Annotated in this window: 44 protein-coding genes (1 of these 44 only partly in view); 9 read left to right on the top strand and 35 right to left on the bottom strand. The window is 73.1% G+C overall.

All coding sequences use genetic code 11. The features are described from left to right. Positions 1-81: 81 nt before the first annotated feature. The 19 genes from Y09_RS08225 to Y09_RS08140 all read right to left on the bottom strand — a co-directional run bounded on the left by Y09_RS08225 (position 82) and on the right by Y09_RS08140 (position 18,931). A complete protein-coding gene (locus Y09_RS08225) occupies positions 82-1,662 on the bottom strand; it encodes an anthranilate synthase component I (RefSeq protein ID WP_082358699.1) in 1,581 nt (526 codons plus the stop codon). Continuing rightward, entirely contained in the window at positions 1,659-2,075 is a 417-nt protein-coding gene (hisI, locus tag Y09_RS08220; protein ID WP_053917277.1) for a phosphoribosyl-AMP cyclohydrolase, read from the bottom strand. The genes Y09_RS08225 and hisI overlap by 4 nt, the downstream gene beginning before the upstream one ends. Further along, positions 2,072-3,280: a methionine adenosyltransferase gene (metK, locus tag Y09_RS08215; protein ID WP_053917276.1), complete on the bottom strand. Its 1,209-nt coding sequence runs from the start codon at positions 3,278-3,280 to the stop codon at positions 2,072-2,074. Before metK ends, hisI begins: the two co-directional genes overlap by 4 nt. Positions 3,281-3,285: 5 nt before the next feature. After that, positions 3,286-4,551 (bottom strand): bifunctional phosphopantothenoylcysteine decarboxylase/phosphopantothenate--cysteine ligase CoaBC, encoded by a 1,266-nt coding sequence (gene coaBC / locus Y09_RS08210; protein WP_053917275.1) that lies wholly within the window; start codon positions 4,549-4,551, stop codon positions 3,286-3,288. A 34-nt stretch (positions 4,552-4,585) separates the two neighbouring features. Beyond that, positions 4,586-4,948, bottom strand: coding sequence for a DNA-directed RNA polymerase subunit omega (gene rpoZ / locus Y09_RS08205; protein WP_010550656.1), 363 nt, complete (start codon positions 4,946-4,948; stop codon positions 4,586-4,588). An 83-nt stretch (positions 4,949-5,031) separates the two neighbouring features. Then, positions 5,032-5,634 carry a guanylate kinase gene (gmk, locus tag Y09_RS08200; protein WP_010550655.1) on the bottom strand — a complete coding sequence of 201 codons (603 nt, stop codon included), beginning with the start codon at positions 5,632-5,634 and terminating at the stop codon, positions 5,032-5,034. Beyond that, positions 5,631-5,957, bottom strand: coding sequence for an integration host factor, actinobacterial type (mihF, locus tag Y09_RS08195; protein WP_053917274.1), 327 nt, complete (start codon positions 5,955-5,957; stop codon positions 5,631-5,633). Before mihF ends, gmk begins: the two co-directional genes overlap by 4 nt. A 191-nt stretch (positions 5,958-6,148) precedes the next feature. After that, positions 6,149-6,994, bottom strand: coding sequence for an orotidine-5'-phosphate decarboxylase (gene pyrF / locus Y09_RS08190; RefSeq protein WP_053917273.1), 846 nt, complete (start codon positions 6,992-6,994; stop codon positions 6,149-6,151). Next, positions 6,991-10,344 (bottom strand): carbamoyl-phosphate synthase large subunit, encoded by a 3,354-nt coding sequence (gene carB / locus Y09_RS08185; protein ID WP_053917272.1) that lies wholly within the window; start codon positions 10,342-10,344, stop codon positions 6,991-6,993. The genes pyrF and carB overlap by 4 nt, the downstream gene beginning before the upstream one ends. After that, positions 10,344-11,546 carry a glutamine-hydrolyzing carbamoyl-phosphate synthase small subunit gene (gene carA / locus Y09_RS08180; protein WP_010550651.1) on the bottom strand — a complete coding sequence of 401 codons (1,203 nt, stop codon included), beginning with the start codon at positions 11,544-11,546 and terminating at the stop codon, positions 10,344-10,346. Before carA ends, carB begins: the two co-directional genes overlap by 1 nt. Further along, complete coding sequence (locus Y09_RS08175) at positions 11,543-12,037, bottom strand: hypothetical protein (RefSeq protein WP_053917271.1); 495 nt, start codon at positions 12,035-12,037, stop codon at positions 11,543-11,545. The genes carA and Y09_RS08175 overlap by 4 nt, the downstream gene beginning before the upstream one ends. Beyond that, entirely contained in the window at positions 12,034-13,365 is a 1,332-nt protein-coding gene (locus Y09_RS08170) for a dihydroorotase (protein ID WP_053917270.1), read from the bottom strand. The genes Y09_RS08175 and Y09_RS08170 overlap by 4 nt, the downstream gene beginning before the upstream one ends. Beyond that, on the bottom strand, positions 13,355-14,317 hold the full coding sequence (locus Y09_RS08165; RefSeq protein ID WP_010550648.1) for an aspartate carbamoyltransferase catalytic subunit: 963 nt from the start codon (positions 14,315-14,317) through the stop codon (positions 13,355-13,357). Before Y09_RS08165 ends, Y09_RS08170 begins: the two co-directional genes overlap by 11 nt. After that, positions 14,314-14,925: a bifunctional pyr operon transcriptional regulator/uracil phosphoribosyltransferase PyrR gene (gene pyrR / locus Y09_RS08160; protein WP_010550647.1), complete on the bottom strand. Its 612-nt coding sequence runs from the start codon at positions 14,923-14,925 to the stop codon at positions 14,314-14,316. The genes Y09_RS08165 and pyrR overlap by 4 nt, the downstream gene beginning before the upstream one ends. 169 nt (positions 14,926-15,094) lie before the next feature. Further along, positions 15,095-15,640, bottom strand: a complete 546-nt coding sequence (gene nusB, locus Y09_RS08155; RefSeq protein WP_010550646.1) for a transcription antitermination factor NusB — start codon at positions 15,638-15,640, stop codon at positions 15,095-15,097. Beyond that, on the bottom strand, positions 15,637-16,197 hold the full coding sequence (gene efp, locus Y09_RS08150; protein ID WP_010550645.1) for an elongation factor P: 561 nt from the start codon (positions 16,195-16,197) through the stop codon (positions 15,637-15,639). Before efp ends, nusB begins: the two co-directional genes overlap by 4 nt. 74 nt (positions 16,198-16,271) lie before the next feature. Then, entirely contained in the window at positions 16,272-16,889 is a 618-nt protein-coding gene (locus Y09_RS08145) for a helix-turn-helix domain-containing protein (RefSeq protein WP_053917269.1), read from the bottom strand. A gap of 102 nt (positions 16,890-16,991) precedes the next feature. Beyond that, positions 16,992-17,210 (bottom strand): hypothetical protein, encoded by a 219-nt coding sequence (locus Y09_RS17205; RefSeq protein ID WP_148639582.1) that lies wholly within the window; start codon positions 17,208-17,210, stop codon positions 16,992-16,994. Positions 17,211-17,326: 116 nt separating this feature from the next. Continuing rightward, positions 17,327-18,931, bottom strand: a complete 1,605-nt coding sequence (locus Y09_RS08140; RefSeq protein WP_053917268.1) for an ABC-F family ATP-binding cassette domain-containing protein — start codon at positions 18,929-18,931, stop codon at positions 17,327-17,329. Between the two features lie 201 nt (positions 18,932-19,132). On the opposite strand from Y09_RS08140, the gene ald reads away from it, so the two are divergent. After that, the gene (gene ald, locus Y09_RS08135; protein WP_053917267.1) at positions 19,133-20,248 is read left to right on the top strand and encodes an alanine dehydrogenase; all 1,116 of its coding nucleotides are present in this window, start codon (positions 19,133-19,135) and stop codon (positions 20,246-20,248) included. 99 nt (positions 20,249-20,347) lie between these two features. Here ald and Y09_RS08130 read toward each other — a convergent pair whose 3' ends face one another. From Y09_RS08130 to Y09_RS08105, 6 genes are all read right to left on the bottom strand, one after another. Continuing rightward, on the bottom strand, positions 20,348-20,680 hold the full coding sequence (locus tag Y09_RS08130; protein WP_010550637.1) for a metal-sulfur cluster assembly factor: 333 nt from the start codon (positions 20,678-20,680) through the stop codon (positions 20,348-20,350). A gap of 156 nt (positions 20,681-20,836) precedes the next feature. Next, positions 20,837-21,592 carry a Fe-S cluster assembly ATPase SufC gene (gene sufC / locus Y09_RS08125; protein ID WP_010550636.1) on the bottom strand — a complete coding sequence of 252 codons (756 nt, stop codon included), beginning with the start codon at positions 21,590-21,592 and terminating at the stop codon, positions 20,837-20,839. A 74-nt stretch (positions 21,593-21,666) separates the two neighbouring features. Next, positions 21,667-22,005, bottom strand: a complete 339-nt coding sequence (locus tag Y09_RS08120; protein ID WP_010550635.1) for a non-heme iron oxygenase ferredoxin subunit — start codon at positions 22,003-22,005, stop codon at positions 21,667-21,669. Next, a complete protein-coding gene (gene sufD, locus Y09_RS08115; protein ID WP_053917266.1) occupies positions 22,005-23,327 on the bottom strand; it encodes a Fe-S cluster assembly protein SufD in 1,323 nt (440 codons plus the stop codon). The genes Y09_RS08120 and sufD overlap by 1 nt, the downstream gene beginning before the upstream one ends. After that, positions 23,327-24,754, bottom strand: coding sequence for a Fe-S cluster assembly protein SufB (gene sufB, locus Y09_RS08110; RefSeq protein ID WP_010550633.1), 1,428 nt, complete (start codon positions 24,752-24,754; stop codon positions 23,327-23,329). Before sufB ends, sufD begins: the two co-directional genes overlap by 1 nt. Continuing rightward, positions 24,751-25,500 (bottom strand): metalloregulator ArsR/SmtB family transcription factor, encoded by a 750-nt coding sequence (locus Y09_RS08105; protein ID WP_053917265.1) that lies wholly within the window; start codon positions 25,498-25,500, stop codon positions 24,751-24,753. The genes sufB and Y09_RS08105 overlap by 4 nt, the downstream gene beginning before the upstream one ends. A 276-nt stretch (positions 25,501-25,776) precedes the next feature. Here Y09_RS08105 and Y09_RS08100 point away from each other — a divergent pair, with 276 nt between their 5' ends. The 5 genes from Y09_RS08100 to map all read left to right on the top strand — a co-directional run bounded on the left by Y09_RS08100 (position 25,777) and on the right by map (position 30,647). Then, positions 25,777-26,856: a glutathione S-transferase family protein gene (locus Y09_RS08100; protein ID WP_053917264.1), complete on the top strand. Its 1,080-nt coding sequence runs from the start codon at positions 25,777-25,779 to the stop codon at positions 26,854-26,856. 98 nt (positions 26,857-26,954) lie between these two features. Continuing rightward, positions 26,955-27,878 (top strand): ABC transporter ATP-binding protein, encoded by a 924-nt coding sequence (locus Y09_RS08095; protein ID WP_053917263.1) that lies wholly within the window; start codon positions 26,955-26,957, stop codon positions 27,876-27,878. Continuing rightward, positions 27,875-28,687, top strand: a complete 813-nt coding sequence (locus tag Y09_RS08090) for an ABC transporter permease (protein ID WP_053917262.1) — start codon at positions 27,875-27,877, stop codon at positions 28,685-28,687. The genes Y09_RS08095 and Y09_RS08090 overlap by 4 nt, the downstream gene beginning before the upstream one ends. 158 nt (positions 28,688-28,845) lie before the next feature. After that, positions 28,846-29,829, top strand: coding sequence for a heme A synthase (locus Y09_RS08085; RefSeq protein WP_053917261.1), 984 nt, complete (start codon positions 28,846-28,848; stop codon positions 29,827-29,829). Beyond that, on the top strand, positions 29,826-30,647 hold the full coding sequence (gene map / locus Y09_RS08080; RefSeq protein WP_053917260.1) for a type I methionyl aminopeptidase: 822 nt from the start codon (positions 29,826-29,828) through the stop codon (positions 30,645-30,647). The genes Y09_RS08085 and map overlap by 4 nt, the downstream gene beginning before the upstream one ends. A 171-nt stretch (positions 30,648-30,818) precedes the next feature. Here the strand turns inward: map and Y09_RS08075 are convergent, their stop codons facing one another. The 6 genes from Y09_RS08075 to dut form a co-directional block, all read right to left on the bottom strand. Further along, complete coding sequence (locus Y09_RS08075; RefSeq protein ID WP_234695672.1) at positions 30,819-32,693, bottom strand: 1-deoxy-D-xylulose-5-phosphate synthase; 1,875 nt, start codon at positions 32,691-32,693, stop codon at positions 30,819-30,821. Between the two features lie 282 nt (positions 32,694-32,975). Then, complete coding sequence (gene acnA / locus Y09_RS08070) at positions 32,976-35,774, bottom strand: aconitate hydratase AcnA (protein ID WP_053917259.1); 2,799 nt, start codon at positions 35,772-35,774, stop codon at positions 32,976-32,978. A 222-nt stretch (positions 35,775-35,996) separates the two neighbouring features. Then, complete coding sequence (locus Y09_RS08065; protein ID WP_053917258.1) at positions 35,997-37,319, bottom strand: class I SAM-dependent RNA methyltransferase; 1,323 nt, start codon at positions 37,317-37,319, stop codon at positions 35,997-35,999. Between the two features lie 121 nt (positions 37,320-37,440). After that, positions 37,441-38,262, bottom strand: coding sequence for a DUF3159 domain-containing protein (locus tag Y09_RS08060; protein ID WP_053917257.1), 822 nt, complete (start codon positions 38,260-38,262; stop codon positions 37,441-37,443). Beyond that, positions 38,259-39,038 (bottom strand): DUF3710 domain-containing protein, encoded by a 780-nt coding sequence (locus Y09_RS08055; RefSeq protein WP_053917256.1) that lies wholly within the window; start codon positions 39,036-39,038, stop codon positions 38,259-38,261. Before Y09_RS08055 ends, Y09_RS08060 begins: the two co-directional genes overlap by 4 nt. A 2-nt stretch (positions 39,039-39,040) precedes the next feature. Next, positions 39,041-39,520, bottom strand: coding sequence for a dUTP diphosphatase (gene dut / locus Y09_RS08050; protein WP_053917255.1), 480 nt, complete (start codon positions 39,518-39,520; stop codon positions 39,041-39,043). Positions 39,521-39,594: 74 nt separating this feature from the next. Here dut and Y09_RS08045 point away from each other — a divergent pair, with 74 nt between their 5' ends. Then, the gene (locus Y09_RS08045) at positions 39,595-40,143 is read left to right on the top strand and encodes a DUF3093 domain-containing protein (protein WP_281871853.1); all 549 of its coding nucleotides are present in this window, start codon (positions 39,595-39,597) and stop codon (positions 40,141-40,143) included. Positions 40,144-40,294: 151 nt separating this feature from the next. Here the strand turns inward: Y09_RS08045 and Y09_RS08040 are convergent, their stop codons facing one another. Next, positions 40,295-40,597: a DUF4193 domain-containing protein gene (locus Y09_RS08040; RefSeq protein WP_010550618.1), complete on the bottom strand. Its 303-nt coding sequence runs from the start codon at positions 40,595-40,597 to the stop codon at positions 40,295-40,297. A 294-nt stretch (positions 40,598-40,891) separates the two neighbouring features. Between Y09_RS08040 and sepH the strand changes: the two genes are divergently transcribed. After that, positions 40,892-42,229, top strand: coding sequence for a septation protein SepH (gene sepH / locus Y09_RS08035; protein WP_053917253.1), 1,338 nt, complete (start codon positions 40,892-40,894; stop codon positions 42,227-42,229). Between the two features lie 60 nt (positions 42,230-42,289). Here sepH and Y09_RS08030 read toward each other — a convergent pair whose 3' ends face one another. The 3 genes from Y09_RS08030 to Y09_RS08020 are packed head-to-tail and all read right to left on the bottom strand — an operon-like array spanning position 42,290 to position 46,804. Then, positions 42,290-43,423, bottom strand: a complete 1,134-nt coding sequence (locus Y09_RS08030; RefSeq protein WP_053917280.1) for an alkaline phosphatase family protein — start codon at positions 43,421-43,423, stop codon at positions 42,290-42,292. A 17-nt stretch (positions 43,424-43,440) separates the two neighbouring features. Continuing rightward, on the bottom strand, positions 43,441-44,016 hold the full coding sequence (locus Y09_RS08025) for a DUF5998 family protein (RefSeq protein WP_053917252.1): 576 nt from the start codon (positions 44,014-44,016) through the stop codon (positions 43,441-43,443). 37 nt (positions 44,017-44,053) lie between these two features. After that, the gene (locus Y09_RS08020; protein ID WP_053917251.1) at positions 44,054-46,804 is read right to left on the bottom strand and encodes a GNAT family N-acetyltransferase; all 2,751 of its coding nucleotides are present in this window, start codon (positions 46,802-46,804) and stop codon (positions 44,054-44,056) included. Positions 46,805-46,907: 103 nt separating this feature from the next. Between Y09_RS08020 and Y09_RS08015 the strand changes: the two genes are divergently transcribed. Next, positions 46,908-47,013: the 5' end (the start) of a DNA topoisomerase (ATP-hydrolyzing) subunit A gene (locus tag Y09_RS08015; RefSeq protein ID WP_053917250.1), read on the top strand. The gene runs 2,351 nt beyond the window's last position; 106 of the gene's 2,457 nt are visible here — the first part of the coding sequence; its start codon is at positions 46,908-46,910; its stop codon lies beyond the right edge, outside the window.

The raw sequence follows: 47,013 nt of genomic DNA, 5'->3' as shown, positions 1-47,013 counted from the left end.
CCAGGGCGCCCGCGGCGACGAGGCCGCCGAGCACGGCGGCGCGGCGCGAGGGCCCGGTGCGGCGCGGTCGCTGCTCGGCGCTCATGCGGGGCGGAGGGTGTCGGCGGAGGCGGCGGCGCGCAGCGCGGCGGCGGCCTTGGCCTGGGTCTCGCGGTGCTCCATGGTCGCGTCGGAGTCGGCGACCACTCCCCCGCCGGCCTGCACGTGCGCGGTGCCGTCCTTGATCACGGCGGTGCGGATCGCGATCGCCATGTCCATGTCGCCGGCGAAGTCGAAGTAGCCGACCGTCCCGCCGTAGACGCCGCGGCGCACGGGCTCGAGCCGGTCGATGATCCGCATCGCGGAGGGCTTCGGGGCGCCGGAGAGTGTGCCGGCCGGGAAGGTGGCACGCAGCGCCTCGTAGGCCGTGGCATCCTCGCGCAGGGTGCCGGTGACGGTGGAGACGATGTGCTGGATGTGGCTGAACCGCTCGATGTGCATGAAGTCCCGCACCACCACGGTGCCGGGAGCGCAGAACTTCTGCAGGTCGTTGCGGGCGAGGTCCACGAGCATGAGGTGCTCGGAGCGCTCCTTCGGGTCGGCCAGCAACTCGGCCGCCAGGCGCTCGTCCTCCTCCAGGCTCGCGCCGCGGGGGCGGGAGCCGGCGATCGGGTGGGTCGTCGCGGTGGTGCCTCGGACGGTCACGAGCGACTCGGGGCTCGCGCCGACCACGTCGATCGGCTCTCCGTCGGCGTCCTCGGTGCGCAGCAGGTACATGTAGGGGCTGGGGTTCATGCGGCGCAGCACCCGGTACACGTCCAGCGGGTCCGCCGCGATCGGCAGGGAGAAGCGCTGCGAGGGGACGACCTGGAAGATCTCCCCGTCGATGATGTCGCGCACCGCCTCGTGGACCGCGGCCTCGTACTCGCGCTGGGCGGTGCGGGCCTTGGGCTCGAGGTCGCTGACGGCGTCGTAGACGGTCGGCCCGCCGACCGCGGGGGTGCGCAGCCTCTGACGGAGCGTCTCGAGGCGGGCGAGGGCGTCGTCGTAGGCGGCGTCCACGCCGTCGTCGGTGGCGTTGAGGTTCAGGGCGTTGGCGACCAGGACGACGGTCGAGTCGTGGGCGTCGTGGACGACGATGTCCTGGGCCAGCAGCATCGAGAGGTCCGGCAGACCGATCTCGTCCGGCGGCGCCTCGGGCAGCTTCTCCCAGTGGCGCACCGCGTCGTAGGCGACGTAGCCGACGAGCCCGCCGGAGAAGGGCGGCAGATGCGGCTGGCGGGCTGCGCGGAACGCGGAGGTCACGGCCGCGAGGGCCTCGACGGGGCTGCCGGAGGTGGGCACCCCGGCGGGGACGTCGCCGCGCCAGTGCGCGGCGCCGTCCCGCTCGGTGAGCACCGCACGGGCGCGGGTGCCGATGATCGAGTACCGGGAGGCCTCGCCCTCCCCGGCGGATTCCAGCAGGAAGGTGCCGCGGGTGCCGCCGTCGGCGGTGAGCCGGCGGTAGAGCGAGACGGGGGTGTCCTCGTCGGCCAGCAGCCGCACCGAGACGGGGACGACCCGCTGGCGTGCGGCGAGCTCGCGGAAGGTCTCGCGGTCCGGGGTGATCTCGCCCAGCGCGATGCCCTCACGGCCGCCGATGCGCTCGGGATAGGCCTCGGGGCGGGCGTCCTCGACGGTCACAGGGAACGCTCCTTCTCGGTCAGCACGACGGCGTCCAGGTCGCCGCCGTCGAAGCAGGTGTCGGTGCCGCGGTGGCAGGCGGCCCCGACCTGGTCGACCTGCACCAGCAGGGTGTCGCCGTCGCAGTCCAGCGCGACGGAGCGCACGAACTGGACGTGGCCGGAGGTGTCGCCCTTGCGCCAGTACTCGCCGCGGGAGCGGGACCAGTAGGTCGCCCGGCCCGTGGTGAGCGTGCGCCGCAGCGCCTCGTCGTCCATCCAGCCGACCATCAGCACCCGCAGGTCGCTCGCGTCCTGCACGACGGCGGTGAGCAGGCCGGCGCCGTCGTGCTTGAGCCGGGCGGCGAGGGCGGGGTCCAGCGTCGGGGCGGTGCGGCCCGCGCCGGGGGCGCCGGAGGTAACGGGGGCGGTCACAGGGCGCGCTCCAGCTCCTCGGCGCGGTCGCGGCGCTCCCAGGTGAACTCGGGCAGCTCCCGGCCGAAGTGGCCGTGCACGGAGGTGAGGGAGTAGATCGGGCGCAGCAGGTCCAGCGCCTCGATCAGCGCGGCGGGGCGGAGGTCGAAGACCTTGCGCACGGCGGCGGCGATCCGGTGCGCGGGCGCCTTCCCGGTGCCGAAGGTCTCGACGTACAGGCCCACCGGCTCGGCGACGCCGATCGCGTAGGCGACCTGCACCTCGCAGCGGTCGGCGAGGCCGGCGGCGACGATGTTCTTGGCGACCCAGCGCATGGCGTAGGCGCCGGAGCGGTCGACCTTGCTGGGGTCCTTGCCGGAGAAGGCGCCGCCGCCGTGGCGGGCCATCCCGCCGTAGGTGTCGACGATGATCTTGCGGCCGGTCAGGCCCGCATCGCCCTTGGGCCCGCCGAGCACGAAGCGGCCGGAGGGGTTGATGTGGGTGACGACCTCGGAGACGTCCAGGCCCTGCGCGGCGAGGTCCTCGAGGACCGGGGCGATGACGACCTTGGAGATCGCGGGCGCGAGTTGGGCGTCGAGGTCGACCTCCTCGCTGTGCTGCGTGGAGACGACGACGGCCTCGACGCTGCGGGCCACGCCGTCCTCGTCGTAGCCGATGGAGACCTGGGTCTTGCCGTCGGGGCGGAGGTAGGGCAGCACGCCGTCGCGGCGGGCGGTGGAGAGGTTCTGGGTGAGGCGGTGCGCGGCGTGGATCGGCAGCGGCATCAGCTCGGGGGTGTCGTTGCAGGCGTAGCCGAACATGAGCCCCTGGTCACCGGCGCCGAGACGCGCAAAGGCCTCGGCCGCGACGTCGCCTCGCGCCTCGAAGGAGGTGTCCACCCCCTGGGCGATGTCCGGGGACTGCGCGCCGATCGAGACCTCGACGCCGCAGGAGTCCGCGTCGAAGCCCTTCTCGGAGGAGTCGTAGCCGATCTCGCGGATCACGTCGCGCACGATGTTGGAGACGTCGCTGTAGCCGGTCGTGCGGACCTCGCCGGCGACGTGCACGAGCCCGGTGGTGACCATGGTCTCCACGGCGACGCGGGCGCCGGTGTCCTGGCTCAGCATGTCGTCGAGGATCGCGTCGGAGATCTGGTCGCAGATCTTGTCGGGATGCCCCCCGGTGACCGATTCGGACGTGAAGGTGCGCAGCTCGCTGGTGGTCATGGGGATCAGGGTACTTCCGGGAGACGACCGACGAGCTCGTCGAGCACGGCGTGGGCGACGAGGGTCTTGCTGCCCGCGGCGTGCGCGACCTCCTCGCCGTCGCGGTCCAGGATCCGCACCTCGTTGTCCGCGGTGCCGAACACCCCGGCGCTGACGTCGTTGAAGACCAGCAGGTCGGCGCCCTTGCGGCGCGCCTTGCGCCGGGCGAGGTCCAGGGCCGCGGCGCCGTCCCCGCCGGTCTCGGCGGCGAAGCCCACGATCGCGGGGCGCGCGGCCCCGCCGCGGGAGATGACGCTGTGACGCAGGATGTCCTGGGTGCGGGCCAGGGCGAGGGTCGGCACGGAGTCCGGGGCGGACTCGTCCTTCTTGATCTTCTGGTCCGCGCGGCCGGCGGAGGTGAAGTCCGCCACGGCGGCGGCCATGACGAGCGCGTCGACCTGGCCGAGCTGGGCGGCGACGAGCTCGGCGAGCTCGGCGGCGCTGCCCACGTCGAGGCGGTCCGCGCCGGGCGGGGTCTCGAGCGCGACGTTCGCGGCGGCCAGGCGCACCCGCGCGCCGCGCACGAGGGCCGCATGGGCGAGGGCCCAGCCCTGTCGGCCGGAGGAGTGGTTGGCGAGGAAGCGGACGGGGTCGAGCTCCTCGCGGGTGCCGCCGGCCGTGATCAGCAGCTCGCGGCCGACGAGATCGCGCAGCGCCCCCCCGCGCTCGTCGCGCGGCGCGGCGATCGCGGCGCGGGCGGCGTCGAGGATCGCCTCGGGCTCGGGCAGGCGGCCCGGTCCGGAGTCGGGGCCGGTGAGGCGGCCGACGGCGGGCTCGAGCACGGTCACCCCCCGCTCGCGCAGCACGGCGACGTTCTCGCGGGTGGAGGGGTGCTCCCACATCTCGGTGTGCATGGCGGGGGCGACGACCACGGGGCCGCGGGTCACCAGCAGCGAGGCGGTGAGCATGTCGTCGGCGCGGCCCATCCGCATCCGCGCCAGCAGGTCCGCGGTGGCGGGGGCGATGACGGTGAGATCGGCCTGCTGGCCGTGCCGCACGTGGGCGACCTCGTCGACGTCCTCGAAGACGGAGGTGAGCACCGGGTGGTGGCTGAGCGCCTCCCAGGTCGAGGAGCCCACGAACTCGAGCGAGGCGGGGGTGGGGACCACCCGCACCTCGGCCCCTGCACCGACAAGACCGCGCACCAGGTGCGCGGTCTTGTAGGCGGCGATCCCACCGCCGACGCCCACGAGGACGCGGGCTCCGGCGAGCGTGCGCGGCTGGCTGCTCATGCCTGCTCCGTGCGACGACCGGCGAGGGCCGGGATCAAAGGGGGAAGTCGGTCGGCGGGACCTCGGGGGCGTCGTCGCCGAGCAGCAGCGGGGCCGGGGCGTTGGGGTCCGGCTCGTTCTGCGCGGCGTACTCCTCCTCGTCGATCTCGCGGACGGTGAGGAGGCCCTCGTCGATCTCGCGCAGCGCGATCGAGAGCGGCTTCTCCTGGTTCTCGACGTCGACCAGCGGGCCGACGAACTCGAGCAGGCCCTCGGAGAGCTGCGAGTAGTACGCGTTGATCTGGCGGGCGCGCTGGGAGGCGTACAGCACCAGGGCGTACTTCGAGTCGACGGTCTCGAGCAGACGGTCGATCGGGGGGTTCGTGATGCCTTCGGGCTGTGCGACTGTTCCGGCCACGGATGTCCCTTCCTGGGTGACGACGTGCGACGCTCCAGAATACGCCACGCCGCGCGCGACGGCGAGGGAAGGAGCGAGAGGGGTCAGGTGAGGTCGTTCACGCCGAGCAGGCGTGCGAGCTCGTCGGCGGCGCGGTCCACCGAGTCGTTGACGATGGTCACGTCGAACTCGTCCTCCGCGGCGAGCTCGACCCGGGCGGTCGCGAGACGGCGCTCGCGCTCCTCCTCGTCCTCCGTGCCGCGGCCCACGAGGCGCTGCACGAGCGTGTCCCAGTCCGGCGGGGCGAGGAAGACGAAGCGCGCCTCGGGGAGGCTCTCGCGCACCTGACGGGCGCCGGCGAGGTCGATCTCGAGCAGCACGGGGCGGCCCTCGGCGACCTTCTCCTCGACGGGACCGCGCGGGGTGCCGTACTTGTTGCGGCCGTGGACCACGGCCCACTCGAGCATCTGGCCGTCCTCGATCAGGCGGGAGAACTCCTCCTCGCCCACGAAGCGGTAGTGCACGCCGTCGACCTCGCCCGGGCGGGGCGCACGCGTGGTCGCGGAGACGGACAGCCAGATCTGCGGGTAGCGGGCGCGGATCGCCGCGGAGACGGTCCCCTTCCCCACCGCGGTGGGGCCTGCCAGGACGGTGACCGGGGCCGGTGCCGTCGCGGCGCCGGCCCCGGTGGGAAGATCAGGGCTCACTCGGAGAAGTGGGCGACGAGCTTCTCCGCCTGGTGCGAGCCGAGGCCGCGGATCTTGCGGGAGGGCGAGATGCCGATCTCCTCCATGATCTGCTGGGCCTTGACCTTGCCGACGCCGGGCAGGGCCTCGAGCAGGGCGGAGACGCGGAGACGACCGACGATCTCGTTGGTCTCGGCCTCCTCGAGGACCTTCTTGATCTCCTCGCCGCGGTGGCCGGCGCTGTCCTTGAGTCGCGCCTTGATGGCCGCGCGCTCGCGGCGGGCCTCGGCGGCCTTCTTCAGGGCCTCGGCCCGCTGCTCAGGGGTGAGGGGAGGGAGAGCCACTGTTCTTACCTCTTGTTCTGTCGCGGTTGTCCTGCGGGTCCGGGAGGAGCCCGGTGTGGGAAGAGCGTAACCCCATATTCGTGGCCGAGGGCACTTTTGACACGCTAAGTCCCAGGTCCGGTGCGTTTCGGGGCCTCGAACCCGCCGTCCTCCGGCGGTGTCGGGGCCCCGTGCGGGAGAGCTCCTCGGCCTCAGCGGAAGGTCGTTGCCAGCTCCTCCGCGCGCTGGGCGAGCGCCGCCCGGTCCGGCCCTGCCGCGAGCAGGCCGCGGGACACCGAGACCAGCGCCTGACCTGCACGTTCACCGAAGACATCGGCGATCTCCGCAGGTCCGGCGCCCTGGGCCCCGACGCCGGGGGCGAGGAGCGGGACCGAGGGTGCGGCGGCGTCCAGCCCGAGGCGGCGGTAGGCGTCGCCGACGGTCGCGCCGACGACCAGGCCGATGCTCGACCACTCCCCCGGCGCGGCGCCGCCGATCCTCTCGGCGTGTCGCGCGATCTCCAGCGCGACCGGCGTGTCCTGTGCGGTCAGCGCGTGCTGGACCTGCGGTCCGTCGGGGTTGGAGGTCAGCGCGAGGAGGAACAGCCCCTTGCCGTGGGCGAGGGCGAGCCGGGCGGCGGGGTCGAGGGAGCCGGTGCCCAGATAGGGGCTGACGGTGATCGCGTCGGCCTCGAGCGGCGCACCGGGCAGCAGGTGCGCCTGCGCATAGGCGTCCATCGTCGAGCCGATGTCGCCCCGCTTGACGTCGAGGATCGTGAGCACCCCCGCCGCGCGGGCCGCGGCCAGCAGCTCCTCGAGCACCGCGACGCCGGCGCTGCCGTGGCGCTCGAAGAACGCCGACTGCGGCTTGAGCGCGACGACGTTCCCGGCGACGGCCTCGAGCACCGTGCGGGAGAACTCCCGCAGCCCCGCGGGGCTGTCGGGGAGCCCCCAGGACTCCAGCAGCGCGGCGTGCGGGTCGACGCCCGCGACGAGGCGGCCGCGCGCGGCCGTCTCCTCCTGCAGGCGCCGTCCGAAGCTCGCCGGGGCGGTGCTCATGCCGATGCCCCGGCCGCCCGCACCTCGCGCAGACGCGCGGTGTGGTCCTGGATGCTGCGCACCTCGAAGGGCTCCACGGGGCGCGCCTCGATCGCCTGGACGGCCGCCTGGAACTCCTGCAGCGTCGTGATCATCGGGACGTCCATGCTGGTCGCGGCGGCGCGGATCGCGTAGCCGTCGACACGGGCGTTGGAGCCGGAGGGGGTGTTCAGCACGAGGTCCACCTCGCCCGCCTCGATGAGGTCGATGACGCTCGCGCCCTCGCCCTCCTCCGAGGCCTTGCGCAGCACGCGGCAGGGGATCCCGTAGCGGCCGAGCACCCGCCCGGTGCCCTCGGTGGTGAGGATCTCGAAGCCCAGCGCGGCCAGGCGCGCGACCGGCAGCGGGAGCGAGCGCTTGTCGCGGTCGGAGACCGAGACGAAGGCGGTGCCCGCGGTGGGCAGGCCCTGGCCGGAGATCGCCAGCTGCGACTTCGCGAAGGCGAGCGGGAAGGTCGAGTCCATGCCCATCACCTCGCCCGTCGAGCGCATCTCCGGGCCGAGCACCGAGTCCACGGCGCGTCCCTCGCGGGTGCGGAAGCGCTTGAACGGCAGCACCGCCTCCTTCACCGCGATCGGCGAGTCCTCGGGCAGGTCCGAGCCATCGCCGGTGGCCGGGAGCACGCCGCCACGGCGCAGATCCGCGATCGAGGTACCGGCCATGAGCAGCGCCGCCGCCTGCGCGAGCGGCACGCCGGTGGCCTTCGCGACGAAGGGCACGGTGCGGGAGGCGCGGGGGTTCGCCTCGAGCACGTAGAGCACGCCGTGGGAGAGCGCGTACTGCACGTTGAGCAGGCCGCGTACGCCCACGCCCTCGGCGATCGCGAGGGTCGAGGCGCGGATCCGCTCGAGCACCGGATCGCCGAGGGTGACCGGCGGCAGGGTGCAGGCGGAGTCGCCGGAGTGGATGCCTGCCTCCTCGATGTGCTCCATGACGCCGGCGAGGTAGAGCTCCTCGCCGTCGTAGAGGGCGTCCACGTCGATCTCGATCGCGGTGTCCAGGAAGCTGTCGATGAGGATCGGGGCCTCGGCGCGGCCGCCGTCGGGCAGGTTGCGGCCGACGTAGTCGACCAGCCCCGCCTCGTCGAAGACGATCTCCATGCCGCGGCCGCCGAGCACGTAGCTGGGGCGCACGAGCACCGGATAGCCGACCTCCGCGGCGACCTCGATCGCGTCGTTCAGCGCCCAGGCGGTGCCGTAGGGCGGGGCGGGCAGGTCGGCCTCGGCCAGGACGGCGCCGAAGTGGCCCCGGTCCTCGGCGTTGTCGATCGCGGCGGGGCTGGTGCCGATGATCGGCAGACCCTCCGCCTCGAGACGGCGCGCGAGGGACAGCGGGGTCTGGCCGCCGAGCTGGACGATGACGCCGGCGACGGGGCCGGCGGCCTTCTCCGCCTCGTACACCTCGACGACGTCCTCGAAGGTGAGCGGCTCGAAGTAGAGCCGGTCGGCGATGTCGTAGTCGGTCGAGACCGTCTCGGGGTTGCAGTTGATCATGACCGTCTCGTAGCCGCCGCCGGGCAGCTCCGGATCGCCGAGCGCGATCGCCGCGTGGACGCAGGAGTAGTCGAACTCGATGCCCTGGCCGATGCGGTTGGGGCCCGAGCCGAGGATCAGCACCGCGGGCTTCTCGCGGGGCTCGATCTCGGTCTCCTGGTCGTAGGTCGAGTAGTGGTACGGGGTGCGGGAGGCGAACTCCGCGGCGCAGGTGTCCACCGTCTTGTAGACCGGGTTGATCCCCAGCGCCTCGCGCACGCCCTTGACGACGTCGCCGCTGCGGCCGGTGAGCGCGCCGATCTGCTCGTCGGAGAGGCCGTGCCGCTTGGCCAGGCCCAGCAGGTCCGCGTCCAGCACGTCGCTCGCGCGGATCTCCGCGGCCAGCTCGGCGACGATCAGCATCTGGTCGAGGAACCAGCGGTCGATCGCCGTCGCCTCGACGAGGCGGTCGAGGGTCTCGACGGGGTCGAGGATCCCCTCCGCCGCGGACCACAGGATCCGCGCGATGGCGACCAGGCGCTCGGAGGTCGGGGTGCGCACCTCGTCCAGCAGAGCGGCGACCTCGGCGGCGCTCGGCGGCGTGCCCGTGTAGTCCAGGGACGCCCCCTTGGCGTCGATGGAGCGCTGCGCCTTGCCGAGGGCCTCGGTGAAGTTGCGGCCCAGGGCCATCGCCTCGCCGACGCTCTTCATGGTGGTGGTGAGCGTCGGGTCCGCGGCGGGGAACTTCTCGAAGGCGAAGCGGGGCACCTTGACCACGACGTAGTCCAGCGCCGGCTCGAAGCTGGCCGGGGTGGTGCCGGTGATGTCGTTGCGGATCTCGTCGAGGGTGTAGCCGATCGCGACGCGCGCGGCGATCTTCGCGATCGGGAAGCCGGTGGCCTTCGAGGCGAGCGCCGAGGAGCGGGAGACGCGGGGGTTCATCTCGATCACGACGATGCGGCCGGTCTCGGGGTGGGTGGCGAACTGGACGTTGCAGCCGCCGGTGTCGACGCCGACCTCGCGGATGATCGCGATGCCGAGGTCGCGCAGCTTCTGCATCTCGACGTCGGTGAGGGTCAGCGCGGGGGCGACGGTGACCGAGTCGCCGGTGTGCACGCCGACGGGGTCGACGTTCTCGATCGAGCAGATCACGACGCAGTTGTCGGCGCTGTCGCGCATGAGCTCGAGCTCGAACTCCTTCCAGCCCAGGATCGACTCCTCGAGCAGGACCTCGGAGGTCGGCGAGTAGTGCAGGCCGTCGCCGCCGATGCGGCGCAGGTCCGCCTCGTCGTAGGCCATGCCGGAGCCGAGCCCGCCCATGGTGAAGCTGGGGCGGACCACCATCGGGTAGCCGAGCTCGTCGGCCGCCTCGAGCAGCTCGTCCATGGTGTGGCAGATCCGCGAGCGGGCGGACTCGCCGCCGACCCGCTCGACGACCTCCTTGAACTGCTGGCGGTCCTCGGCCTTGTTGATCGCCTCGAGGTTCGCGCCGATCATCTCGACGCCGAACTCCTCGAGGGTCCCGTTCTCGGCCAGGGCGATCGCGGCGTTCAGCGCGGTCTGCCCGCCGAGCGTCGGCAGGATCGCATCGGGCCGCTCCGCGGCGATGATCGAGCGGATGATGTCCGGGTCGATCGGCTCGATGTAGGTGGCGTCGGCGATCTCCGGGTCGGTCATGATCGTGGCCGGGTTGGAGTTGACCAGGATGACCCGCAGGCCCTCCTCGCGCAGGACGCGGCAGGCCTGGGTGCCGGAGTAGTCGAACTCCGCTGCCTGGCCGATGACGATCGGGCCGGAGCCGACGACGAGGACGGAGGAGATATCGGTACGGCGGGGCATCAGGACTCCTTGTCGGCGGAGGCGGCGCGGTGCGCGACGGCGAGCTCCACCAGTCGGTCGAAGAGGGGCGAGGCGTCGTGGGGGCCGCCGGCGGCCTCGGGGTGGTACTGGACGGAGAAGGCGGGGAGGTCGAGGCAGCGCAGCCCCTCGACCACGTCGTCGTTCAGGCCCACGTGCGAGACGACGACCCGGCCGTAGCGGCCCCCGTCATGGGGGGCGGTGTGCTCGCCCTCGAGCGGCACGTCGACGGCGAAGCCGTGGTTGTGCGCGGTGATCGCGACCTGGCCGGTCTCGCGGTCCTGAACGGGCTGGTTGATGCCGCGGTGACCGAACTTCAGCTTGTAGGTGTCGAAGCCGAGCGCCCGGCCCAGCAGCTGGTTGCCGAAGCAGATGCCGAAGAAGGGCACGCCTGCGTCGAGCACGCCGCGCAGCAGCTCGATCTGGGCGGTCGCGGCGGAGGGGTCGCCGGGGCCGTTGGAGAAGAAGACGGCGTCGGCACCGATCGCGAGGAGGTCCTCGAGCGAGGTCGTGGCGGGCAGCAGGTGCACGCGCAGGCCGCGGGCGAGCATGGAGCGCGGCGAGGCGCCCTTGATGCCGAGGTCCACGGCGGCGACGGTCGCGACCGCCTCGCCCTCGGGCTCGAGCACGACGGGCTGGGCGATCGTGACCTCCTCGACGAAGCTCGAGCCGGCCATCTGCGGCTGCTCGCGCACCTGGGCGAGCAGCTCCTCCTCAGAGGCCTCGAGGGCCTCTCCGGAGAAGATGCCGCCGCGGGCGGAGCCCTCCTCGCGCAGCCGACGGGTGAGCATGCGGGTGTCGATGTCGCTGATGCCGACCACGTCGCTGCTGATCAGGAGGTCGTCGAGGCTCTGCTCGGCGCGGAAGGACGAGGCGATGCGGCTCGCGTCGCGCACGGCGTAGCCGCGCACCCACACGCGGCGGGACTCCATGTCCTCGGCGTTCGCCCCGGTGTTGCCGATGTGCGGGGCGGTCTGCACGACGATCTGCCCGGCGTAGGAGGGGTCCGAGAGCGTCTCCTGGTAGCCGGTCATGCCGGTGGTGAAGACGACCTCGCCGAAGCGGGCGCCGCGGGCGCCGTAGGCGGAGCCGCGCAGCACGGTGCCGTCCTCGAGGATCAGCAGCGCGCGCTCGCGGCGCGCACGGCCCGAGGGCCTGGGGGTGGCGGGGGCGGGGGTGGTCATGAATGCTCCTTCCGGGAGAGCAGGAGGTCGTGGTCGGCGCGCCGGTCGAGGCGCAGGCCGGTGTCCAGGAGCTGGTCGCCGAGGCTCCAGCGGATGATCAGCAGGCCGTCGCCGCCGATGAACTTCCCCGCCATACCGGGCCCGGAGGTGACCTCCCGGACCGCCGCGGCGGGGATGGTGAGCGGCCCGGTGCCCTCGCGCTCGAGGTGCCAGGTGCCCTGCTCGCCGAGGCTGACCTCGGCGCGGGCGCGCTGTCCCAGGCGGTGGGCGACGACCCGCTCGAGCGGCTGCTCGGCGAGGACGGTGTCGACGTAGACCGCGCCGACGGGCCCGTGGACGGTGGCCTCGCCGAGCTCCTCGAGCGTCCGGACCGACGGGGCCGGCAGATGGGCCTGCGAGCGGCCCCGTCGGCGCCAGCCGAGCACCATCGCGCCGATCATCAGCGCGAACAGCACCGCCAGCAGGAGGACCGGGACGACCCGCCCGCTCACCTCTCCACCACCGCGCCGTCGCGCACGGTGGGTCGGCCGCCGAGCAGGGTGAGCCGGTTCGCGCCAGGCAGCTCGAGGCCCGCGAAGGGAGAGTTGCGGCCCTGGGAGGCGTGCTCGGCGGGGTCCGCGACCCGCACCGGGTGCGGGTCCCAGACGAGCAGATGGGCCGGCTCCCCCACCGCGACCGGTCGGCCGTGGTCCTGGTCGCGGCCGATCTCGGCGGGCTTCTCGGAGAGCACCCGGGCGACGTCGCGCCAGCTGAGGCGGCCCTCGTCGACCATCGTGGACTGGACCAGGGACAGCGCGGTCTCGAGACCGGTCATGCCCATCGCAGCCTGGTCCCACTCGCGGTCCTTGGCGTCCGCGGGATGGGGGGCGTGGTCGGTCGCGACGATGTCGATGGTCCCGTCGGCCAGGCCCTCGCGCACCGCCTCGACGTCCGCGGCGGTGCGCAGCGGCGGGTTGACCTTGAACACCGCGTCGAACTGGCGCACGTTCTCGTCGGTCAGCAGCAGGTGGTGCGGGGTGACCTCGGCGGTGACCGCGATGCCGCGCTGCTTGGCCCAGCGCACGATGTCCACGCTGCCGGCGGTCGAGAGGTGGCAGACGTGCAGGCGGGAGCCGACGTGATGGGCCAGCAGCACGTCGCGGGCGATGATCGACTCCTCGGCCACGGCCGGCCATCCGGTCAGCCCCAGCTCCGCCGAGACGAGCCCCTCGTGCATCTGGGCGCCCTCGGTCAGGCGCGGGTCCTGGGCGTGCTGGGCGATCACGCCGTCGAAGGACTTCACGTACTCCAGCGCGCGCCGCATCAGCACCGGGTCGTGCACGCACTTGCCGTCGTCGCTGAACACGCGGACGCGGGCGCGGGAGTTCGCCATCGCGTCGAGCTCGGCAAGGCGCTCGCCCTGGAGGCCCACGGTGACCGCGCCGACGGGGCGGACGGCGCACCAGCCGGCGGCCTCGCCGCGCATCGCGACCTGCTCGACCACGCCCGCGGTGTCCGCGACGGGGGTCGTGTTGGCCATGGCGTGCACGGCGGTGAAGCCGCCGCGGGCGGCGGCGCGGGTGCCGGTCTCGACGGTCTCGGCCTCCTCGCCGCCGGGCTCGCGCAGGTGGGTGTGGAGGTCGACCAGACCGGGGAGGATCACGCAGCCCTCGGCGTCGATCACCTCGACGCCGTCCGGCACCTCGAGCTCGCCGCCGATCGCGGCGATCCGGCCCTCGCGGATCAGGATGTCCTGCACGTCCTCGCCGTAGGGGCGACCGCCGCGCAGCAGCAGCGGGGCCGGGGAGCCGGTGGTGGCGGTGGTGGTGTCAGCGGTCACGGGGGGCCTCCCGGGCGTCGGTGGCGAGCAGGTGGTAGAGCACGGCCATGCGCACGAACACGCCGGAGGCGACCTGCTCGACGATGACGCTGCGCGGGGAGTCGGCGACGGAGCCGGCGATCTCGAAGCCGCGGTTCATCGGTCCGGGATGCATGACGATCGTGTGCTCGGGCAGGGAGGCGGCGCGGGCGGCGCTGAGCCCGTAGCGGCGGGAGTACTCCCCCGCCGTCGGGAAGAAGCCGCCGCCGACCATCCGCTCGTGCTGGACCCGCAGCATCATCACGGCGTCGGGACCGGCGGCGAGGGCCTGGTCGAGGTCATAGGAGATCTCGCACGGCCAGGCGGAGGCGCCGACGGGCACCAGCGCGGGCGGTGCCACGAGCGTGACGCGGGCGCCGAGCAGGGTCAGCAGCAGCACGTTCGAGCGGGCGACGCGGGAGTGGAGCACGTCCCCGACGATCACGACGTGAAGGCCGTCGAGGCCCGCGTGCGGGTCGCCGGGCCGCAGGTGGCGGCGCATGGTGAAGGCGTCGAGCATCGCCTGGGTGGGATGCTCGTGCGCGCCGTCGCCGGCGTTGACGATGGGCTGGTCGATCCAGCCGGCGTGGGCGAGCAGGTGCGCCGCGCCGGAGGAGCCCGAGCGCACCACGACCGCGTCGGCGCCCATCGCCTGGAGGGTGAGCGCGGTGTCCTTCAGCGACTCGCCCTTGGAGATGCTCGAGCCCTTGGCGGAGAAGTTGATGACGTCGGCCGAGAGGCGCTTGGCCGCGGCCTCGAAGCTGATCCGGGTGCGGGTGGAGTCCTCGAAGAAGAGGTTCACGACGGTGGTGCCCACGAGGGTGGGCAGCTTGCGGATCGCGCGGGACTGGGTCTGGGCCATGTGCTCGGCGGTCGCGAGGACCTCGAGGGCCTCCTCGCGGCGGAGGTCCGCGATCGAGATGAAGTGCCTCATGCGCGCCCCTCCCCCGTCGTGCGGGCCGGGCGGACGATGTCCACCGCATCGGTGCCGTCGGTCTCCGTGAGCTGGACGTGCACGCGCTCGCTGCGCGAGGTGGGCAGGTTCTTGCCGACGTGGTCGGCGCGGATCGGCAGCTCGCGATGGCCGCGGTCCACGAGCACGGCCAGGCGCACGGCGGCGGGTCGGCCGATGGCGCTGAGCGCGTCGAGGGCGGCGCGGACGGTGCGGCCGGAGTAGAGCACGTCGTCGACGAGGACGACGGTGCGTCCGTCGATGCCGGCGGCGGGGATCCGGGTGGGGCTCGGCGCGCGGGTGGGATTGCTGCGCAGGTCGTCGCGGTACATGGTGATGTCGAGCGCGCCGTGCAGGTCGGCGAGGTCGGCGCCGTCGGGGCGGCCCTCGGCGCGGGCGATGAGCTCGGCGAGGCGGCGGGCGAGCGGCACGCCGCGGTGCGGGATGCCGAGCAGGACGAGGTCCTCGGCGCCGTGGTCGCTCTCGAGGATCTCGTGGGCGATGCGGGTCAGCGCGCGCCGGATCTCCTCGGGCCCGAGGACGCGGGAGCTCTCGGCTCCCCTCTCCAGGGCAGGGTCGGTGCTGGTCATGCGATGTTCTCCCTTCCACGCCTCACGGGACGTGTCGTTAAAGGGTCGGGTGCTCGTGCGAGCTGTGCCGAGTGTAGTCGGCAGGTGCGGGTCCGCCCCCGCCTGCCCGCCCCTCGGACGGGGACGCGCCCGGCGGGGGCGGAGGGGACTGCGAAGGGTCCGGTCCTGCTCAGCCGAGCAGGCCGCGCACGTCCACGAGCCGCTGCAGCAGGCCGTTGACGAAGCGCGGGGAGTCGTCGGTCGAGAGGACCTCGGCGATCTTGGTGTACTCGCCGATGATCGCGCCGCGCGCGCCGGGCTCCTCGCCGTGCAGCACCTCGGCGGCGCCGAGGCGCAGGATCGCGCGGTCCACCGCGGGCATGCGGTGCAGCGGCCAGTCGCGGGAGTGCGTGGAGAGGTCCTCGTCGATGTCGACGGCGTGCGGGGCGTAGAGCTCGACCAGGGCGCGGGAGCGCTCGGGCAGCGGGGTCTGCGCGGCCGTGCGACGGAGCCGCTCGGCGAGCACGTCGAGCACGTCGGCCTGCTTGGCGTCGGCCTCGAAGAGCACGTCCAGGGCGCGGATCCGGTCGCGGGAGCGTCCGTGGAGCCGGTCCGCGGCGGCCGGGACGGTCCGCTCGAGCTCGACCTCCGCCCCCTCCCGGGTGGGGAGGGGGAGGCCGGTGGGGCGCGGGGCGGACCGGTCGTCGGCGCCCTGCGGGGTCGAGCCTCGGGTCACTTCACGCGCTCGAGGTAGTCGCCGCTGCGGGTGTCGACCTTGACGCTGTCGCCCTCGTTGAGGAACAGCGGGACCTGGATCTCACGGCCGGTGGTCAGGCGCGCGGGCTTGGTGCCGCCGCTGGAGCGGTCGCCCTGCAGGCCGGGCTCGGTGAACTCGATCTCGAGCACCACGGAGGCGGGCAGCTCGACGAAGAGCGCGTTGCCCTCGTGGAAGGCGATGACGACGTCCTGGCCCTCGACCATGAAGTCCTTGGTGTCGCCCACGACTTCCTCGGTGAGGCTGGTCTGCTCCCAGTTCGAGGTGTCCATGAAGACGTACATGTCGCCGTCGAGATAGGAGAACTGCATGTCGCGGCGGTCCACGGTGGCCGTCTCGACCTTCACGCCGGCGTTGAAGGTCTTGTCCACGCCCTTGCCGGACAGGACGTTCTTGAGCTTGGTGCGCACGAAGGCGGGTCCCTTGCCGGGCTTGACGTGCTGGAACTCGACCACGCTCCAGAGCTGCTGGTCGATGACCAGCACCATTCCGTTCTTGAGGTCGTTCGTCGTCGCCATGGGTCTCCTCGGTTGTCGTCGGGGCGGCCCCAGGATAGCGCGCGGCGCCCCCGCCCTCGGGGGCGGGGCCGGACTCAGCGGGTCGACGTGAGGTCGATCATGCTCAGCAGTCGCACGGCGAGCGGATGGGCGGCGCTCTCCTCGCGCCAGCCGCTGGTCTTCACGGCGCGGGAGACGGTCTGCTGGGTGACGCCGAGGCGCTCGGCGAGGACGGCCTGGGTGGCCGTCGGATCCTCACGCAGCTCGTGCACGGGCTGCCACTGGCCGCGGCTGCGGGCGCGGATCATCCAGCCGATCAGCCGCAGCACGGCCTCGACGTCGGCGGCGGTGTCGGCGTGGCGGGGATCGGCGGCGCGGACGGCGAGAGGGACCTGGGAGGTGGTCGACGCCGCGGCCACGGCGCTCCGAGCGGCCTCGACGGCGGGGCCGGAGAGCTCGCGGACCGAGCCGGGCAGCGGCCCCGGCACCGTGCCGATCCCGAGGCCGACGGCCGTGCTCCCCACCTCGAGCGCCCGCAGCATCGCCTCGAGCGCGGTCTCCCCTCGGGAGGCGAGGACGAGCGCGTCCGGGCCGGCGGTCCGCTCCGGGGCGAGCGGCAGCTCGAGACCCTCGAGGGCCTCGAGCAGAGCGGGGACGGGGTCGCCGGCGGCGCGGCCGTGGCCGGGGCGACCGGAGAGGGAGAGGACGAACACGGAGGCCTTTCACAGCGGATATCAGGTGTCCGCCACACTACGCGCTGTCCGTGCCGTCCTCGGGCGCGGCGCGCCGCGCAGGGACGGGCGCGGGAGTCGGCCTCAGTCCTCCAGCGCCGCGGCGTTCGCGATCTCCCGCCGATGGTCCTCGGCGGCTCGACGCGCGAGCTCCGTCCCCTGCGCCTCGTCGAGGGTGAGGCTCTCGCCCATGGCGACCTCGAGGACATGATCTCGAAGTCGGCCATAGCCGGCTGCCTCCTGGGGTCGGCCCTTGACCGCTCCCTGCGTCGAACCGAGGACGATCCGGCGCTGGAAGAGCACGACGATGACGATGTACGGGGTCGGCTTCGGCGAGCCGACACCGTGCGAGCCGCAGGCCGCGAGCGTTGCCCCCGGGGCCGCGGCGAGCGTGGGGAGGGCCGGGGAGCGACGCCGCCTCAGGCGAGCTCGATGAGCTCCTGGTACTCGGCGTTCCAGAGGTCCTCGACGGCGTCGGGCATCATCAGCACCCGCTCGGGATCGAGCGCCGCGACGGCGCCGGGGTCGTGGGAGACCAGCACGACGGCGCCCTCGAAGTTCGCCAGCGCCCCGAGGATCTCCTCGCGACTGGCGGGGTCGAGGTTGTTCGTCGGCTCGTCGAGCAGCAGCACGTTGGCGCTGGAGACGACGAGCGCGGCCAGGGCGAGGCGGGTCTTCTCCCCGCCGGAGAGCACCCGGGCGGGCTTGTGCACGTCGTCGCCCGTGAACAGGAAGGAGCCGAGGATCTTGCGGGCCTCGACCTCGGGCAGCTCGTAGGCCGCCGTCATCATGTTCTCCAGCACGGTCCGGTCCAGGTCCAGGGTCTCGTGCTCCTGGGCGTAGTAGCCGATGCGCAGGCCGTGGCCGGGGAGGATCCGGCCGGTGTCCGGCGCGTCGACGCCGCCGAGGATCCGCAGCAGAGTGGTCTTGCCCGCGCCGTTCAGGCCGATGATGACCACGCGCGAGCCGCGGTCGATCGCCAGGTCCACGCCGGTGAAGATCTCGAGGCTGCCGTAGGACTTCGAGAGGTCCTCGGCCATCAGCGGGGTCTTGCCGCAGGGGGCCGGCTTCGGGAAGCGCAGCGAGGCGACGCGGTCGGTCTGCCGCTCCCCCTCGACCCCGTCGAGCATCCGCTCGGCCCGCTTCAGCATGTTCTGCGCGGCGACGGCCTTGGTGGCCTTCGCGCGCATCTTCTCCGCCTGGGCGGTGAGCTGGGTGGCCTTCTTCTCGGCGTTGGCGCGCTCGCGCCTGCGGCGCTTCTCGTCGTCCTCGCGCTGGCGCAGGTACTGCTTCCAGCCCATGTTGTAGATGTCGATCGCGGAGCGGTTCGCGTCGAGGTAGAAGACCTTGTTCACGACCTGCTCGACGAGCTCGACGTCGTGGCTGATGACGATCAGTCCGCCGCGGTAGCTCATCAGGTACTCGCGCAGCCACACGATCGAGTCGTGGTCGAGGTGGTTCGTCGGCTCGTCGAGGATCATCGTGGAGGCCTGCGAGAACAGGATCCGGGCGAGCTCGACGCGACGCCGCTGACCGCCGGAGAGGGTGCCGAGCTCCTGTTCGAGCAGCCGGTTGGGCAGGCCGAGGTTCGCGGCCATCCGCTTGGCCTCGGCCTCGGCCGCGTAGCCGCCGGCGGCGTCGAGCTCGGCCTCCAGGCGCGGGTACCGGTTCATGGCCTTCTCGCGGCGGGCCTCGGTGAGGGACATGTCCCCCATCTCCTCCTCGGCGCGGCGCAGCTTCCTCAGGATCCCGTCGAGCCCGCGGGCGGAGAGGATCCGGGCGAGCACCGGCTCGGTGTCCTCGCCGCTGTGGGTGTCCTGCGGGAGATAGCCGAGCTCGCCGGAGACCTCGACGCTGCCCTCGCTGGGGTCCAGCGTGCCGGAGAGGACCTTGGTCAGCGTGGTCTTGCCGGCGCCGTTGCGACCCACCAGGCCGATCCGGTCGCCGTCGGTGACCTGGAAGGAGACGTCGCTCATGAGCAGCCGGGCGCCGACGCGGATGGCGAGGTCGTGCACGGTGATCACGGGTGGGACTCCTCTTCGGACGGGGACGGCCCGGAGGAGGGCCGGATCGAGTCTAGGGCCGAGGCGCCGAACGGTCGCCCGGATTCCCGCCGACGGTGCCGGGGGACACATCCGCAGGCTCCCCCGCACGGCCGACGAGGTGTCATCCTGGGGGCGGTGGCCGTGACCGCGGCCAGGGAGCTCAGCAGAGAGGCTGGACACATGCGCATCGGGGTGCCCTGCGAGGTCAAGAACAACGAGAACAGGGTGGGCCTGGGCGCCGCCGGCGTGCACGAGCTGGTGATGCACGGCCACGAGGTGATCGTCGAGAGCGGCGCGGGCCTCGGCTCCCGCGTGAGCGACGAGGACTACGCCGCCGCGGGAGCGACCCTGCTGCCGACGGCCGACGAGGTCTGGGCGCAGGCCGAGATGATCGTGAAGGTGAAGGAGCCGCTGCCCGAGGAGTACGGACGCCTGAGGAAGGGCCAGATCCTCTTCACCTATCTGCACCTCGCGGCGGACCGGGAGCTCACCGAGGCGCTGCTCGCCTCCGGCACGACTGCCATCGCCTACGAGACCGTCCAGCTCCCCGACCGCTCCCTGCCGCTGCTGGCGCCGATGAGCGCGATCGCGGGCCGGCTCGCCGCACAGGTCGGCGCCTACCACCTGATGGCGCCGCTGGGCGGCGGCGGGGTGCTGATGGGCGGGGTACCCGGGACCTCGGAGGCGAACGTGCTCGTCCTCGGCGGCGGCGTCGTCGGCGAGCAGGCGGCGATGATGGCGCACGGGCTGCACGCGAACGTCACCGTGATGGACGTGAACGTCTCCCGGCTCTCCCAGATCGCGACGATGCACCACGGCGGGATCCTCACCCGCTACTCGACCGCCCTCGACCTCTCCAAGCAGATCGAGCGGGCGGACGTCGTCGTCGGCTCGGTGCTGATCCCCGGCAAGCGCGCCCCGAAGCTCGTCACCGACGAGATGGTCTCCCGGATGAAGCCGGGCTCGGTGCTGGTCGACGTCGCGATCGACCAGGGCGGCTGCTTCGAGAACTCCCGCCCCACCACGCACGACGACCCGACCTTCCAGGTGCACGACGCGATCTACTACTGCGTGGCGAACATGCCCGGCTCCGTGCCGGTCACGGCGACGGCGGCGCTGAACAACGCGACCCTCCCCTACGTGCTGAAGCTCGCGGGCGCGGGCTGGCAGGACGCGCTGCGGGCCGACGAGGCGCTCGCGAAGGGCCTGCACACCCACGAGGGCGCCCTCGCCCATGCCGGCACGGCCGAGGCGCACGGCCTCGAGCTCACGCGGACGGCGACGCTGCTCGGCTGACGCCGGCTCGGGGGCCCGCCCCGTCCGCAGCGAAGAGACCCCCTGCCCCGCGCTCGCGGGTCAGGGGGTCTCTCGTGCCGGCTCAGAGGGTGAGGCGGCTCAGAGGTTGAAGCCGATGGCGCGCAGCTGCTCGCGGCCGTCCTCGGTGATCTTCTCCATGCCCCACGGCGGCATCCACACCCAGTTGATGCGGTGGGTCTCGGTGATGGGGTCCAGCACCGCGAAGGTCTGCTCCTCGAGCACGTCCGTCAGCGGGCAGGCGGCGGAGGTGAGGGTCATGTCGATCACGGCGTTGCCGTCCTCGACGGTCACCCCGTAGACGAGGCCCAGGTCGACGACGTTGATCCCGAGCTCGGGATCGATGACGTCCTTCATCGCCTCGGTGACGTCCTCGGCGCTCACGGTCGAGGCCGGGGTCTGCTGGTCGGTCATGGTGTCCTCCCGGAAGGGGTGCGGGACTGCTCCCGCAGGGGTGCGGACGGGGCTCGTCGGGCCGTCCCCGGACGTGCTGTCCGGGACGGTCCGCGGCGGGTCCCGCGGTGCGGCCGTCCCGCCCCGCGCGGGTGCGGGGCGGGAGGGCCGGCGGCATCAGGCGCCGACGAGGAAGCGGTCGTAGCCCTCGGCCTCGAGACGCTCGGCCAGCTCGGGACCGCCCTGCTCGGCGATCTTCCCGTTCACGAAGACGTGGACGAAGTCCGGCTTCACGTACTGCAGGATGCGGGTGTAGTGGGTGATCAGCATGATGCCGACCTCGGTGTTCTCCTTGGCGCGGTTGACGCCTTCGGAGACCACGCGCAGCGCGTCGACGTCGAGGCCGGAGTCGGTCTCGTCGAGCACGGCGATGGAGGGCTTCAGCAGCTGCATCTGGAGGATCTCGTGGCGCTTCTTCTCGCCGCCGGAGAAGCCCTCGTTGACGTTGCGCTCGGCGAAGACCGGGTCCATCTTGAGGTCGTCCATGGCGCCCTTGACGTCCTTGACCCAGGTGCGCAGCGAGGGGGCCTCGCCGTCGATCGCGGTCTTGGCGGTGCGCAGGAAGTTCGAGACGGTCACGCCGGGGACCTCGACGGGGTACTGCATGGCGAGGAAGAGGCCGGCGCGGGCGCGCTCGTCGACGCTCATCTCGAGCACGTCCTCGCCGTCGAGGAGGACCTCGCCGCCGGTGATCTCGTACTTGGGGTGGCCGGCGATGGCGTAGGCGAGGGTGGACTTGCCCGAGCCGTTGGGGCCCATGATCGCGTGGGTCTCGCCGCCCTTGATGGTGAGGTCGACGCCCTTGAGGATCTCCTTGGTGCCCTCAGGGGTCTCGACGGTGGCGTGGAGGTTCTTGATCTCCAGGATCGACATGTGGGGTTCTCCTTGACCAGGAAGCTGGTGGATTCGTGGGGCTGGGGGCGGGCGTCGGGGACGACGCCCAGGTGTCAGGTGGCGGGAGCCTCGGAGGGATCCACGAGGATCTCGCCGCTGCTCTCGTCGATGCGCACGGGGAACACCCGCACGGGCAGGACGGCCGGGAGCTGCAGGGGACGACCGGTGACGAGGTCGAACTGGCTGCCGTGCTTCCAGCACTCGATGGTGCATCCCTCGACGTCGCCGTCGCTCAGCGCGATCTCGTCGTGCGAGCAGAGGTCCTCGAGGGCGTGGACGCCGCCGTCCTCGTCGCGCACCAGGGCGATCTCGATCCCGCCGGCGACGACGTCGATCGCCTCGCCGGGGGCGAGGTCGGCCAGGGCGGCGACGGGGACGAAGGCGTCCGACATCAGTTCATGCTCCGTGCGAGCTCGTCCTCGATCGCGGCCGAGAGGCGCTCGCGCACCTCGGGCACGTCGATCTGCTGGATGATCTCGGCGAAGAAGCCGCGCACGACCAGACGGCGCGCCTCGATCTCCGGGATGCCGCGAGCGCGCAGGTAGAACAGCTGCTCGTCGTCGAAGCGCCCGGTGGCGGCGGCGTGGCCGGCGCCCTCGATCTCGCCCGTCTCGATCTCCAGGTTCGGCACCGAGTCGGCGCGGGCGCCCTCGGTGAGCACCAGGTTGCGGTTGAGCTCGTAGGTGTTGGTGCCCTCGGCCTCCTTGCGGATCAGCACGTCGCCGACCCACACGGACCGTGCGCCCTTGCCCTGCAGCGCGCCCTTGTAGGCGACGTTGGAGGTGCAGTTCGGGGCGCTGTGGTCGATGAACAGGCGGTTCTCGAAGAACTGGCCCTCGTCGGAGAAGTAGAGGCCCAGCTTCTCGATCTCGCCGCCAGGGGCGGCGTACTCGCCGATCGAGTTCAGGCGCACCGCGCTGCCGCCGAGGGTGACCGCGACGTGCTTCAGGCGCGCGTCGCGGCCCACGCGGGCGTGGTGCTGCGCGATGTGCACCGCGTCGTCGTCCCAGTCGTGGACGGTGATGACCGTCATCTGCGCGTTGTCGCCGACGAGGATCTCCACGTCCTGCGCGTACTGCGCCGAGCCGGTGTGGTTCAGCACCACGATCGAGGAGGAGGACTCCTGCGCCTCGATCACGAGGTGCGCGTTGGCGCGACGGTCCGCGCCGCGGCCGGTGATGTCCACGCGGAACGGCGCGTCGTAGGCGGCGTTCTTGGCGGCGACCAGGTGCAGCGCCTGCTCGGTGCGGGCGGAGGCGATCGCGGTGGGCAGATCCTCGGGCACCAGCACGCTGCCGCGGGGCGCCTGGCCGGGGGCGAGCGTCGAGGGCTCCGGGGCGCTCTCGGGCACGGTCACGGCGTAGTCGACGGCGGGGTCGCCCTCGCGGTCGTCGGTGGCGGCGTCCTCGAAGAGGGCGGAGAAGCGACGCAGCGGGGTGAAGCGCCACTCCTCGATGTCGCTCTTGGGCACGGCGTGGTCGGCGACCTCGAAGGAGCGCAGTCGCGCGCCGCGGTTCAGCGCGGCGTGGGCGGCGGAGACCTCCTGGCCCGGCAGGCTCAGGTTCTCCTCCTCCAGCTCAGGCGCGGCCGTCGTGTCGGCGCCCTCCAGGGCCTCTCCGGCGGCGACGGGCGCGGCGCCGGCCGCATGGCCCACGGCCTCGTTGGTGCTCGGGTCCCCGGCGCTCTCGGCACCCTTCACATCAGTGGTCGTCATCAGCCGACTGCTCCTTCCATCTGCAGCTCGATCAGGCGGTTCAGCTCGAGGGCGTACTCCATCGGGAGCTCGCGGGCGATGGGCTCGATGAAGCCGCGCACGATCATCGCCATCGCCTCGGTCTCCTCCATGCCGCGGCTCATCAGGTAGAAGAGCTGCTCCTCGGAGACCTTGGAGACGGTGGCCTCGTGGCCCATCTGGACGTCGTCGACGCGCACGTCGACGTAGGGGTAGGTGTCGGTGCGCGAGATCTGGTCCACCAGCAGCGCGTCGCACAGCACGGTCGAGGCGGAGTGCTCGGCACCGGGCATGACCTGGACCAGGCCGCGGTAGGAGGAGCGGCCGCCGCCGCGCGAGACCGACTTGGAGACGATCGAGCTCGAGGTGTGCGGCGCCATGTGCACCATCTTCGAGCCGGTGTCCTGGTTCTGGCCCTCGCCGGCGAAGGCGACGGAGAGGGTCTCGCCGCGGGCGTGCTCGCCCATCAGCCAGACGGCCGGGTACTTCATGGTGACCTTGGAGCCGATGTTGCCGTCGACCCACTCCATGACGCCGCCCTGCTCGACCGTGGTGCGCTTGGTGACCAGGTTGTAGACGTTGTTCGACCAGTTCTGGATGGTCGTGTAGCGGACGCGGGCGTCCTTCTTCACGACGATCTCGACGACGGCGCTGTGCAGCGAGTCGGACTTGTAGATCGGCGCGGTGCAGCCCTCGACGTAGTGCACGTAGGAGCCCTCGTCGGCGATGATCAGCGTGCGCTCGAACTGGCCCATGTTCTCGGTGTTGATCCGGAAGTAGGCCTGCAGCGGGATCTCGACGTGCACGCCCTTGGGGACGTAGACGAAGGAGCCGCCGGACCACACGGCGGTGTTCAGCGCGGAGAACTTGTTGTCGCCCGAGGGGATGACGGTGCCGAAGTACTCCTTGAACAGCTCCGGGTGCTCCTTGAGCGCCGTGTCGGTGTCCAGGAAGATGACGCCCTGCTCCTCCAGGTCCTCGCGGATCTGGTGGTAGACGACCTCGGACTCGTACTGCGCGGCGACGCCGGCGACGAGGCGCTGCTTCTCGGCCTCGGGGATGCCGAGGCGGTCGTAGGTCTCCTTGATGTCCTCGGGCAGGTCGTTCCAGTCGGTGACCTGCTTCTCGGTGGAGCGGACGAAGTACTTGATGTCGTCGAAGGCGATGCCGGAGAGGTCCGGGCCCCAGGTGGGCAGCGGCTTCTTCTCGAAGAGCTTGAGCGCCTTCAGCCGGCGCTCGAGCATCCACTCGGGCTCGTCCTTGCGTGCGGAGATGTCGCGCACGACGTCCTCGGACAGGCCGCGGCGCGCGCTGGCCCCGGCCGAGTCCTCGTCGTGCCATCCGAAGGCGTAGTTGCCGATCGAATCGATGATCTCGTCCTGTGAGAGCTTCTCGGGTGCGCTCGTCATGGTGTCCTTCCCTCGGTGAGCGGAATGTGGGTCGTGCAGACGTGAGCCCCCTGCGCCAGGGTGGCCAGGCGCTGGACGGGGGCCCCGATGATGCGGGAGATGACGCGGGTCTCGGCCTCGCACAGCTCCGGGTGGTCGGCGGCCACGTCGAGGACGGGGCAGCGGCCGTGGCAGAGCTGCGCGGTGACGAGGCTACGCGGCCCGGCGCCGCCCTCGCGACGGGCCGCCGGCAGCGGGACGTGCAGCGGGCGGACGGTGGTGGCGTAGCCGCGCTCGGTGAGCAGCTGCGAGAGCAGCTCGAGCCGCTCGGCGGTGCCCACCGGCTCCCCGGTCTCCGCCTCGAGGCGGTCGACCCGTTCGTCGAGCCGCTGCTCCCAGTCGGAGATCCGCCGCTCCGCGAGGGCGGTCACCGCCTCGTCGCCGCCGCGGCGGGCGAGCTCGTCGACCGCCATCACGGCCAGCTCGTCGTAGCCGGCGGCGAAGTCCTCATGCGCCGACGGCGAGAGCACGAAGGTCTTGCTGGGGCGTCCGCGGCCGCGATGGGCCACGGGCACCTCGTGCTCGGCGATGGTCCCCTCCGCCTCGAGCGCCGCGAGATGGCGGCGCACGGCGGCGCTGGTGAGGCCGAAGCGCTCGGCGAGCTGCCGGGCGGTGATGGGCCCGTGGGTGGAGATCGCCTCGACGAGGCGATCGCGCGTGGTCGGCTCGGACTTCGCCGCGAGCTCCTGCGCATCCTGCTCGGCCATCCTGCACCTCCCTTCTCGACCACCTAGATTTTACAACAGGACTCTTTCCAAATACTGCCCGAGTCCTGTGCGCCCGGCCACGAAGGGTGCCCTTACCTGCGACGTCGCGCAGGGAGGGGCGGATCGCGCTCCCCCACACATGGTGCACGACGTGGGTGCGGAGCGCACCCCGGGCCCCTCTCGGCGCGCCGTCGACCGCCGCCCCCGAGAGGCTTCCATCTAGTATCGATTTCAACTAACATGGCAGCGACGCCGCCGACACGAAGGGACCCCACGATGAACGAGACCGCCCCCGACTCCACGGACGCCGCCGCCGAGCGGCACTCGACCCGCGGCGCCTACGTCTCCGCCGGCAAGGGCTTCGACCGCGACATGAACTACATCGACGACCGGATCACCCGCGACGGCCGCGACGGCTGGCCCGTCGAGGCCGGGCGCTACCGGCTGATCGCCGCCCGCGCCTGCCCGTGGGCCAACCGCACCCTGATCTCCCGTCGTCTGCTGGGCCTGGAGGACGTGATCTCGGTGGGCATGCCCGGCCCCACCCATGACAAGCGCTCCTGGACCTTCGACCTCGACCCCGGCGAGGTGGATCCCGTGCTCGGCTACGAGCGCCTGCAGCAGGCCTACTTCGCGCGCTTTCCCGACTACCCGCGCGGCATCACCGTCCCGGCCGTCGTGGACGTGCCCACCAGGGCCGTCGTGACCAACGACTTCCAGCGGATCACCCTCGACTTCGCGACCGAGTGGGCCGAGCACCACCGCGCCGGCGCCCCGGACCTCTACCCCGAGGCGCAGCGCGAGGAGATCGACGCGCTGAACAAGTGGATGCTCCACCGGGTCAACAACGGCGTGTACAAGGTCGGCTTCGCCGGCTCGCAGGAGGACTACGAGCGCGAGTACGCGCTCCTCTGGGAGGCCCTCGACGAGCTCGAGGAGCGCCTGGGCCGCAGCCGCTACCTCATGGGCCCCTCGATCACCGAGGCCGATGTGCGCCTGTTCCCCACGCTGATCCGCTTCGACCCCGTCTACCACGGCCACTTCAAGGCCAACCGGCAGACCCTCGCCTCGATGCCGAACCTTTGGAACTACACCAAGGACCTGTTCCAGACCCCGGGCTTCGGCGACACGGTCGACTTCGCGCAGATCAAGCGGCACTACTACTACGTGCACGAGGACATCAACCCCACGCAGATCGTCCCCGCCGGCCCGGCGCTCGAGCCGCTGCTGGAGGCGCACGACCGCGACCGCTTCGAGACCGACACCTGGGGCCCCGGCGGCATCGCTCCCGAGGCGCCGCTCGCCGCGGAGGTCGTCGACCCGTCGCACACACCGCTGCACGTCACCGGGCGCTGAGCCCGGCACGGCCAGGGTGAGGTCTCGCCCACCTCGCCCGGCCCGGACGCGGCGCCGTCCCCGGCCAGGCGCCGCGTCCGGCCTACGATGGGGCGGCCATGGACGACCACTCCCCTGCCCTCGTCGCGACCGACCTCGCCCACTCCTACGGCGCCGTGCGCGCCCTCGACGGCCTGAGCCTGACCGCGGAGCGCGGCGAGGTCACCGCGCTGCTCGGCCCCAACGGCGCCGGCAAGACCACCGCCGTCTCCTGCGCGACCGGTCTGCTGCGCCCCGATGCCGGCAGCGTGCGCGTGCTCGGCACCGACCCCTGGCGCGCGAGCCCCGAGCACCGCGCCCGGGTGGGCGTGATGATCCAGGACGGCGGCCTCGCCTCGGGCGCGACGGCGATGCAGCTGCTGCGCTACGGGGCGAGCCTGCACGCCGCCCCGCTCGACGTCGACGAGGTCGCCGCCCATCTCGGCATCGACGAGTTCGCCCGCACCCTCGTGCGGCGCCTCTCCGGAGGCCAGCGCCAGCGGCTCGCCCTGGCGCTGGCGATCATCGGCCGACCCGACCTCGTCTTCCTCGACGAGCCGACCGCCGGGATGGATCCCTCGATCCGGCGCCGGGTGCGCGAGCTGATCCGGGGGCTGGCCCGCACCGGCACCGCCGTCGTGCTCACCACCCATCTGATGGACGACGTGGTCGGGCTCGCGGACGCGGTGCGAGTGATCTCCCGCGGCCGCGTGCTCGCCTCCGGCAGCGTGCAGGAGGTGGTCCGCGAGCATCGCGGGCCGGGCGGCGGCGTGACCCTCCGGGCGACCGCGAGCGGCGTCGCCCCCGACGCCGTGCCCGCCCTCGAGCAGTCCCTGCACGAGGCCGCCGCCCGTCACGACGCCCGCCTTGAGGTCTCCAGCGCCGCGGCCGCTGACCTCGAGGCGGTGCTGCTGGACCTGATGGACCGCGACGCCCCCGGGGTCGAGGACGCCGGGAGCACGACCCGCCACGACGACGCCCCCGGCGCAGGAGCCGCCCGATGAGCGCCGCCGCCCCGTCGACCTCCCCCGCCGCCTCCGGCGGCTCCGCCGCCGCGCCGCGCGTGCCGCGTCCCGCGCGGGCGCTGCGCCGCATCCTCTCCCACGCCCGGCTCGAGACCCGCGTGCTGCTCTCCAACGGGGAGCAGCTCATGGTCGCGATCGCCCTGCCGGCGATGGTGATGGTGGGGCTGTGGCTGCTGCCCGTCGGCCGGCTCGAGGGCGCTCCCGCGATCGACACCGCGGTCGCCGCGACCTTCGCGACCGCGCTGATCTCGACCTCCTTCACCTCGCAGGCGATCATGACCGGCTTCGACCGTCGCAACGGCGTGCTGCGCTGGATCGCGACGACGCCGCTGGGGCGCAGCGGCTATCTCGCCGGGAAGATCCTCGCCACCCTCACCACCCACGTGCTGCAGGTGGTCGTGCTCGGGGTGCTGGGCCTGGTCCTGGGCTGGCGGCCGGAGCTCGCCGGCCTCGCGGCGCTCGTCCCCGTCTGGCTGGTGGGGACGGTGGCCTTCGGGGCGCTCGGCCTGCTGGTCGCGGGGCTGCTGCGCACCGAGGCGGTGCTGGCGGTGGCGAACCTCGTGTTCGTGCTGCTCGTCGCGGTCGGCGGCGTCGCCTTCCCCACCACCTCGTTCCCGCGGATCCTCGGCGGGCTCGCGGACCTGCTGCCCTCGGGCGCGCTCGGAGAGCTGATGCGGGCCTGCCTCGCGGGCGGTCCGTTCTCCCCCGGCTCCGCCGTGGTGCTGCTGCTGTGGGCCGCGGCAGGGGTCGCGGCCGTCGTGCGCTGGTTCCGCTGGACGGATGCCTGAGCCGCCTCGCACGAGCCCGACGCCGGGCCCCGGTCCCGGAGCCCCTGTTCGGCCGCTCGGCCGTCCCGGGCGACCGCCGAGTCCTCACGATGCGGGATCCCTCGCATCCGCACCCGGAGTCCAGGCGGCCCTCGGCCGCGGAACCTAGACTGCTGGGCATGTCCTCGCCTGCCCTCTCCGCCGAGCGCTCACCCGAGCGCCACGGGCGGATCACCACCCTGCCCGACCGACGTCTGACCTCCTGGGGGCCGCAGCGGCGCGCACGTCTCGCCGCCATCGCTATCTGGGGCAACCTGATCTGCCAGATGGGGATCATCCTCTCGGGTGGCGCGGTGCGTCTGACGGGCAGCGGACTGGGCTGCTCCTCCTGGCCGCACTGCGAGCCGGGGAACTTCACCCCGGAGCTGACGCTCGAGGCCGGGATCCACCCCTTCGTCGAGTTCGGCAACCGCACCCTCACGGGCGTGCTGAGCGTCTTCGCGATCGCCGTGCTGCTGGTGACCTACCGCTGGCTCGCGCACAAGGGCCGCGGATTCCGGATGCTCGCCTGGGTGCCGCTGATCGGCACGGGCGTGCAGGCCCTGCTCGGCGCGTTCGTGGTGTGGTTCCATCTCCACCCGGGCCTGGTCAGCCCGCACTTCCTCATCTCCCCCGTGCTCGGCGCGCTCTCGACGGTGCTGCTGGTGCGGCTGTACGACGGCGACTCGCACGTGCGCCTCGCGGTCCCGCCGCGCCTGGTGGCGCTCTACGTCCCGCTGGCGGCGGTGGGCTTCGTGGTGCTGGTGCTCGGCACTCTGGTCACCGGCACCGGCCCGCACTCGGGCGATGCCGGGGACGTCACCCGCCTGATGTTCTCCCCGGTCGTGATCACCCGGGTCCACGCCGTCGCGGTCTACCTCTTCCTCGCCCTGCTGATCGCGATGCTGGTCGTCCTCCACCGCTCGGGTGCCCGCCGCGAGGCCCGCACCGCGGCCTGGTGGCTGCTCGCGGCGACCCTCGCGCAGGGCGCGGTCGGCTACATCCAGTACTTCACCGGGCTGCCCGAGCTGGTCGTCTTCGGCCACCTGCTCGGCGCCGCCGTGTTCGCACCGATGATCGCCTGGGTCGGGGCCCGGCTGGTCACCTGGCAGGAGGCACGATGATCCTCGGACGCCGTCGCCGCAGCTCGACCCAGGAGCTGCCCACCACCGAGCAGGCACGTCCGGCCGGCGAGTTCGTCGCCTCCGTGCTCTCGCACCTGCGGCAGGTCGTGGACGTGGGCTGGAACCTGCTGGACGTCGACGCGGAGGCGCATCGCCTGATCCGCGAGGCGGGGGCGACCAGCTGCTACATCGACTACCACCCCGTCTTCGGCGCCTCCCCCTTCGGGTACGTCATCTGCACCTCGCTGAACGAGGGCGTGCTCCACGGCCGCCCCTACGACCGGGTGCTCGAGGACGGGGACCTGCTCTCCCTCGACTTCGCCGTCTCGGTGGAGGGCTGGGTGGCGGACTCGTGCCTGACGATCCCCGTCGGCACCCCGCACGCGGAGGACCTCCAGCTGATCCGCGACACCGAGCAGGTGATGTGGGCCGGGATCGACCAGGTCACCGCCGGCGCCACCGTCGGCGACATCGGCTTCGCGGTGATGAACGAGGCGACCTCGCTCGGCTACTCGATCAACGACCGCTTCGGCGGCCACGGCGTGGGGCGCACGATGCACGAGGCCCCCTTCGTCCCCAACCACGGCACCCCCGGCGGCGGCGCCGAGCTCGTGGCCGGGCAGCTGATCACCGTGGAGCCGTTCCTGGTGCCGACCACCTCCGAGCTCGTCGTCGACGAGCGGGACGGCTGGACGCAGCTGGCGGCCGACGGCTCCCGCGGCGCGCACTCGGAGCACACCCTGCAGGTCACCGACGGCGCGCCGATCGTCCTCACGGCGCGGGCCGACGACCCTGCTCCGCGCAGCTCGCTGGGCTGAGAGCCCCTGCGGACGCTCCGTTCCGCGGTGCTCACCGCGTCGGCGGCACGGCGTCCTCGTATCCGGCCCACGACACCCGCCGCGTCAGAGCGACGGTGCCCGCGGGTCGTCACCGAGCAGCGCGACTCCGGGGATCGTGTCTCGGAGCAGGCCGACTCAGCGCAGCGCGATTCAGAGCAGCGCGTCGAGGCTCCTCGCGATCCCGGGCACGTCCAGGACCTGGTCGGCGAGGATCGCGTCGCGCTTGCCGTGGGCGAGGAACTCGAGGTCCACGCCCAGGCAGTGCACGACGGGGCCCGGCTGCGCCGGGGTCGCCCGTCGGCCGAGCCGCAGTGCGAGCGCGGCACCGATCCCCCGCTCCGCGAGGCCGTCCTCGAGGGTGAGCACCCCGCGGGCGCCGGCGGCGAGGTCCAGCAGCTCCTCGCCCAGCGGCAGCGCCCGGACCGGATCGAGCACGACCACGTTCGCCGCGGGACGGGACGCCGCGATCTCCCGGGCGGCGGCGAGGGCGCGGTCGGCGAGGGCGCCGACGGAGACGAGGAGCACGTCGATCGGGGCCTCCGCGTCGCCGTGCAGGACGTCTCCCGCGGGCAGCTGGGCGAGCGCCGGGAGCTCCTCGGGGCAGGCGCCCTTGGGGAAGCGGACGATCGAGGGGCCCGGGGTGCCGAGCGCCGCGGGGACCGCCGCGTCGAGGCGGGCGCCGTCGCGGGGCGCCCACAGGCTCAGTCCGGGCACCTGCGCGGCGAGGGCGAGGTCCCAGATGCCGTGGTGGCTCGGACCGTCGTCGCCCGTGATCCCGGCGCGGTCCAGCGTGATCGTGACGTCCTCGCCGTGCAGGGCGAGGTCCAGCAGCAGCTGGTCGTGGGCACGGTTCAGGAACGTCGCGTAGAGCGCGACGAGGGGCAGGCGGCCCCCGGCGGAGAGGCCGGCGGCGGTGTCCAGCGCGAGCTGCTCGGCGATGCCGACGTCGAGGACGCGCTCGGGCATCTCCTGCTGCATCGGGGTGAGCCCGACGGGGTCGATCATCGCGGCGCTGAGCGCGACCACCCGTTCGTCGGCACGGGCGGCGTCGAGCACGGCGGCGCCCAGGCGGGCGCTCCAGGTGCGGGCGGCGGGCTTCGTCGCCTCCTCGCCCTCGAGAGAGAAGGGGCCGGTGGCGTGCCAGTGGTCCACCGCGTCGGCCTCGGCGCGGGCGAAGCCGGCGCCCTTGCGGGTGAGGACGTGCAGGACCACTCCGGCGCTGCCAGGGTCCTCCGCGGCCTCGCGGGCGGCGGCGGTCGCGGCCGCGAGCGCGGTGAGGTCGTGGCCGTCGACGGGCCCCAGATAGGTCAGGCCCAGCTGGGTGAAGACGTCCTGTCCGGGCAGCACCTCGCCCGTGCGCAGCGCGGCGAGATGCCGGGCGAGGCCGCCGACGGTGGGCGCGTAGGAGCGGGTGTTGTCGTTGAGCACGACGACGGTGCGGGAGCCGCGGTCCGCGGCGAGCTCGTTGAGCGCCTCGAGGCCGACGCCGCCGGTGAGCGCGCCGTCCCCGATCACCGCGACGGAGACGCCCGGCTCCCCCGCGAGGCGGTGGGCGCGGTCCAGGCCGTGCGCCCAGGCGATCGAGCCGGAGGCGTGGGAGTTCTCGACCAGGTCGTGCGCGGACTCGCCCCGGTCGGGATAGCCGGAGGTGCCGCCGGCGCGTCGGAGCCCCTCGAGGTCGGCGCGGCCGGTGAGCATCTTGTGGACGTAGGCCTGGTGGCCGGTGTCGAAGACGATCGGTTCCGCCGGGGAGCGGAACTCACGGTGCAGGGCGAGGGTCAGCTCGACGACGCCGAGGTTCGGGCCGAGGTGGCCTCCGCTGACGGCGCAGATCTCGAGGAGGCGGCGGCGCAGGGTGCGGGCGAGGCCCGGGAGCTGTTCCGCATCCAGGGTGCGCAGCGCCTCGGGGTCCGCGGGGATCGGCACCTCGGGCGGGGGCACGGTCGAGTCCGCCGCCGGGCGGGAGGGGGCGGGGCGCGGGCGCCGACGGATCGGCGCGGCAGCGTGCTGCTCAGTGGTGGACACGCACGGTCCTCCCTCGGGGACGGGATCGGGACCTGTTCAGAGTACGTGGTTCTGACCTGCCGAGACGGGAGACATGGTCACATCTGTGCACATCTTCACCGGGGCTTCACCCGGCCCCGCCGAGGTGTGCAACGCGGTGCAGACAGCCCGGTCAGGGGTGCGCGAGAGGGTGCCCGCGGCGCCTCCCACACCCGGACATGACTGCGCCCCGCCCGGCCGGAGCCGGGCGGGGCGCAGCATGCGCCGGTCACGAGGACCGGACAGCGCGGGAGGGGCCTGCGATCAGGCAGCGACCAGCGAGCGCAGGACGTACTGCAGGATGCCGCCGTTGCGGTAGTACTCCGCCTCGCCGGGGGTGTCGATGCGGACGACCGCATCGAACTCCACCGAGGTGCCGTCCTGCTTGGCGGCGACGACCTTCACCATCTTCGGGGTGGCGCCCTCGTTCAGCGCGGTGATCCCGGTGAAGGAGAAGGTCTCCGTGCCGTCGATCCCGAGGGACTCGGCGGTCTCGCCGGCGGGGTACTGCAGCGGCAGCACGCCCATGCCGATGAGGTTCGAGCGGTGGATGCGCTCGAAGCTCTCGGCGATGACGACCTGGACGCCGAGGAGCTTGGTGCCCTTGGCGGCCCAGTCGCGGGAGGAGCCGGTGCCGTACTCCTTGCCGGCCAGGACCACGAGCGGGATGTCCTGCTCGGCGTAGGCCTGGGCGGCGTCGTAGATGAACTCCTGCTCACCGGTCAGGAAGTTCTTCGTGTACCCGCCCTCGACGCCGTCCAGGAGCTGGTTCTTGATGCGGATGTTCGCGAAGGTGCCGCGGATCATGACCTCGTGGTTGCCTCGGCGGGAGCCGTAGGAGTTGAAGTCCTTGCGCGCGACGCCGTGCTCCTGCAGGTACTTGCCTGCCGGGGAGTCGAGCTTGATCGAGCCGGCGGGCGAGATGTGGTCGGTCGTGGTCGAGTCGCCGACCTTGACCAGCACCCGGGCGCCCTCGACGTCGCCGACCGGCGCGGGCTGCGCCTCCATGCCCTCGAAGTACGGGGGCTTGCGCACGTAGGTGGACTCGGAGTCCCACTCGAAGGTCGCGCCCTCGGGAGTCTCCAGGCTCCGCCAGCGCTCGTCGCCGGTGAAGACGTCCTTGTAGTCCTCGGTGAACATCTCCTGGGAGATGGACTCGCCGATGACCTTCTCGACCTCGGTCGGGTTCGGCCAGATGTCGCGCAGATAGACGTCCTGGCCGTCCTTGTCCTGCCCCAGCGGGTCGTTCTCGAAGTCGAAGTCCATGGTGCCCGCGAGCGCGTAGGCGATGACCAGCGGCGGGGAGGCCAGGTAGTTCATCTTCACGTCGGGGTTGATGCGGCCCTCGAAGTTGCGGTTGCCCGAGAGCACCGCGGTGACGGCGAGGTCCTTCTCGGCGATGGCCTCGGAGATCTCCGAGTCCAGCGGGCCCGAGTTGCCGATGCAGGTGGTGCAGCCGTAGCCCACCAGGTGGAAGCCGAGCGCCTCGAGCGCCGGCCAGAGGCCCGCCCTGGTGTAGTAGTTGGTGACGACCTGCGAGCCGGGGGCCATGGAGGTCTTGACCCACGGCTTGGCGACCAGGCCGCGGTCCACCGCGTTCTGGGCGAGCAGGCCGGCGGCCATCATCACCGAGGGGTTCGAGGTGTTGGTGCAGGAGGTGATCGAGGCGATCGAGACGATGCCGTGGTCGATCTCGAAGTCCTTGCCCTTGACCTGGACCGGGTCCGAGGCGCGGCCGATCACGTTCTGGCGCTCCGGGGCGTCGCCGCCGGAAGCGTTGTCCGACTCCAGTCCGGCCGGGTCCGAGGCGGGGAAGCTGCCGGCGTCCTCGCCCTCCTCGACCTGATGGCCCTCGCCCGCGTAGGACGGCAGCACCTCGCGGAAGGACTCCTTCGCCTCGGTGAGGACGATGCGGTCCTGGGGACGCTTGGGTCCGGCGATGGAGGGCACCACGGTGGAGAGGTCCAGCTCGAGGTACTCGGAGTACTCGACCTCCGTCGAGGGGTCGTGCCACAGGCCCTGGCGCTTGGCGTAGGCCTCCACGAGGGCGACCTGCTCCTCGGTGCGGCCGGTCAGGCGCAGGTAGTCGGTGGTGACCTCGTCGACCGGGAAGATCGCGACGGTGGAGCCGAACTCGGGGCTCATGTTGCCGATGGTCGCGCGGTTCGCGAGCGGGACCTGGGAGACGCCCTCGCCGTAGAACTCGACGAACTTGCCCACCGCGCCGTGCCGGCGGAGCATCTCGGTGATGGTGAGCACGACGTCGGTCGCGGTGGCGGCCGGCGGGATCTCGCCCGTGAGCTTGAAGCCCACCACGCGCGGGATCAGCATGGAGACGGGCTGGCCGAGCATCGCGGCCTCGGCCTCGATGCCGCCGACGCCCCAGCCGAGCACGCCCAGGCCGTTGACCATGGTGGTGTGCGAGTCGGTGCCGACGCAGGAGTCCGGGTACGCACGGAGCACTGGCGCAGCGCCATCGACCGACACCTCGCGGGTCATGACGGTGCGGGCGAGGTACTCGATGTTGACCTGGTGGACGATGCCGGTGCCCGGGGGGACGACCTTGAAGTCGTCGAAGGCGGTCTGGCCCCAGCGCAGGAACTGGTAGCGCTCGCGGTTGCGCTCGTACTCGAGCTCCATGTTCTGCTCGAGCGCGTCGAGACGGCCCGCGACGTCGATCATCACGGAGTGGTCGATGACCATCTCCGCGGGGGCGAGCGGGTTGATCCGCTCGGGATCCCCGCCGAGGTCCTGGACGGCCTCGCGCATGGTGGCGAGGTCGACGACGCAGGGGACGCCGGTGAAGTCCTGCATGATCACGCGGGCGGGCGTGAACTGGATCTCGACGGACGGATCGGCCGTCGCGTCCCAGCTCGCGAGCGCACGGACGTGGTCGGCGGTGATGTTCGCCCCGTCCTCGGTGCGCAGCAGGTTCTCGAGCAGGATCTTGAGGCTGTAGGGAAGCTTCTCGGCGCCCTCCACGGCGTCGAGCGCATAGATCTCGTAGTCGGTGCCGCCGACCTCGAGCTTCTGCTTCGCGGCGAATGAGTCGACAGTGCTCATCGGACGCACTCCTTCGGTATGGGTTCGACCCCTCCATCGTAGGCGCGTCGCCCGCGCACGGCAGGCGATCGCGCACCTCGGGGCCCGACGCGGAGGGCGCGGGCCGAGGAGGGGGTGCCGGGCGGGTCCCCGGCAAGTATCTTGAAGTCAAGATAAAGCATACCACGCAGCACCCCATGGTCCTGACAGGGCGTCATCTGCGCCGGGCGCGTGTCGGCCCGGTCAGCCCGCGGAGCGCTCGAGGACCGCGACGGACTCGACGTGGTGCGTGTGCGGGAAGAGGTCGAAGGCGCGCAGGTCCTTGACCTGCCATCCCTTGCCCTCGATCGCGGCGAGGTCGCGGGCGAGGGTGGCGGGCTCGCAGGAGACGTACACGATGCGCTGGCGCACGGCGCCGGCGAGCAGCCCCATCAGCTCGACGCCCGCGCCGGCGCGCGGCGGATCCAGGACCACCGCGTCGACCCCGCCGCGGCGTGCGCGCACCCAGTCGGTGACATCGGCCGTGGCGGTGGAGACCTGCGGGAGGTCCTCGAGGTTCTGGGCGGCCAGCTGGGAGGCGCGGCGGTTGCCCTCGACGGAGACGACCGAGCCGCCCGTGCCCACCTGCTCCGCGGCGACCGCGGCGAAGACGCCGACGCCGCCGTAGAGGTCCCAGGCGCTGCCGCCCCGCGGGGCGTGCAGGGCGGAGTCGACGACCTCGGTGAGCAGCTCCGCGGCCCGGCGGTGGGACTGCCAGAAGCCGGTGGCGCTGACGGTGAACATCCGCTCGCCCAGGCGCTCGTGGACGGTGCCGTCGCCGCGCAGCGGGACGAGACCGCGACCGGTGCGGACCGCGACGTCGGCGTCGCCCCAGCTCTCCGGGATCTCGATCGTCTCGGGATCCAGGTCGCGGCCGATCAGCACCACCGAGGCCGGACCGGCCGAGGGGGCCACGGCGTCGAGGGCCTCGGTGCCCTCCGGGGCGGTCCACTCCCCCAGGCGCAGCGCGCGCACCGCGGGAGCCGACAGGGGATCCTCCCCTACGGGACGCACCTCGTGGGAGCGCCAGCCGCGCATCCCGACCTCCCCGTCGGGGCCGACGGCGTAGCGCACCCGGGTGCGCCAGCCGAGCCCGTCGGCATCGTGCGGGGCGGGCTCGACCTGCACCTGCTCGATCGGGAAGCTCGTCACCCCGGCGCGGCGCAGCAGCTCCTGCATGACCTCGCTCGCGATGCGGCGCTGGGCGGGCAGGGCGATGTGCGCCCATTCGGCGCCGCCGACGCCGTCGACCCCGGCCTCCTCCCACACCGTGGGGACGCGGTCGGGCCCCGCCTCGAGCACGTCGAGCGCCTCGGCACGCCAGAAGCGGGCATCGGCCTTCGCCTGGGGGTCCTCGAGGAGGCGGGCGGTGACGGTCTCCCCCGGTGCGGTGCCGCGCACGAAGACGACCCGGCCCTCGTGGCGGGCCACGAAGGTGCCGCCGGCGGCGGGAGGGCCGGCGGTGACCGTGAGGACTCGGCCGCCGGGGGCGGGGCTGCTCGGCGCGCTGTCGGCATCGGGGGTCATCGGACCACTCTCCTCCACTCCGGGTCCGAGCTCGGCTCGGACGGCGGCAGAACTCTCGGCGGGCACATCGTGCACCATCATCTCATCCAGTGGACGGTGCGCTGACCGCGCCGGTCGGGTCTCAGCGGAGGCCGCGGCGGGCGAGCAGCCCGCGGTGCATGAGCCAGACGAGATAGGCGATCACCGCGAAGGCCGGCAGGCCCATGGCGATCTTCGCCGCGCCGAGCGCCGCGACCTGGCCGGTCAGCAGCAGCGGGAGCTGCACGGCGAGCTTGGCCGCGTACAGCCCCGCGAACAGGAGCGTCGCACGGGTGTACACGCGGCGGCCGTCCTCGTGCTCGCGCCAGTCCGACACCCGCGGGTCCAGCAGCGCGACGACCACCCCGACGAGCGGATGCCGCAGGGCGAGGGAGAGCAGGAGCACGGCCAGCGAGACGGCGTTGGTGACGATGCCCGGCCAGTAGAAGTCGGACCCCTCCCCGGAGCGGACCGCGAGGACCGCGCCGAGCGCGACCCCGATCAGCCCGCCGATCACGGTCGAGGGGCTCTGGCGCTGGACGAGGCGCACCACCAGCATCACCACGACGGCCGCGACCGCCGCCCCCGCGGCGAGGCCCACGGCGCCCGTGGCGACGAAGAGCACGACGAACAGCAGCGTCGGCAGCACCGACTCCACGATCCCGCGGCGCCCGCCGATCGCGTCGGCGACGGAGAACTCCTCCTCCTGGAGCACGGCGCCGAGGCCGCTGCGGGTCGATCCCTCCCCGCCCGCGGGATCTTCCGCGGGCTGCTGGTCCGCCGGGGGCGCGCCCTGCGCGCCGGCCCCGGGAGCGGGCGCGACATCGGAGCCGCTGCGCGGCGTGGATCCGCCAGCAGGCGCGGGGTCGGAGGGCGAGTCGGCCCGGTCCCGACGGGGTCGGCCGCCGGCGCGGTGGGTGCTCATCCGATCTCGGTGATCTCCGGACCGCGGGCGAGCGGGTCCAGCGGGCCGGAGCGGATCTGGTTGAGCCCCGCACGCTCGCCGGGCAGGTGCAGGGGGATCAGCTCCTGCGGCGCCATCGCCTCCGCGCCGCGCACGACGACCAGGCGGGAGACGAGCGTCTCGAAGCGGCGGGCCTGCTCGGGGTCGGCCAGAGCCTTGCCGGAGAGGACCGCGCGCAGCAGCCAGCGCCGCCCGTCGACGCCCATGAAGCGTGCAGGACGGTAGGCAGTGCGGCCGTCGGCCCGCTTGACGGGCATGCGCGCGATCAGCTCGGTCCCGAAGGCGCCCGGGCGGGTCTCGGCGGTGCCGCCCTGCTTGACCACGGACTCGCGCAGCTTGCCCCGCACCTCCTCCCAGATCCCGCGGGACTTGGGAGCCGCGAAGGCCTGGACCTGCAGCGAGGAGCCCTCGATGACGAGGTTCGCGCCGGTCACGGCGTTCGTGCGCTGGTCGACCTCCATCCGCAGCTCCATGCCGTCGATGGCGGGGACGAGCAGGCCGCCGAGGTCGATGCGGTCCTCGTCGGGCGCGTCGGCCTCGTCGTAGGGCCCGTCCTCGAGGTGGTCCCCGCGTGCGGGGGCCTCCTCCTCGTCCTCGGGCTCGTCCTCGGGAAGGGCGTCGTCGGCCGCGGCCTCGTCCTCCGGGGCGTCGTCCGGCGCGGGCGAGTCGAGGTCCAGGGCGTCCAGCCCCTCGATCTCCTCCGGCTCCTGCCGCTTCCTGCGGGAGAACAGTCCCATGGTCATCCCTCCTGGTGGTGTGCGCCGCCGAAGCCGCCGCTGGAGCCGAACCCGGCGGTGGCCCGGTCCGTCTGCTCGAGGTCGTCGACCTCCTGCAGCACGGGGGCCAGGAACGGCACCACCACGAGCTGGGCGATCCGGTCGCCGACGTGGAGGGGGAAGTCCTCCGTCGGATCGGTGTTGTGCAGCGCGACCTTGAGCGGTCCGCGATAGCCGGCGTCCACGATACCGGGGCCGTTGAGGACCGTGACGCCGTGCTTCGCGGCGAGGCCCGAGCGGGGGCAGACGAGTCCCACGGTGCCGGGCGGGAGGGCGACGGCGAGGCCGGTGTCGACCAGTGCGCGGCCGCCCGCGGGGATCACGAGCTCCTCGGCGCTGGCGAGGTCGAGGCCGGCGTCGTCGGCATGGGCGCGGTGCGGGAGCGGGGTCGCGCCGGTGCGGCGGATCCGCAGCGGTGCGCTGGTGTCGGGATCGGCAGACATGACGCCAGGGTAGGCGCTCAGGCGGCGTCCTCCGCGCACCGGAGGTCCAGGGAGTGCGTGAGACCATGGTGGGCATGTCCGCCTCTGCCGTTCCTCCCGCCGCCGAGTCCCCGTCCGAGCGGTCCGCCGCCGGTGCGGCCCCCGTCTCCGGGAGCGGTGCCGGGACGCCGCTCCACCGCGAGCACCTCCTGCCCGGGGTCGGCGCCTGGGTGATCGGCATCGCGATCGGCGCAGCGCTCGGGCTCGTCATCGTGCCGCTGCACCTCGGCGCGGCGATCGCGCTGTCGGCGGTCTCCATCGTGATCGCGATCGTGCTGCTGATCTCCTACTCCCCCGTGCTGGAGGTCTCGGACAGCCGGTTCCGCCTGGGCCGCGCCCGGATCGACGTGACGGAGCTGGGCGAGCCGCAGGTGCTGCGCGGCGAGGACTGGGCTCTCACGATCGGCCAGGACTTCGAGCCGCTGGCTCACCACGAGGTGCGCGGCTGGGCCCGCAGCGGGATCCGCGTCGAGGTGCTGGATCCGGAGGACCCGACCACCGCGTGGGTCGCCTCGACCCGTCGCCCCGAGGACCTCGCCCTCGCTCTGCGCACCGCCCAGCAGCAGGCGCGGCGCGCGGCCTGACCGGCGGCGCCGTCCACGACCTCGCCGGAGACGCGCCACGGCCCGGCCGGACGCGACCGGTCCGGGAACGACGGACGGCACCTCCCTGTCGGGAGGTGCCGTTCCTGCTGCAGGGGTTCTCCCCCTCTGCTGACCCGCGCTCGCGCGCACGTCAGGCCGCCGCGCACTCCTTGCAGATGATGAGCGTGCCCTCGACGTGGTCGATCTGGCTGCGGTGCTTCACGAGGAAGCAGCTGGCGCACGTGAACTCGTCCGCCTGGCGGGGGAGCACGCGCACGGACAGCTCCTCGCCGGAGAGGTCGGCGCCCGGGAGCTCGTAGGAGTCGGCCGCCTCGGCCTCGTCCTCGTCGACCGTGGGGGTCGCCGCCTCGTTCCGTCGGCCCTTCAGCTCCTCGATGGAGTCGTCGTTCGACTCGTCGTCGTTCTTGCGCGGGGCGTCGTAATCAGTGGCCATCTACGGTCCGTTCCTGGTTGTCTGCGGGGTCGTACGCCTGGGTGTGGGCATGTCCGCGCCGGTGCGGCCACTAGGGACCGCATACGACCGGTCCGGGCCCCAACGCTGAATGCGGCGGCATTATTGCAGAGACACCCGTGAGCGGCAACACGACGTCCCCGCCCCGTCGGCGTCCGGTGTCGACGGCCCGGGCGCGTCCGGCGCGCACCCAGGCGTCGCACTGTAGGGTCACGGCCTAGACTGTGCCTGCGAGCGACCAGGCTCCGAGACCAGGCTCGGACGGAGAGGACGACGATGCGCGAGCTCGATCTCGACGGGATCCACGACGACGGGGAGCATCTGCTCCTGGTCGACTCCGACGGCGATCGGTACACCCTGCGGATCGACCGCGCGCTGCGCGCCGCGGTGCGCTCGGACCGTCCCGCGCTGAACATGATCCAGGCGGCCGACGCGACCCCGCTGCGCCCCAAGGAGATCCAGGCGATGCTCCGTGCCGGCCGCAGCGCGGAGGAGATCTCGGAGACCTCCGAGATCCCCCTCGAGCACGTCCGCCGCTACGAGGGGCCGGTGCTCGCCGAGCGCGAGTGGACCGCCCAGCGGGCGCGCACCTTCCCCGTCGGCCGCGGCGGCCCCGCCCTCCAGGAGGTCGTCGCCGAGCGGCTCGCCGCCCGCGAGGCGACCGGCGAGAGCGCCTGGGACGCCTGGCGGCGCCCCGACGGCACCTGGACCCTCGAGCTGACCTTCTCCGCGGGCGGTCGCACCCGGCAGGCCCACTGGGCCGCCGATGTCGAGACCCGCTCCGTGTCCCCGCTGGACGACGAGGCCCGCTGGATCAGCGACGAGGACGCCCCGCCGGAGCCCAGCCGCGGCCGCGGCCGGCTCCAGGCCGTGAAGTCCTCCGTGTACGACCTCGAGGCCGACGGCTCGCTCGAGGGCGAGTCGCCCCGCGCCCGCACCTGGCCGCCCCGCCGTCCCGTGGCGGACCAGCACCCCTCCGCGCTCGAGGACAGCGAGCTCGACGCGCTCAACGCCCGTCGCGGGATGCGCTCCGTGCCCCGCCCCGACGACTCCGCGACCGTCTGGTCGGGGCTCGACGAGACCGTCGAGGAGCCCGGCGACGACAGCACCGATGCGCAGGGCTCCGGGCTCGCCGCCGATCCCGCTCCGCACACCGAACGCGTGCGTCCCGTCGCACCGGTGCTCGCCGGCCCGGCGGGGGCCGGATCGGGCGCCGGGGCGGACGAGTCCCCCGCCGACCACGACCCGGACGCGGAGGCCCTGCGCGAGCACTCCTCGGCACCGGAGGAGCAGGACGGGCAGGGCGCCGACGAGGAGCTCGCCGCCGAGGACCCCTCGGACTCCCCGAGCGCGCAGGACGGCGCCGACGACCCGGCCGAGGAGACCTCCGACGAGGCGGGCGACGAGCCCGCGGAGCCGGGGATCCAGTACCAGGACACCGTGGACCTCACGCCGCTGCCCGGCTTCGACGACGCCTCCGCCGCCGCGCGGGGAGAGGGCTCCGGCGAGTCCGAGGAGCCCGCGAAGCCGGCCCGGAAGTCCTCCCGGTCGAAGAGCAAGCGCGCCTCGATGCCCAGCTGGGACGAGATCGTCTTCGGCTCCCGGAACGACTGAGCCGACGCCCGCGGCCGCCGAGGGCGGCGCTGCCCACCGGGCATCGCGCCGCAGCAGGGCTCAGGTGATCGTGCGCAGCAGCGGCACGACCGCCTCCGCCGAGGTGAGCGATCCGTGCACCCCGATCATCGACCGGGCCGTCTCGGGGCGGCGTGAGAAGTCGTCCACGCCCCAGCGTCCGCGGGCGAGGACGAGCACGTCGGCGATCCGTCCCCGGACGTGCGCGGGGATCGCCGTGGCAGCCGGGCCGAGCAGCCCCGAGGCGAGCACCTGGTCCCGGGTGAGGACCAGGGCGCGCTCCCCCATCAGCACGCGCATCCGCTCGGCGAGCTCCTCAGCGGCGCCGTCGCCGGGCACCGCGTGCAGGGCGAGCGCCCTCGCCTCCCCCGTCACCTCCTCGACCAGGGACAGGATCGCCGGCTCCTCCGCGAGGTCGACGGTGTGCGCGGCGGAGGTGTCGACCATCCCGTGATCGGCGGTGAGGTGGACGCGGGTCCCCCGGGGGACGCGTCGAAGCAGCGTGCCGATCAGCGCGTCGACCTCGGCGAGCGCGGTGCGCCACGTCTCGGAGTCGATGCCGTGCGCGTGGCCCGCGTGGTCCACGTCGTCCACGTGCAGGTGCACCAGCGCGTCCGGGCCGCCGCGGTGCAGCGCGGTGCGCACCGCCTCTACGCGGTCCCCACGACCCTGGGCGAGGAACTCCCAGCCGCGATAGGCGACGCCGCTGAGATGGGAGCGGGCGTGCTTGGCGGGGGCGACCTGCACGGCGCGGCGCGTCCCGGCCTCCACCGGGGTCGTGAGCGGCATCCAGGCGTGGGGGTCCAGGCCCGGGGCGCCGGTCAGCTGGTTGACGGCGCGGCGGCCTGCGGGGTCGAAGCCGAGATAGCCCAGCACCCCGTGCTCGAGCGGTGCGATCCCCGTGTGCAGGGAGACCATCGCGCTGGCGGTCGTCGACGGGGTGACCGTGCGGATCCGCTCGACGGAGCCCTCGAGGCGCCTCAGCGTCGGGGTGAGCGCCCGGTGCTCGGTCAGCAGGTCCGCGCCGACGCCGTCGAGCAGCACCACCAGGTCGCGTCCCTCCTGGGGCGCGGAGGCGAGGGGGGCGAGCACGTCGAGCAGGCCCGGGCGCTCCCCCGCGGCGAAGGGCGGGGGGAGCAGGTCCTCGGGCCAGTCGGGCAGGGCAGGGTGGTCCATCTCGGCCATGCTCCGGCTCAGGCCCCGAGGTCGTCGATCGCCTCGAGGAGACGGTCGTGGAAGGCGAGCGCCTCCTCGACCGCGGCCTCGCCGTCGGCCAGCGCGCTGACCCGCAGCGCGAGGTCCGCGGGGGCGGAGCTGCCGGTGTAGCCGTGGTCCGCCTGGCAGGTGGGATCGCCGCAGTCGGCCGGCTCGAGGTCGAGGCGACGGCTGCCGTCCCATGTCACTCCGAGGGTGATCTCGGACTCGCGACCCGTGGCGAGCTGCCCGTCGGTGTCGAAGACCTGGGACAGGCCCGTCGAGGTGATGCGGCGCAGGCGCACCCGCTCGGTGGTGGAGACGACCTGGCTTGGGTTCAGCGCGTCCGCGGGGTCGTCGTCGAGGTGGGTGATCAGCAGGTGCGTCGCGGTGAGCACGACGACGGTGAGGTGCCGTCGCACCTCGGGGCCGTCGAAGGTGGTCTCGGCGCGCACGAGGTGCGTGAGCACGGCCGCTCCGCGCAGGGAGCGCTCGATGCTGCGGGAGGCGGCCTGGGGGAAGTACCCGGCGGTCTCGAGGTCCTTCCGGAGGTCGGCGGGCAGGGCGGTGGTCATCGCCCCAGTCTCCCACGCGGCGGCGGCCGCACGGTCCTCAGGCACCGGGCGGTCCGGACAGCGTGCGGCGCGCCCCGTCGGTGCGGTTCGGCGCGGGGGCGAGCCGTGCTCCTGCCCCGACCACGGTGAGGCCGTGCTGGGAGACCAGCACGGGGTACAGCTCGAGGAAGGCGAGCTCGGGCAGGTCCTCGGCGAGCAGGCCCACCCGCACCACCAGGTCGGCGAGCGCGTCGCGGTCCGCCGGCGGCAGGCCCCGGGTGCCGCGGAGCTTCACGGCGGAGGCGGGGGCGTCGACGAGCCGGTGCGCGCCGGCCTCGCTGAACGGCGGGATCGCATAGGCGATGTCGTCCAGGAGATCGGTCGCGTCCCCCGCCACGGACAGGGAGAGCACCGGCCCCAGGGAGGGGTCCTCGACGCTGCGCACCACCATCGGCACCCCGGCCGGCGCCATCGCCTGCACCTCGAGCGGCGCGGAGGAGTAGGAGAGGTCCTTGTGCATGGCCTGCACCGCATGGCGCAGCTGGACGGCGTCGGGGATCCCCAGGCGCACCCCGCCGAGGTCCGCACGATGGCGCAGCACGGGGTCGGCGCTCTTCAGCGCGACGGGATATCCGATCTCGGCGGCGCGCGCGAGCGCCTCGTCCTCGTCGGCGACGCGTCGACTCTGCAGCAGCTCGATGCCGTAGGCGGCCAGGAGCGCGGCGACGTCGTCTCCCCCGATCTCGACCTCGGCGCCGGTGCGGCCCCCGGGGTCCGACGGGCTCCCCGCGCCGGGGAGGTCCGCCAGGAGCCGCTCGGCGATCTCCCGCGCCGCGACGCGGTCCACGTCCTCGCGCCGGGCCGGCTCCTCGTCGTCGGCCGCAGGGCGCAGCGTCGCCTCGAGCAGGCCGGAGGCGGCGCGGACGACGGCGAAGGGGGTGGCGTGCACCGGCGGGAGCTGCGGGTCGACGCGCACCCGGCCGCGCAGCGCGTCGAAGCGGTCGCTGCCGGTGACCACGCACACCAGCAGCACCACCTCGGAGTGGCGGGCGACGATCGCCATCTGGCGCAGCACCTCCTCGGCGTCCTCGCCCTGCGCGTCGAGCACCCCGGCGATCACGAGGTCCACCTCGCCCAGCGCCGCCATCGTGGTGAAGGCGCGCTGGATCAGACGCGGGTCCGGCGAGAGGGGGACGGAGCGGTTCTCGGCCACGATGCGCAGCCCGGCACGGTCAGCGGCGCCGCGCAGCGAGGCGCCGAGCGCCGCCGTGTTGGAGAGGATCCCAACCCTCGGCCCGAGCGGGAGGCCCTGGCGCTCGATGCCGTCCACGACGTCCAGGAGGTGGTCCACGCCCCCGGTCTGCACGACCCCGGCGGAGTCGAGCACCTGGTCCAGGGCGCGCCGAGGCAGGGTGGAGCGGCGCACGTCGTGGCCGGGCGGCAGATGTGACTCGCTGCCGGGCGGGCGCAGCACGATCAGCGGGGTGCGGCGGGTCAGGCGCCGGGCGATCCGGGTGAACTTGCGCGGGTTCCCCATCGACTCCAGGGCCAGCCCGATCACGCCCACCTCCTCGTCGTCCTCCCAGTGCTGGAGGGTGTCGTTGAGGGAGACGTCGGCGCGGTTGCCCACGCCCACGAACTCGTGCAGGCCTATCCCGCGGGCATCGGTGCCGGCCAGGAGCATCGCGGAGAGCGCGCTGGACTGGCCGGCGAGCGCGGCCCGCCCCGCGCGCGGCATGTGCGGGGCGAGGGAGAGGCTGAGCGGCGAGTCGCCGGTGCGCAGCATGCCGAGAGATCCCGGGCCCAGCAGCCGCATGCCGTGGCGTCTGATCCGCGCCACCAGCTCGCGCTGGAGGCTCCGGCCGCGCTCGCTGTCGGCGAATCCCTCGGTGGGGATCACGACGCTGCGCACCCCGATCTCTGCGCACTCCTCGACCGCGTCGAGGCAGGCCTCGGGGCGCAGCGCGATCACGGCGAGGTCGACGGGTCCGGGGACCTCGGAGATCCGCGCCCAGGCGCGTCGGCCCCGCAGCTCGAGCGCCTCGCGGGAGACGAGGTGGACGGTGCCGGCGTAGCCGGATCCCTCCAGCGCGGTGAGGAAGCGGCCGCCGACGGAATCGCGGTGGGAGGAGACCCCCACCAGGAGCACGGACTCGGGGTGGAGCAGCCGCTCCATGGCGCGCGCCTCGGCGCGGTGCTCCCGCTCCGCCATCACCGCGAGGGACCGGGCGGTGGGGTCGATCCGGAAGGACACCATGACCACCCCGTCGTCGAGGGTGCGGTCGACGTCGAATCCCGCCTCGGTGAAGACCTTGATCATCTTCGTGTTCTGCGGGAGCACCTCGGCGGTGAACACGTCGATGCCCTGCTCCCGCGCGGCGGCCGCGAGGTGCTCGAGCAGCACGGACCCCAGTCCCGAGCCCTGCCGGGAGTCGGCGACGTTGAAGGCGACCTCCGCCGAGCGCGGGGAGGTCCGGTCGTAGCGGCCGACGGCGACGATGTCCTTCCCCACGAGCACGACGAAGGCGACCCGGTCGCGGTGGTCGACGGTGGTGAAGCGGGTCAGGTCCCGCTCGGACAGCCGCGGCATCGGCGCGAAGAACCGCAGGTACCGCGAGTGCTCGGACTGGCGCTGGTGGAAGGCCTGGAGCGCCTCGGCGTCCTCGGGCAGGATCGGGCGCAGGTGCGCGGCCGAGCCGTCGCGCAGGGCGATGTCCGCCTCCCAGTGCGCGGGATAGGCCGGGCCGGCGTCGGTGCCGCCCCGGGCACGTCGTCGCAGGGACCGCAGGCCGTCGCGTCTGTCCGCCATGGCGCGATCCTAGTCCGGCAGGGGCGGGCGTTGACGGGATTCACGTCCCGTCGGGGGCGCGGGATCCCGGGATCATGGCCGGTCATGCGCCATGATGTCCTCCATGGCCCGATCACGCAGCACCGCACCGCCCGCAGGGGACGACGGCGTCGACGAGACCATCGTCGACATCGACGTCACCAGCGAGATGGAGTCCTCGTTCCTCGAGT

This window comes from Brachybacterium sp. SW0106-09, assembly GCF_001293905.1.
In the GTDB taxonomy this organism is placed as follows: Bacteria; Actinomycetota; Actinomycetes; order Actinomycetales; family Dermabacteraceae; genus Brachybacterium; species Brachybacterium conglomeratum.
Note: the sequence above shows the minus strand (reverse complement) of the source record. Positions and strands in the feature narration are given on the sequence as shown.

Excerpts from the sequence above, each read along its gene's own strand:
- Y09_RS08045 (WP_281871853.1), top strand. The coding sequence starts at position 39,595 with ATGTCCGCCTCTGCCGTTCCTCCCGCCGCCGAGTCCCCGTCCGAGCGG.
- acnA (WP_053917259.1), bottom strand. The coding sequence starts at position 35,774 with ATGAGCACTGTCGACTCATTCGCCGCGAAGCAGAAGCTCGAGGTCGGC.
- efp (WP_010550645.1), bottom strand. The coding sequence starts at position 16,197 with ATGGCGACGACGAACGACCTCAAGAACGGAATGGTGCTGGTCATCGAC.
- carB (WP_053917272.1), bottom strand. The coding sequence starts at position 10,344 with ATGCCCCGCCGTACCGATATCTCCTCCGTCCTCGTCGTCGGCTCCGGC.
- sufC (WP_010550636.1), bottom strand. The coding sequence starts at position 21,592 with ATGTCGATCCTGGAGATCAAGAACCTCCACGCCACCGTCGAGACCCCT.
- Y09_RS08090 (WP_053917262.1), top strand. The coding sequence starts at position 27,875 with ATGAGCGCCGCCGCCCCGTCGACCTCCCCCGCCGCCTCCGGCGGCTCC.
- Y09_RS08060 (WP_053917257.1), bottom strand. The coding sequence starts at position 38,262 with ATGAGCACCCACCGCGCCGGCGGCCGACCCCGTCGGGACCGGGCCGAC.
- Y09_RS08025 (WP_053917252.1), bottom strand. The coding sequence starts at position 44,016 with ATGACCACCGCCCTGCCCGCCGACCTCCGGAAGGACCTCGAGACCGCC.
- sufB (WP_010550633.1), bottom strand. The coding sequence starts at position 24,754 with ATGACGAGCGCACCCGAGAAGCTCTCACAGGACGAGATCATCGATTCG.
- Y09_RS08120 (WP_010550635.1), bottom strand. The coding sequence starts at position 22,005 with ATGTCGGACGCCTTCGTCCCCGTCGCCGCCCTGGCCGACCTCGCCCCC.
- Y09_RS08020 (WP_053917251.1), bottom strand. The coding sequence starts at position 46,804 with ATGGCGGACAGACGCGACGGCCTGCGGTCCCTGCGACGACGTGCCCGG.
- carA (WP_010550651.1), bottom strand. The coding sequence starts at position 11,546 with ATGACCACCCCCGCCCCCGCCACCCCCAGGCCCTCGGGCCGTGCGCGC.
- dut (WP_053917255.1), bottom strand. The coding sequence starts at position 39,520 with ATGTCTGCCGATCCCGACACCAGCGCACCGCTGCGGATCCGCCGCACC.
- Y09_RS08105 (WP_053917265.1), bottom strand. The coding sequence starts at position 25,500 with ATGGCCGAGCAGGATGCGCAGGAGCTCGCGGCGAAGTCCGAGCCGACC.
- ald (WP_053917267.1), top strand. The coding sequence starts at position 19,133 with ATGCGCATCGGGGTGCCCTGCGAGGTCAAGAACAACGAGAACAGGGTG.
- map (WP_053917260.1), top strand. The coding sequence starts at position 29,826 with ATGATCCTCGGACGCCGTCGCCGCAGCTCGACCCAGGAGCTGCCCACC.
- Y09_RS08100 (WP_053917264.1), top strand. The coding sequence starts at position 25,777 with ATGAACGAGACCGCCCCCGACTCCACGGACGCCGCCGCCGAGCGGCAC.
- pyrF (WP_053917273.1), bottom strand. The coding sequence starts at position 6,994 with ATGAGCACCGCCCCGGCGAGCTTCGGACGGCGCCTGCAGGAGGAGACG.
- Y09_RS08165 (WP_010550648.1), bottom strand. The coding sequence starts at position 14,317 with ATGAGGCACTTCATCTCGATCGCGGACCTCCGCCGCGAGGAGGCCCTC.
- Y09_RS08040 (WP_010550618.1), bottom strand. The coding sequence starts at position 40,597 with ATGGCCACTGATTACGACGCCCCGCGCAAGAACGACGACGAGTCGAAC.
- Y09_RS08085 (WP_053917261.1), top strand. The coding sequence starts at position 28,846 with ATGTCCTCGCCTGCCCTCTCCGCCGAGCGCTCACCCGAGCGCCACGGG.
- metK (WP_053917276.1), bottom strand. The coding sequence starts at position 3,280 with ATGACCACCAGCGAGCTGCGCACCTTCACGTCCGAATCGGTCACCGGG.
- Y09_RS08130 (WP_010550637.1), bottom strand. The coding sequence starts at position 20,680 with ATGACCGACCAGCAGACCCCGGCCTCGACCGTGAGCGCCGAGGACGTC.
- Y09_RS08030 (WP_053917280.1), bottom strand. The coding sequence starts at position 43,423 with ATGGACCACCCTGCCCTGCCCGACTGGCCCGAGGACCTGCTCCCCCCG.
- Y09_RS08065 (WP_053917258.1), bottom strand. The coding sequence starts at position 37,319 with ATGACCCCCGATGCCGACAGCGCGCCGAGCAGCCCCGCCCCCGGCGGC.
- Y09_RS08055 (WP_053917256.1), bottom strand. The coding sequence starts at position 39,038 with ATGGGACTGTTCTCCCGCAGGAAGCGGCAGGAGCCGGAGGAGATCGAG.
- coaBC (WP_053917275.1), bottom strand. The coding sequence starts at position 4,551 with ATGAGCAGCCAGCCGCGCACGCTCGCCGGAGCCCGCGTCCTCGTGGGC.
- Y09_RS08095 (WP_053917263.1), top strand. The coding sequence starts at position 26,955 with ATGGACGACCACTCCCCTGCCCTCGTCGCGACCGACCTCGCCCACTCC.
- pyrR (WP_010550647.1), bottom strand. The coding sequence starts at position 14,925 with ATGACCAGCACCGACCCTGCCCTGGAGAGGGGAGCCGAGAGCTCCCGC.
- sufD (WP_053917266.1), bottom strand. The coding sequence starts at position 23,327 with ATGACGACCACTGATGTGAAGGGTGCCGAGAGCGCCGGGGACCCGAGC.
- sepH (WP_053917253.1), top strand. The coding sequence starts at position 40,892 with ATGCGCGAGCTCGATCTCGACGGGATCCACGACGACGGGGAGCATCTG.